General features: G+C 70.5%; 51 protein-coding genes (1 of these 51 running past the window's edge). 25 read left to right on the forward strand and 26 right to left on the reverse strand.

Annotated features, from left to right (window positions below; genetic code table 11):
* The 4 genes from ACWC5C_RS23820 to ACWC5C_RS23835 all read right to left on the reverse strand — a co-directional run.
* On the reverse strand, positions 1-271 hold a 271-nt coding region (locus ACWC5C_RS23820), incomplete at its 3' end, for an N-acetyltransferase family protein (RefSeq protein ID WP_450878307.1).
* 153 nt (positions 272-424) lie between these two features.
* Positions 425-1567, reverse strand: a complete 1143-nt coding sequence (locus ACWC5C_RS23825) for a DUF2235 domain-containing protein (protein WP_450878309.1) — start codon at positions 1565-1567, stop codon at positions 425-427.
* Between the two features lie 392 nt (positions 1568-1959).
* A complete protein-coding gene (locus tag ACWC5C_RS23830) occupies positions 1960-2502 on the reverse strand; it encodes an N-acetyltransferase family protein (RefSeq protein ID WP_450878694.1) in 543 nt (180 codons plus the stop codon).
* Positions 2400-3560 carry a hypothetical protein gene (locus ACWC5C_RS23835; RefSeq protein ID WP_450878311.1) on the reverse strand — a complete coding sequence of 387 codons (1161 nt, stop codon included), beginning with the start codon at positions 3558-3560 and terminating at the stop codon, positions 2400-2402. The genes ACWC5C_RS23830 and ACWC5C_RS23835 overlap by 103 nt, the downstream gene beginning before the upstream one ends.
* A 252-nt stretch (positions 3561-3812) precedes the next feature.
* Here ACWC5C_RS23835 and ACWC5C_RS23840 point away from each other — a divergent pair, with 252 nt between their 5' ends.
* Entirely contained in the window at positions 3813-4847 is a 1035-nt protein-coding gene (locus ACWC5C_RS23840; RefSeq protein WP_450878313.1) for a right-handed parallel beta-helix repeat-containing protein, read from the forward strand.
* 21 nt (positions 4848-4868) lie between these two features.
* Here the strand turns inward: ACWC5C_RS23840 and msrA are convergent, their stop codons facing one another.
* A complete protein-coding gene (gene msrA / locus ACWC5C_RS23845; RefSeq protein WP_450878315.1) occupies positions 4869-5528 on the reverse strand; it encodes a peptide-methionine (S)-S-oxide reductase MsrA in 660 nt (219 codons plus the stop codon).
* A 136-nt stretch (positions 5529-5664) separates the two neighbouring features.
* Positions 5665-6762 carry a hypothetical protein gene (locus ACWC5C_RS23850; RefSeq protein ID WP_450878317.1) on the reverse strand — a complete coding sequence of 366 codons (1098 nt, stop codon included), beginning with the start codon at positions 6760-6762 and terminating at the stop codon, positions 5665-5667.
* Positions 6763-6901: 139 nt separating this feature from the next.
* Here ACWC5C_RS23850 and ACWC5C_RS23855 point away from each other — a divergent pair, with 139 nt between their 5' ends.
* Complete coding sequence (locus ACWC5C_RS23855; protein ID WP_450878319.1) at positions 6902-8053, forward strand: cystathionine gamma-synthase; 1152 nt, start codon at positions 6902-6904, stop codon at positions 8051-8053.
* Positions 8054-8073: 20 nt separating this feature from the next.
* On the opposite strand, the gene ACWC5C_RS23860 is transcribed toward ACWC5C_RS23855, so the two are convergent.
* From ACWC5C_RS23860 to ACWC5C_RS23870, 3 genes are all read right to left on the reverse strand, one after another.
* Positions 8074-8325, reverse strand: coding sequence for a hypothetical protein (locus ACWC5C_RS23860; protein ID WP_450878321.1), 252 nt, complete (start codon positions 8323-8325; stop codon positions 8074-8076).
* The gene (locus ACWC5C_RS23865) at positions 8322-8858 is read right to left on the reverse strand and encodes a sigma factor-like helix-turn-helix DNA-binding protein (RefSeq protein ID WP_450878323.1); all 537 of its coding nucleotides are present in this window, start codon (positions 8856-8858) and stop codon (positions 8322-8324) included. The genes ACWC5C_RS23860 and ACWC5C_RS23865 overlap by 4 nt, the downstream gene beginning before the upstream one ends.
* Positions 8859-8950: 92 nt before the next feature.
* A complete protein-coding gene (locus tag ACWC5C_RS23870) occupies positions 8951-9454 on the reverse strand; it encodes a MarR family winged helix-turn-helix transcriptional regulator (RefSeq protein WP_179936492.1) in 504 nt (167 codons plus the stop codon).
* Between the two features lie 293 nt (positions 9455-9747).
* Here ACWC5C_RS23870 and ilvA point away from each other — a divergent pair, with 293 nt between their 5' ends.
* From ilvA to ACWC5C_RS23885, 3 genes are all read left to right on the forward strand, one after another.
* Positions 9748-10911 carry a threonine ammonia-lyase gene (gene ilvA / locus ACWC5C_RS23875; RefSeq protein ID WP_450878696.1) on the forward strand — a complete coding sequence of 388 codons (1164 nt, stop codon included), beginning with the start codon at positions 9748-9750 and terminating at the stop codon, positions 10909-10911.
* A 202-nt stretch (positions 10912-11113) separates the two neighbouring features.
* Positions 11114-12082, forward strand: coding sequence for an ATP-binding cassette domain-containing protein (locus tag ACWC5C_RS23880; RefSeq protein ID WP_450878325.1), 969 nt, complete (start codon positions 11114-11116; stop codon positions 12080-12082).
* Positions 12082-12945, forward strand: a complete 864-nt coding sequence (locus ACWC5C_RS23885) for an ABC transporter permease (protein ID WP_450878327.1) — start codon at positions 12082-12084, stop codon at positions 12943-12945. The genes ACWC5C_RS23880 and ACWC5C_RS23885 overlap by 1 nt, the downstream gene beginning before the upstream one ends.
* Before the next feature lie 73 nt (positions 12946-13018).
* On the opposite strand, the gene greA is transcribed toward ACWC5C_RS23885, so the two are convergent.
* Both greA and ACWC5C_RS23895 read right to left on the reverse strand, forming a co-directional pair.
* On the reverse strand, positions 13019-13516 hold the full coding sequence (greA, locus tag ACWC5C_RS23890; protein ID WP_055548325.1) for a transcription elongation factor GreA: 498 nt from the start codon (positions 13514-13516) through the stop codon (positions 13019-13021).
* Between the two features lie 267 nt (positions 13517-13783).
* Positions 13784-14194: a DUF4307 domain-containing protein gene (locus ACWC5C_RS23895; RefSeq protein WP_450878329.1), complete on the reverse strand. Its 411-nt coding sequence runs from the start codon at positions 14192-14194 to the stop codon at positions 13784-13786.
* A 96-nt stretch (positions 14195-14290) separates the two neighbouring features.
* Here ACWC5C_RS23895 and mca point away from each other — a divergent pair, with 96 nt between their 5' ends.
* Complete coding sequence (mca, locus tag ACWC5C_RS23900) at positions 14291-15163, forward strand: mycothiol conjugate amidase Mca (protein ID WP_385447521.1); 873 nt, start codon at positions 14291-14293, stop codon at positions 15161-15163.
* 7 nt (positions 15164-15170) lie between these two features.
* Positions 15171-15440: a hypothetical protein gene (locus ACWC5C_RS23905; RefSeq protein ID WP_450878698.1), complete on the forward strand. Its 270-nt coding sequence runs from the start codon at positions 15171-15173 to the stop codon at positions 15438-15440.
* Between the two features lie 74 nt (positions 15441-15514).
* On the opposite strand, the gene ACWC5C_RS23910 is transcribed toward ACWC5C_RS23905, so the two are convergent.
* The 3 genes from ACWC5C_RS23910 to ACWC5C_RS23920 form a co-directional block, all read right to left on the reverse strand.
* Positions 15515-18817, reverse strand: coding sequence for a tetratricopeptide repeat protein (locus tag ACWC5C_RS23910; protein ID WP_450878331.1), 3303 nt, complete (start codon positions 18815-18817; stop codon positions 15515-15517).
* A 284-nt stretch (positions 18818-19101) separates the two neighbouring features.
* The gene (locus ACWC5C_RS23915; RefSeq protein ID WP_450878333.1) at positions 19102-19794 is read right to left on the reverse strand and encodes a GOLPH3/VPS74 family protein; all 693 of its coding nucleotides are present in this window, start codon (positions 19792-19794) and stop codon (positions 19102-19104) included.
* Between the two features lie 176 nt (positions 19795-19970).
* Complete coding sequence (locus tag ACWC5C_RS23920; RefSeq protein ID WP_450878335.1) at positions 19971-20537, reverse strand: Uma2 family endonuclease; 567 nt, start codon at positions 20535-20537, stop codon at positions 19971-19973.
* A 273-nt stretch (positions 20538-20810) separates the two neighbouring features.
* Between ACWC5C_RS23920 and ACWC5C_RS23925 the strand changes: the two genes are divergently transcribed.
* A complete protein-coding gene (locus ACWC5C_RS23925; RefSeq protein ID WP_450878337.1) occupies positions 20811-22844 on the forward strand; it encodes a thioredoxin domain-containing protein in 2034 nt (677 codons plus the stop codon).
* Between the two features lie 731 nt (positions 22845-23575).
* Here the strand turns inward: ACWC5C_RS23925 and ACWC5C_RS23930 are convergent.
* Positions 23576-24199 (reverse strand): TetR/AcrR family transcriptional regulator, encoded by a 624-nt coding sequence (locus ACWC5C_RS23930; protein WP_450878339.1) that lies wholly within the window; start codon positions 24197-24199, stop codon positions 23576-23578.
* Positions 24200-24238: 39 nt separating this feature from the next.
* The gene (trhA, locus tag ACWC5C_RS23935; RefSeq protein WP_385447512.1) at positions 24239-24946 is read right to left on the reverse strand and encodes a PAQR family membrane homeostasis protein TrhA; all 708 of its coding nucleotides are present in this window, start codon (positions 24944-24946) and stop codon (positions 24239-24241) included.
* 245 nt (positions 24947-25191) lie between these two features.
* Between trhA and ACWC5C_RS23940 the strand changes: the two genes are divergently transcribed.
* Together ACWC5C_RS23940 and ACWC5C_RS23945 are read left to right on the forward strand one after the other, a co-directional pair.
* Complete coding sequence (locus ACWC5C_RS23940) at positions 25192-27021, forward strand: phosphoenolpyruvate carboxykinase (GTP) (RefSeq protein ID WP_450878342.1); 1830 nt, start codon at positions 25192-25194, stop codon at positions 27019-27021.
* 164 nt (positions 27022-27185) lie between these two features.
* Entirely contained in the window at positions 27186-28376 is a 1191-nt protein-coding gene (locus tag ACWC5C_RS23945) for an L-talarate/galactarate dehydratase (RefSeq protein WP_450878344.1), read from the forward strand.
* A 14-nt stretch (positions 28377-28390) separates the two neighbouring features.
* Here ACWC5C_RS23945 and ACWC5C_RS23950 read toward each other — a convergent pair whose 3' ends face one another.
* The 3 genes from ACWC5C_RS23950 to ACWC5C_RS23960 all read right to left on the reverse strand — a co-directional run bounded on the left by ACWC5C_RS23950 (position 28391) and on the right by ACWC5C_RS23960 (position 30706).
* Positions 28391-28900: an O-acetyl-ADP-ribose deacetylase gene (locus ACWC5C_RS23950; protein WP_450878346.1), complete on the reverse strand. Its 510-nt coding sequence runs from the start codon at positions 28898-28900 to the stop codon at positions 28391-28393.
* Between the two features lie 99 nt (positions 28901-28999).
* Positions 29000-29410: an SCO4983 family protein gene (locus ACWC5C_RS23955; RefSeq protein ID WP_450878348.1), complete on the reverse strand. Its 411-nt coding sequence runs from the start codon at positions 29408-29410 to the stop codon at positions 29000-29002.
* Between the two features lie 84 nt (positions 29411-29494).
* Complete coding sequence (locus tag ACWC5C_RS23960; RefSeq protein WP_450878350.1) at positions 29495-30706, reverse strand: pyridoxal phosphate-dependent aminotransferase; 1212 nt, start codon at positions 30704-30706, stop codon at positions 29495-29497.
* Between the two features lie 301 nt (positions 30707-31007).
* Here ACWC5C_RS23960 and ACWC5C_RS23965 point away from each other — a divergent pair, with 301 nt between their 5' ends.
* The 6 genes from ACWC5C_RS23965 to ACWC5C_RS23990 all read left to right on the forward strand — a co-directional run bounded on the left by ACWC5C_RS23965 (position 31008) and on the right by ACWC5C_RS23990 (position 39238).
* Positions 31008-32624 carry an ABC transporter substrate-binding protein gene (locus tag ACWC5C_RS23965; protein ID WP_450878352.1) on the forward strand — a complete coding sequence of 539 codons (1617 nt, stop codon included), beginning with the start codon at positions 31008-31010 and terminating at the stop codon, positions 32622-32624.
* 5 nt (positions 32625-32629) lie between these two features.
* Entirely contained in the window at positions 32630-33589 is a 960-nt protein-coding gene (locus tag ACWC5C_RS23970; protein WP_450878354.1) for an ABC transporter permease, read from the forward strand.
* Positions 33586-34506, forward strand: coding sequence for an ABC transporter permease (locus tag ACWC5C_RS23975; RefSeq protein ID WP_450878356.1), 921 nt, complete (start codon positions 33586-33588; stop codon positions 34504-34506). Before ACWC5C_RS23970 ends, ACWC5C_RS23975 begins: the two co-directional genes overlap by 4 nt.
* Positions 34506-36212: a dipeptide ABC transporter ATP-binding protein gene (locus tag ACWC5C_RS23980; protein ID WP_450878358.1), complete on the forward strand. Its 1707-nt coding sequence runs from the start codon at positions 34506-34508 to the stop codon at positions 36210-36212. The genes ACWC5C_RS23975 and ACWC5C_RS23980 overlap by 1 nt, the downstream gene beginning before the upstream one ends.
* A gap of 384 nt (positions 36213-36596) precedes the next feature.
* The gene (locus ACWC5C_RS23985; protein WP_450878360.1) at positions 36597-38603 is read left to right on the forward strand and encodes a CocE/NonD family hydrolase; all 2007 of its coding nucleotides are present in this window, start codon (positions 36597-36599) and stop codon (positions 38601-38603) included.
* Complete coding sequence (locus ACWC5C_RS23990) at positions 38600-39238, forward strand: TetR/AcrR family transcriptional regulator (RefSeq protein WP_450878362.1); 639 nt, start codon at positions 38600-38602, stop codon at positions 39236-39238. The genes ACWC5C_RS23985 and ACWC5C_RS23990 overlap by 4 nt, the downstream gene beginning before the upstream one ends.
* 11 nt (positions 39239-39249) lie before the next feature.
* Here ACWC5C_RS23990 and ACWC5C_RS23995 read toward each other — a convergent pair whose 3' ends face one another.
* From ACWC5C_RS23995 to ACWC5C_RS24005, 3 genes are all read right to left on the reverse strand, one after another.
* Complete coding sequence (locus ACWC5C_RS23995) at positions 39250-39855, reverse strand: hypothetical protein (protein WP_450878364.1); 606 nt, start codon at positions 39853-39855, stop codon at positions 39250-39252.
* Between the two features lie 445 nt (positions 39856-40300).
* Positions 40301-41143, reverse strand: a complete 843-nt coding sequence (locus ACWC5C_RS24000; RefSeq protein ID WP_450878366.1) for a ribosome-inactivating family protein — start codon at positions 41141-41143, stop codon at positions 40301-40303.
* 570 nt (positions 41144-41713) lie between these two features.
* Positions 41714-41962, reverse strand: a complete 249-nt coding sequence (locus ACWC5C_RS24005; RefSeq protein WP_450878368.1) for a hypothetical protein — start codon at positions 41960-41962, stop codon at positions 41714-41716.
* 570 nt (positions 41963-42532) lie between these two features.
* Between ACWC5C_RS24005 and ACWC5C_RS24010 the strand changes: the two genes are divergently transcribed.
* The 3 genes from ACWC5C_RS24010 to ACWC5C_RS24020 are packed head-to-tail and all read left to right on the forward strand — an operon-like array spanning position 42533 to position 45194.
* Positions 42533-43849: a transcriptional regulator gene (locus ACWC5C_RS24010; protein ID WP_450878370.1), complete on the forward strand. Its 1317-nt coding sequence runs from the start codon at positions 42533-42535 to the stop codon at positions 43847-43849.
* 17 nt (positions 43850-43866) lie between these two features.
* A complete protein-coding gene (locus ACWC5C_RS24015; RefSeq protein WP_450878372.1) occupies positions 43867-44589 on the forward strand; it encodes a 5-formyltetrahydrofolate cyclo-ligase in 723 nt (240 codons plus the stop codon).
* Entirely contained in the window at positions 44586-45194 is a 609-nt protein-coding gene (locus ACWC5C_RS24020) for a YdcF family protein (RefSeq protein WP_450878374.1), read from the forward strand. The genes ACWC5C_RS24015 and ACWC5C_RS24020 overlap by 4 nt, the downstream gene beginning before the upstream one ends.
* Positions 45195-45228: 34 nt before the next feature.
* On the opposite strand, the gene ACWC5C_RS24025 is transcribed toward ACWC5C_RS24020, so the two are convergent.
* From ACWC5C_RS24025 to ACWC5C_RS24035, 3 genes are all read right to left on the reverse strand, one after another.
* On the reverse strand, positions 45229-45606 hold the full coding sequence (locus tag ACWC5C_RS24025) for a VOC family protein (RefSeq protein WP_450878376.1): 378 nt from the start codon (positions 45604-45606) through the stop codon (positions 45229-45231).
* Positions 45607-45613: 7 nt separating this feature from the next.
* Positions 45614-47233 (reverse strand): N-acyl-D-amino-acid deacylase family protein, encoded by a 1620-nt coding sequence (locus ACWC5C_RS24030; RefSeq protein WP_450878378.1) that lies wholly within the window; start codon positions 47231-47233, stop codon positions 45614-45616.
* A gap of 664 nt (positions 47234-47897) precedes the next feature.
* Entirely contained in the window at positions 47898-49214 is a 1317-nt protein-coding gene (locus tag ACWC5C_RS24035; protein WP_450878380.1) for an amino acid deaminase, read from the reverse strand.
* A gap of 143 nt (positions 49215-49357) precedes the next feature.
* Between ACWC5C_RS24035 and ACWC5C_RS24040 the strand changes: the two genes are divergently transcribed.
* From ACWC5C_RS24040 to ACWC5C_RS24055, 4 genes are all read left to right on the forward strand, one after another.
* Positions 49358-50461: a sugar kinase gene (locus ACWC5C_RS24040; RefSeq protein ID WP_450878382.1), complete on the forward strand. Its 1104-nt coding sequence runs from the start codon at positions 49358-49360 to the stop codon at positions 50459-50461.
* Positions 50458-51303: an IclR family transcriptional regulator gene (locus tag ACWC5C_RS24045; protein ID WP_450878384.1), complete on the forward strand. Its 846-nt coding sequence runs from the start codon at positions 50458-50460 to the stop codon at positions 51301-51303. The genes ACWC5C_RS24040 and ACWC5C_RS24045 overlap by 4 nt, the downstream gene beginning before the upstream one ends.
* On the forward strand, positions 51300-51713 hold the full coding sequence (locus ACWC5C_RS24050) for a RidA family protein (RefSeq protein ID WP_450878386.1): 414 nt from the start codon (positions 51300-51302) through the stop codon (positions 51711-51713). The genes ACWC5C_RS24045 and ACWC5C_RS24050 overlap by 4 nt, the downstream gene beginning before the upstream one ends.
* Positions 51714-51881: 168 nt before the next feature.
* Complete coding sequence (locus ACWC5C_RS24055; protein WP_450878388.1) at positions 51882-53354, forward strand: GntP family permease; 1473 nt, start codon at positions 51882-51884, stop codon at positions 53352-53354.
* 68 nt (positions 53355-53422) lie between these two features.
* On the opposite strand, the gene ACWC5C_RS24060 is transcribed toward ACWC5C_RS24055, so the two are convergent.
* A complete protein-coding gene (locus ACWC5C_RS24060; RefSeq protein ID WP_450878390.1) occupies positions 53423-54781 on the reverse strand; it encodes a M14 family metallopeptidase in 1359 nt (452 codons plus the stop codon).
* Between the two features lie 125 nt (positions 54782-54906).
* Between ACWC5C_RS24060 and ACWC5C_RS24065 the strand changes: the two genes are divergently transcribed.
* Both ACWC5C_RS24065 and ACWC5C_RS24070 read left to right on the forward strand, forming a co-directional pair.
* The gene (locus ACWC5C_RS24065) at positions 54907-55752 is read left to right on the forward strand and encodes a S1 family peptidase (protein ID WP_385449270.1); all 846 of its coding nucleotides are present in this window, start codon (positions 54907-54909) and stop codon (positions 55750-55752) included.
* Positions 55753-56042: 290 nt separating this feature from the next.
* A protein-coding gene (locus ACWC5C_RS24070; RefSeq protein WP_450878392.1) for an alpha/beta hydrolase family protein crosses the window boundary here: on the forward strand, positions 56043-56255 show its beginning. It continues 630 nt past the right edge of the window; the window shows 213 of its 843 coding nt (coding positions 1-213); its start codon is at positions 56043-56045; the stop codon falls past the right edge of the window.

Here is a 56255-nt window from a genome sequence, read left to right on the forward strand (position 1 = left end):
GGCCGCGCGCCTCCGGCGCCACCATGAAGTTGCCGCTGGCGATGTGGGAGCCGGGGCCGGGGCGGTTGGGGTACATGTTCGAGGTGCCCAGCACGCGCTGGTTCTCCACGGCTACGACGGCGTGCCCCGGGGGCGGCACGACCCACATGTCGTGGGCCTGTGCCTCCGTCTGGTGGGGGTCGTAGCAGAAGGTGTCCCCCTTGCGGACGATCTGCTCGATGATCGGCCAGACCTGCGGCCAGTCGCGTTCCTCGAACGCCCGAATTTCCATCCGTCAGACGCTAGCGACGGAGTTCAGTCCGTTCGATCGAATTTTCTGCGGCGATCAGCGAGCTGTCGGACGGTTGTGAGCCGAGCCCGGGGAGGGCGGCATCGCGATCGGCGGCGGGTCGAAAGTCGTCTACCTCCACTACCGCGCAGCGCGCTAGCCGACTCGTCTTCGATGCGAGTCGGGAGCGGTCAGGGGCACCGGTTCGAGGTGTACGCGTCCCTCGGCGAGATAGCGGTCGAGTTCGGGCGGTCGGTAGGACGCGTCCTCGTCGTGGCGTATGCGAGCGGTTTCCGAGAGATATTCGCGCCCGTCGGCACGACCCGACTTGTCCGCGGCCTGTCCAATGGGCCGGTGCCACGGTCGGGCCATGAGGTAGGGGCCGGTGCGTGAGTTGTGCATCGTGCCCATGATGTCGGGGCGCACATAGAAGTCCACGCTGGCGTTCGGGGTCATGGCGCGCAGTCTGGCCTCGCTGAGGACCTCGGGGTTGAACTCCAGCCCGTGACGGCGAGCCTGGTGGACCATCCACAGCAGGGAAATGTCGGACAGGGCCGTCTCGCTGTAGCCGCCGCCGACGTCGCTGTGCACTCCGGCGAACCACACCTGCTTCAATTCCTGGCCGTTGTCGTCGGCGCCGGGTTGCTGATGCCATAGCGTCGGGATGAACGGTGTGCGCTGCTCGTCGATGGCCAGTGCGTGGAAGGCCGCCTCCACCCAGCTGCTCAGTTCGGTGTCGTGGAACGCCCACCGACGGTTGACCGAGGCCACGGCCGGTTTGAGCCACCGGGGCCCCGGAACCGGGATGCCGAGAGTACCGACTGTGTCCCACACTCCGATGAAGCGGATCCGCGTCTCGTGCGCATATGTCTGGCGGAACAGGGTGGCGGCCGTGCCGCTCGGCTTCTCGATCCGGTCGCGGTACAGGGCCCACGCTTCCTTGATCCGGTGGGCGTTCTCCCGGCGCAGGATGCCGGAGTTGCGCACCAGGCCGGCAAGGCTGCGGGCGGTGAAAGCCCCCCGGCTGAATCCGAACAGGTACAGATGGTCGCCGGGCTCGTAGGCGTCGGCGAGGAAGCGGTAGGCGTCCAGGACGTTGCTGGACAACCCCATGCCGAACGCGCCGCCGCGCAGGCGCTCCCACCGGCGTGTGCCGACGCCGCGACCGTAGTACACGCGCTGCTCTACGCCGCCCGCCCGCGGTTGAACGGCCAGAGCGACCTTGGTGACGTTCGTCTTGTTGGGCTGGTCGGCGAGGTCCCACGTGCCGTCACAGCAGACGATCAGATTCTTGGTCATGGCAGCTCCCTACGGGGAGGAACAGCGACCGCACATCATTGATGTCATTGCCCCGGCGCATCCCGCGCCGCGCGCCGGGCATACCGGCCGACAGACCTGATTCGATGCTCGCACCACTCCGCCGACCTCGCCATTCGCCGCAGTCGAGTGTCGACCGATATTGGCACTGGTCTGCGCTCGTCAGTCTCCCGGAGCGCGCCGGGTGCCTTTCCGGTTCAGCCGTTCGCCGGGGCCACGCCTATCGGGCAGGAGACGCCCGTGCCTACGGGGGAAGCCCTGTTCGGATTCGACCGGCTGCTGACGACCCAGGCACCGGCACCTGCGCACTGCACCACATGCTCATCCCGTTCTTCACCGCCGAGCAGGCCGAGCGGCTGGCTGAGCGAAGGGGATCAGGCGCCAAGGTCGTGGTACATGACGTGCAGTCCGACCCGGCCAAGTGCCGGGTGGTGAAACGCGTCCGGGACGGTGCCGATGAGGGTGAAGCCGAGGTGTTCGTACAGTCTGACGGCGGGGGTGTTGGAGGCGGCGACCGCGTTGAACTGCACGCCCGCGTAGCCGCTGGTCGAGGCCCAGTTGAGCAGGTACTCGCCCAGGGCCTGACCGACCCCCCGGCCGCGCGCCTCCGGCGCCACCATGAAGTTGCCGCTGGCGATGTGGGAGCCGGGGCCGGGGCGGTTGGGGTACATGTTCGAGGTGCCCAGCACGTCGATTTCCATCCGACAGACGCTAGCGACGGCGTTCCGCCTTTTCGACCGAGATTCCGCGGCCTCAGTCAGCCCCCGGCCAACTTCGCTGGTCGGGGGCTGAGGGGGATTCCCACACCGCAAGCTCAGTGCTTGGCGGACTTCGGTGTGGTCTGTGCGGGTGCGGAGTCGGCGGAGTCGGCGGAGTCGGTGGCGTCGCAGCCGGGGACGCTGTTGGGCGGGGCGCAGTTGGTCGGATCGTTCTTGAAGACCCTGCTCTGGATGAGGTCCACCCTGAACGGCGTCTGCATGGTCGAGTTCCCCTCGCTCTCCTTGCCCCCCGTGTTCTCCTTGACCTCCTTGCGCGGGGAGCTGTTGGTGCCACCGATGAAGAGGTGAAGGGACGTTCCGGGGTTCCCGATGCCGCCTCCGGTGGTGGGTCCGCCGTTCGACGTGTTCTTGGTGACGACGCTGCGGTAGAGGGTTGTCGTCTCGTCCGCGCCGGTGAAGACGCCGCCGCCGTTGGTCCGGGCGATACCGTCCCTGATCGTGGTGTTGTCCACGCGCAGCGGCCCGGTCCTGAGGTTGATGGCCAGGGTGACGATGCCGCCCCCGTACTCACCGGCGTCGTTGCCGTTGATCAACACATGGTTGAGCTTGGTGTCCCCCGCGTTGGCGAGGCCGCCTCCCCAGGATCCGCCCGTGTTGTCGTGGAGAGTGCCACCCTCCATCGTCATCGTGCCGTCGGTGGCCACTCCGCCACCGAAGCCCCCTCGGTTGTTGGTGACCCTGGTGTTCTTCAAGGTGAGCGTTCCCTGCCGGTTCCAGATCCCGCCGCCGACGTCGGCGATGTTGTTCCTGACCGTGGAGTCGGTCAGGGTGAGGGTGCCGCCCTCGTTGAAGATGCCCCCACCTTCGCTGTCCGCGGCAATGGTCTCCCCATAGCGCACCGTGATCGACTTCAGGCCGAGGTTGCCGCCCTGCTTCACATGGAAGATGCGGAAGCCCTGGGGGGAACTGCGTTCGATGCTGGTGTTGTCTCCGCTGATCCGCACATTGCCGGTGATCTCGGGGAGGCCGTCACCCTCGTTGTCGGCCTGCGTCAAGGTATAGACGCACCGAGGGGCGAGGACGATGCTGCCGCCGCCGGTGTTGGCGTCCGTGATGGCCGCCTTCAGGGCGGCGACATCGTTGCACGGGACGCGGGTCGACGTCCGCGCTTGTGCTTGTCCGGCGGGCAGAAAAGTCAGGCACAGGCCGAGGCCGGTGGCGGCGGTGACGGATGCGCGTATGAGCGGGTTGGACATGTGGCTTCCCTCGGTGTGGGGAACAGGGACGGTACGACCCCGGTGACGCCCAGCTACTGAGTCTTCACCTTGAGCGCCACTGATCACCCTCAGGTATATGCGACGTGCGCATTCGGCGCATTTCATGCCTGCCGTTCGAGTGCTGTGGCCCCAGCCGTTCGGCGGTACACCGGATGAGGCTGCTCCGTCCGGCAGTTATGAAGGAAACGTCAATGTGCCTTTTCGCTCCCCAGTATTGAGAAAGGCCTAGCGATGAAGAACATCGTGCGGACCGGTGCCGTGACCGCCGCGGTTGGTATGGGGGTGTCCCTTGCGCTCCTGCCGACTGGGCCCGCCAGTGCCGCCGGGGGGACTCAGGTGCCGTGCAACGACATCACTGCCCTGAGAAATGCCATCAGCCAGGCCAACACCAGCGGCGGCAGCATCACCCTCGCGCCCCGCTGCACCTACACCCTGACCTCACCCGACAACCCGGATGACGGGCTTCCGGAGATCACCGGGAACGTGACCATATCCGGCCGCGGCGCCACCATACGACGCGCGCCGGACTCGACGGAGAACTTCCGCATATTCCATGTGCAGTTCGGCGGCACACTCACCCTGAAGTCGCTCACGGTCAGCGGCGGAAGAATAGCCGACAACAACGCCGGCGGCGGCATCTGGAACAGCGGCACCCTGAACCTGAACAGCGCGACCATCAAGCGCAATCTGGCCGGAACGGGTGGTGGCATCCACAGCCCCGGCGGACAGCTCAATCTCGACCGCAGCACCATTGAGCGCAACACCGCAACCCATAATGGCGGCGGAATCACCAACGGAAGCAACCCCATCTTCGGCCGCATCGGCTCGCTGACGATGAAGGGTGGGGCGCTGCGCGACAACCGGGCACTCAGCGACAGCGGTGGCGGTCTGGAGAACCTCAGAAGTACGACGTCGCTGGACTCCGTATTGATCAGCGGCAACACCGCCCTGCACGGTGGCGGCATCCACCAGTTCGGCGGAACCCTGCACCTCACGTCGACCACCGTCAGCCACAACATCGCCGTGACAGGCGCGGGCCTGATGAGCGAGTTCAGTACGCCCACGCTGGTGCGAAGCCTGGTCACCCGCAACACGGCGATCACCGCCGGCGGCGGGATCTTCAATGGGGCCTCCAGCGGGGTCACCCTCACCGACAGCAAGGTCATCCGCAACGCCCCGGACAACTGCAGTCCCGAAGGCAGCGTTCCCGGATGCGGCAACACACCACCGAACTCGCCTGTCAAGCAGCGCAAAGCCCGCAAGTGACCCGCCCGTGGGGCTGCGGCCTCAGCCGTCGGCCGGGGCCACGCCTATCGGGCAGGAGACGCCCGTGCCGCCGATGCCGCAGTAGCCTGCGGGGTTTTTGTCCAGGTACTGCTGGTGGTACGGCTCGGCCGGGTAGAAGGGGCCCGCGGGAAGGATTTCGGTGGCGATCTCGCCGTAGCCCGAGCCGGTCAGGACGGACTGGTAGGCGGTACGGGAGGACTCGGCCTCGGACTGCTGCTCGGGGGAGTGGGTGTAGACGGCCGAGCGGTACTGGGTGCCGACGTCGTTGCCCTGGCGGAAGTGCTGGGTGGGGTCGTGGGACTCCCAGAAGAGCTTCAGGAGCGCGCCGTACGAGGTGAGGGCGGGGTCGAAGACGACGCGGACGGCCTCGGTGTGGGCGGTGAGGCCGCTGCAGACCTCTTCGTAGGTGGGGTTCTCGGTGTGGCCGCCCTGGTAGCCGACCAGGGTGGTCCAGACGCCGGGGGCCTGCCAGAAGACGCGCTCCGCGCCCCAGAAGCAGCCGAGGCCGAAGTCGGCGACGGCCAGGCCCTGCGGGTACGGGCCGCTGAGGGGGTTGCCGAGGACGGTGTGGCGGTCGGGGACCGTGAAGCCCGGTTCGGGGCGGCCCTTCAGTGCCTCCTCGGGGGTCGGGAGGTGGTTCTCGCGGCGGCTGAACAGCATCGGGAGGGCTCCTCGGGGGGCAAGAGCGGGCAGAAGAGTACGGCGGCTACCCGTTACAACGGGCGGGGGTGCGCTCGAATTCCGGGGCGCCGGGGCCGTTCACCTGCGCCGGGGTGCCGGACCGTCGCCGCGCCGTTCACTTCGGCAGGGTCGCCGGGGAGCCGCCGTGGCCCTCCCAGCCGGCCACCGCCAGCGCCCGGTAGACGGCGTACTCGGCGGCCGGGTCCGCCCCGTACGACCACGGCACCGCGCCCACATGGCCGTCCACGTGGCGCAGCTGCTCCATGGCGTCCGCGTACCGCTCCGACCGGACCAGGAACCAGACCAGCAGGTGGCGGACGTGGGGCAGGACCGGGTGGTCGGCGGGGGCCCGGCGGACGGCGTACAGGGCGCCCTCGACCGCCTTGGTGACCACATCGCTCTGGTACAGGCTGCGGACGAGGTTGACCTCGGGCAGGTGCTCGAAGACGCCGAACAGCGGCAGCGCGGGCAGGAGGCTCTTGTCGGGGGCGGAGGCGGCCGCGGCGTGGGTGAAGCGGTCGGCGCGGTCCTGGGAGCCGTGCCACTTCTCGCACCAGTAGTGGAGGGCGGCGAGGTGGGCGCCCATGTGGTGCGGGGCCCGGTCGGTGACCTTGGTCCACAGCTCCTCGAAGTCGGCCTGCCGGTAGGGGAGACCACGGGCGACGCCGAGTTCGATGATGTACGGAACGGGGTCGTCCGGGGCCAGCCGCGCCGCCTCGTGGCAGACGTCCCGGGCCTCCTCCAGGATCATGCGGAAGTCCTGCGAGGACGGGTCGCGCAGCGCCTGGCGGACCAGGAACTCCGCCTGCACGGCGGCCGCGCCCGGGTCCTCGGGGGCCGCGACGCGCCACGTGCGCAGCCACATCCCGCCCTTGCCGGGGGCCTGGGCGAGCTCGAAGGCGGCGGCCCCGGCGAGCGTCTGGACGCGCTGCCAGCGCAGTTCGGAGGTCGCCTCGGTGAGCGCGAGCAGCCGGGAGGCGGGCTGCCAGTCCTGCCCGGACTGGACCTCCTCCAGCGCGTCGATGAGCTGGCGGTCCGGGCCGGGCAGCCGTACGTCCAGCTGCTCGGGCGGTACGAAGCCGTACTCACCCGGGTCCGTGGCGCGCACCGCGCCCCGCAGGGCCTCGCGGCCGCCGCGCCTCCGCCGCAGGGCGGGCAGCACGATCAGCCCACCGATCATGACGATGGCGATGAGGAAGATCAGAAGCTCCATGAGGTGTCCCCGTGTGAAGTCCCGTGACGGCTTGTGCTCCAGCCTATGCGCCCCGACTGACATCGCGGACAGCCGTTGAATCCTGGACGGGCCCCCGGCCACATCCTGCACCCGCCCGCCGCGCGTTACGCTCGGGCTCATGACCGATCAGGACCCCCAGAGCTTCGAGACGCTCGCCATCCACGCGGGCCAGGAGGCGGACGCGCTCACCGGCGCCGTCGTTCCGCCGATCTACCAGGTCTCCACCTACAAGCAGGACGGGGTGGGCGGCCTGCGCGGCGGCTATGAGTACAGCCGCTCCGCCAACCCCACCCGCACCGCCCTGGAGGAGAACCTGGCGGCCCTGGAGGGAGGCCGCCGCGGGCTCGCCTTCGCCTCCGGCCTCGCCGCCGAGGACTGCCTGCTGCGCACGCTGCTGGCGCCGGGCGACCACGTGGTGATCCCGAACGACGCGTACGGCGGCACGTTCCGCCTCTTCGCCAAGGTCGTCGAGCGCTGGGGCGTGGAGTGGTCGGTCGCCGACACCTCCGACCCGGCCTCGGTACGGGCCGCGCTGCGCCCCCGTACGAAGGTGATCTGGGTCGAGACGCCGAGCAACCCGCTGCTGGGCATCACCGACATCGCCGCCGTCGCCGACGTCGCCCGCACCGCTGGGGCCCGGCTCGTCGTGGACAACACGTTCGCCAGCCCGTATCTGCAGCAGCCGCTGGCGCTCGGCGCGGACATCGTCGTGCACTCGACCACCAAGTACATGGGCGGCCACTCGGACGTCGTCGGCGGCGCGCTGATCGTCTCCGACCCGGCCCTCGGCGACGAACTCGCCTTCCACCAGAACGCGATGGGCGCCGTCGCCGCCCCCTTCGACTCCTGGCTGGTGCTGCGCGGCATCAAGACGCTCGGCGTACGGATGGACCGGCACAGCGCGAACGCCGAGCGCGTCGCGGAGCTGCTCACCGCCCACCCCAAGGTGGCCCAGGTCTACTACCCGGGGCTGGCCGAGCACGCGGGCCACGAGGTCGCCGCCAAGCAGATGCGGTCCTTCGGCGGCATGGTGTCGTTCCGGGCCGCCGGTGGCGAGGAGGCGGCGGTCGAGGTCTGCAACCGGGCCCGGCTGTTCACGCTCGGCGAGTCGCTGGGCGGCGTCGAGTCGCTGATCGAGCACCCGGGGCGGATGACCCACGCCTCGACGGCCGGTTCGGCGCTGGAGGTGCCGGGGGATCTCGTACGGCTGTCGGTGGGCATCGAGCACATCGACGACCTGCTGGCGGACCTGAGCCAGGCGCTGGCCTGAGCAGCTGAGTCACCTCGGAGTCACCACCCCTCCAGCGGAGGGGTGGTGTCGGCGGGCGGCCCCGCCCACGGGTGGACGACCGCGGCCCAGACGGTGAACGCGACGATCGCGGCGAGCAGCACCGCCCAGCCGACGGTCCGCGCCGTCCGGCGGCGGCGCAGCAGCCGCTGTCCGCGACCGGCCGCCCTACCGGCCAGATCCGGCGGCAGAACCGGATGCGGCCCCTCCAGCATCCGCCGGACCTGGTCCTCCTTGCGGTCCGGGAAGCTCATCGCGCTACTCCCGCAGCTGGGCCGGGGCGCGGTGCGGGGGTGCGCATCAGCGTGACGGCCCGAGTGCAGATGGCCCGTACGCGCTCGACCGGCAGGCCCAGCGTGGCCGCCGTCTGCTCCTCCGCGACCCCCTCGTACAGCCGCAGCACCAGCACCAGCCGCTCGCGCGGGGTGAGCCGGTCCAGGACGCCGCCGCGCGGGCGGCGGTAGCGGCGGGCCCGGTGGGCGAAGAGGGCGGCCAGCTCCTGGCGGGTGCGGTCGTACGGATCCTCGCCGCGCAGCTGGTCCCAGCGGGCGTAGGTGCGTGCGAGCGCGGCGGTCAGGAGGTCCTGCGCGGCGGCGGTGCCGACGGCGGTGCCGGTTTCGGCTTTGTATCCGGCTTCGGATTCGGCTTCGGTTCCCCCCGAGCGGTCCCCTGTACGTTCCCCTGTGAGCAGTGTGGCCGCGTGCAACAACCTGCCACCCGCGCCCGCGACAAATGCCTCGAATTCCCGGGCCCGGCGGCTCTCCCGTGCTGCCCGCCGCTCTCGCACCGCGCCCTCCGCCTTCCGTTCCTCAAGGACACGGCAGTCAGGGGCGCCCGGTCAAGAGTCGAGCAGGAGTCCAGTGAGAGGTCTGGTCCGGCTCAGGACGCCGGGGCCGCCGCCTGCGGCACCGCGCCGTGCGCGGCGGAGAGGGCGACGTTGAAGCGGGTGAGCAGATCGCAGAACATATCGCGCTCCTCCACCGTCCAGTCGTCCGTGACCTGCGCCATCAGCTCGCGCCGCGAGGAGCGCACCTCCTCCAGGCGGGCCTTGCCGCGCGGGGAGAGCTGGAGCACGACGGCGCGGCCGTCCTCGGGGTGCGAGGTGCGCTTGACCAGGCCGGAGTCGACGAGCGGGGCGACCTGCCGGGTCACGGTGGACGAGTCGATGCCCATGCCTCCGGCGAGTGCCTTGACCCCCATGGGGCCTTCCTGGTCGAGCCGGTTGAGCAGCAGGTAGGCGGCGCGGTCCATCGAGTTGCGGGCCTGTCCGACGCCGCCGAGCCGGGTCTGCTCCGCGCGGCGGGCGAAGACCGCGACCTGGTGCTGGAGTGAATCGAGTACGCCGGTGTCGAGTTGAGTCGTCATGTCCGATTGGGTGGGCATGGCCTAGGGCTCACTTCATGCGGTGGTCTGTGGGATGTGGCACAGAGTACGCGGCCCGGGCCCTGCCCGTACGGGGGCTGCAGAAACCTGCCGACAACCGGCCAACCCCTGGTTCCCCCGGCCCGGCCGTGTTGTGGCGGAGCTGCGAGACTGGGCCCATGGCTCCACGATCCGGCGGTATGGCTCCCCGACCCGGCGGCGAGGAAGGGTCCGGCCGGGCTCCGCGTCCCGCCCGCTCCGTACCGTCCGCTCCGCTCGCGGTCACGCTGGACGATGTGCGCGAGGCGCAGAAGATGCTCTCGGGGGTCTCCCGGCTGACCGCTCTGGAGGGCAGCCGCTATCTGACCGGTCTGGTCGGCTCCCCGGTGCAGCTGAAGTGCGAGAACCTGCAGCGTACGGGCTCCTTCAAGCTGCGCGGCGCCTATGTGCGGATCGCCCGTCTGACGGCTGAAGAGCGGGCTGCGGGGGTGGTCGCGGCGAGCGCCGGGAACCATGCGCAGGGCGTCGCGCTCGCGGCCTCGCTGCTGGGGGTGCGGTCGACCGTCTTCATGCCCGAGGGCGCGCCGCTGCCGAAGATCGCGGCGACCCGGGACTACGGCGCGGAGGTCCGGTTCGAGGGCCAGATCGTGGACGAGACGATGCGGGCGGCGCGGCGGTACGCGGAGGAGACGGGTGCGGTCTTCATCCATCCGTTCGACCACCCGGACGTCATCGCGGGCCAGGGCACGCTGGGCCTGGAGATCCTGGAGCAGTGCCCCGAGGTGCGCACCATCGTGGTGGGCATCGGCGGGGGCGGGCTGGTCGCCGGGGTCGCGGTGGCGGTGAAGGCGCTGCGGCCGGACGTACGGGTGGTGGGCGTGCAGGCGGCGGGCGCCGCGGCGTATCCGGCCTCGCTGGCGGCGGGGCGCCCGGTGCCGGTCGAGGCGCCGGTGACGATGGCGGACGGCATCAAGGTGGGGCTGCCGGGCGACGTTCCGTTCGAGATCATCAACGCGCTCGTCGACGAGGTCCGCACGGTCAGCGAGGACGAGCTGTCCAGCGCGCTGCTGCTGTGCCTGGAGCGGGCGAAGCTGGTGGTGGAACCGGCGGGGGCGAGTCCGGTGGCGGCGGTGCTGTCGGATCCGGAGTCCTTCGAGGGCCCGGTGGTGTCGGTGCTCTCGGGTGGCAACGTCGATCCGCTGCTGATGCAGCGCATCCTGCGGCACGGCATGGCCGCGGCGGGCCGCTATCTGTCGCTGCGGCTGCGGCTGACCGACCGGCCGGGGGCGCTGGCGACGCTGCTGGCGGAGCTGTCGGCGATGGACGCCAATGTGCTCGACATCAGCCATGTGCGGATCAACCCGCGTCTCGGGCTCAGCGAGGCGGAAGTGGAGCTTCAGCTGGAGACGAAGGGGCCGGAGCACTGCGATGAGGTCCGGAAGGCGCTGCACGGGGCCGGGTACACGGTGATGATCTGAGGACTCTCCTCAGGTCTCCTCCCGTCTCCTCCCGTCTCTTCACGTCTCGCGTATGTCGCGATGTATCGCGACCGCGCTAGGATTTCCTTCTCACTTGCTGTCGCGACGCTGCCGTTGTGGCCGGACATATGCCTTTATTGAGGGGACGCGTCCCCTGTGGCGCTGACCCGACCCGGGAACACCCAACTCTGGGAGTGCCAACATGCCAGGCGCGATCCATGCCGAGGGCCTGGTGAAGACCTTCGGTGACGTAACAGCTCTGGACGGCGTCGACCTCGACGTACCGGAAGGAACCGTGCTCGGGCTGCTCGGCCCCAACGGCGCGGGCAAGACCACCGCGGTGCGCGTACTGACCACGCTGCTGCGCCCGGACAGCGGAACGGCGGTGGTCGCGGGGGTGGATGTGCTGAAGTACCCCAACGAGGTCCGCCGGTCCATCGGCCTGTCCGGGCAGTTCGCCGCCGTCGACGAGTATCTGACGGGCCGCGAGAACCTCCGGATGGTCGGCCAGCTCTACCAGATGGGCGCGCGCGAGGCGAAGGCCCGCGCGGACGAGCTGCTGGAGCGGTTCCGCCTCGCGGACGCGGCCGACCGCACCGCCAAGACGTACTCCGGCGGCATGCGCCGCCGTCTCGACCTCGCCGCCGCCCTGGTCGTCAGCCCGCCCGTCATGTTCATGGACGAGCCGACGACGGGGCTCGACCCGCGCAACCGGCAGGCGCTGTGGGAGGTCATCCAGGAACTGGTGGCGGGGGGTACGACGCTGCTGCTGACCACGCAGTATCTGGAGGAGGCCGACCATCTGGCCCATGACATCTGCGTGATCGACCGCGGCAAGGTCATCGCCCGTGGCACCTCCGACCAGCTCAAGGCCCGTACAGGCGGGGAGCGGGTGGAGGTCGTGGTGCACGAGCGGGAGCACATCGCGGTCGCCGAACATGTGCTGCGGGTGCTGGGCAAGGGCGAGACCACGGTGCAGGAGCACACCCGCAAGGTCACCGTGCCGGTGGTCGGCGGGGCCAAGCTGCTCGCCGAGGTCATCCGCGAACTGGACACCCGGGGAGTGGAGATCGACGACATCGGGCTGCGCCGCCCGACGCTCGACGACGTCTTCATCTCGCTCACCGGTCATGGTGCCGAGGACAGCGACGGGCGAGAGGGAGGCAAGTGATGGCTGTTGTCGAGGAGTCGGGTGCCACCGTCGCCGCCGCCCCCCGGCCGCGCGGCGGACCGCTCGCGGCGGCACGGGACTCGCTGGTGGTCGCCCAGCGCAATTTGATCCGAATGATGCGGATTCCGGAAGTAGTCATTTTTGGCCTTATCCAGCCCATTATGTTCGTGGTGCTGTTCAGCTATGTATTCGGCGGCGCGATCATGGTGCCGGGGCAGGCCAGTGCCTCCGCGGACGTCTATCGCGAGTTCCTGATGGGCGGGATCTTCGCGCAGACCGTCACCTTCGCGACGGCGGGCGCGGGCGCGGGGATCGCCGACGACATGCACAAGGGGCTGATCGACCGGTTCCGCTCACTGCCGATGGCGCGCGGCGCGGTGCTCACCGGCCGTACGCTCGCGGATCTGGTGCAGACGGCGCTGACGCTGGTCGTGCTGGCGATCGTCGCGCTCATCGTGGGCTGGCGGGTGCACGACGGAATCCTGAGCGCGCTGGGCGCGTTCGGCCTGCTGCTTCTGCTCGGGTACGCCTTCTCGTGGATCGGCGCGCTGATCGGGCTGACGGTACGGACCCCCGAGGCCGCGACGTCCGGCGGGCTGATCTGGCTGTTCCCGCTGACCTTCATCTCGAACGCGTTCGTGCCGTCCAGCCAGATGCCCGAGTTCCTGGGGCACATCGCGGACTGGAACCCGTTCAGCGCCACGGTGCAGGCCTGCCGGGAGCTGTTCGGCAATCCGGAGGGCGTGGTCTCGGATGCCTGGCCGATGCAGCATCCGGTGCTGGCGTCGGTGCTGTGGTCGGTGGTGATCATCGTGGTGTTCCGGACGCTGTCGGTCCGGAAGTACCGCTCGGCGACGGCTTGAGTGCTGCTACAGCGAGCCCCCGGCCGTGGTGGCCGGGGGCTCGCTGTGAGATGTGCGGGCGTTGGGAGGGCGCTCAGCCCTGATAGGGCTTCGCGTCCAGGATGCGCACCGAGGCCGTGCGGCCGTTGGGGAGTTCGTATTCGGCGTCCTGGCCGACCTTCTTGCCGTTCACACCCGTACCCAGCGGGGACTGCGGCGAGTAGGTCTCGATGTCCGAGCTCGCGTATTCACGAGAGGCGAGAAGGAAGGTCAGGGTGTCGTCCGGGTCGCCGTCGAAGGCGATGGTGACGACCATGCCGGGGGCGACCACGCCGGTGTCCGCGGGTGCCTCTCCGACCTTCGCGTGCTCCAGGAGCTGCGTCAGCTGACGCACGCGAAGCTCCTGCTTGCCCTGTTCCTCCTTGGCGGCGTGGTAACCGCCGTTCTCCCGGAGGTCACCTTCCTCCCGGGCAGCCTCGATCTTCTTCGCGATCTCGATACGTGCCGGACCCGACAGGTACTCCAGCTCGGCCTTGAGCTGGTCGTACGCCTCCTGGGTCAGCCAGGTGACGTTCTCGCTGGTCTGGGTCACAGGTGCTCCTCGTCGGTGCTGGGAATACAAATGAACGCCCTACTCAGAAGGGTGCGCCTTCAAAGCCGGGCGAAACCACGAGCCTAACAATTCCGACAGGAAACGGGGAGGAGGGAACTTGACTCCATGCGCATGAAACGGGACAAATCCGGCGAGTTCGGGCATGAGTCGACCAAGTCTCCGACCGAGCCTCCGGCCGTGGCTCAAGCCGGTGTCAGGGCGGCGTCCGGGGCCGTGCCCGGGCGGTGCCTGGGCGGGCCGCCCGGCTCAGCTGTCCGCGGCGGAGCCGCAGCCGATCAGCTCGGCGCTGGTCGCGCGCGCGGTGGTACGCACCGTCACGACCTTGATCATGTCGTCCTGGCGCTGCCCGAAGGTGAAGCTCTTGCGGCCTACCTCTTCGTGGTAGGTGTCCAGCGTGCGCACCGTGCACTCGGCGGTGGCGTCCTGGTCCTTGGTGATCTCCAGCCGGACCTCGACCGTGTCGTCCGAGGTCACCTCGAAACCGGTCAGCTGCCCGCTGACGTCCTGCTCGATGACGTACGCGTACCCGAACCAGGCGATCAGGGCGACCAGACCGGCGCCGAGCACCGAACCGATGATCTTCAGCTTGCGGTCGGCCCGCTCATCCGCGGAGCGGCCGTAGCGCCCCTCGGGAAGGCCCTCGCGCACCGCCGACATGATCGCTTCCTCCTGCTTGGGAGACCCGGAATTATTCGGGCCCGCTGTGGGTCACTATAGAAGCCGTCTTCCGCGACGAATCACTGAGGATCGAAGTTGACTGAGCAGCTGCGTTTGATGGCCGTGCACGCGCACCCGGATGACGAGTCGAGCAAGGGCGCGGCCACGATGGCCAAGTACGTGTCCGAGGGGGTGGACGTGCTGGTCGCGACCTGCACGGGCGGTGAGCGCGGCTCCATCCTCAACCCGAAGCTCCAGGGGGATCCGTACATCGAGGAGCACATCCACGAGGTGCGCGCCAAGGAGATGGACGAGGCGCGCGAGATCCTCGGGGTCAAGCAGGAGTGGCTGGGCTTCGTGGACTCCGGGCTGCCCGAGGGCGACCCGCTGCCCCCGCTGCCCGACGGCTGCTTCGCGCTCCAGGACGTGGACGAGGCGGCGGGCGCGCTCGTCAAGCTGATCCGCTCCTTCAAGCCGCAGGTCATCACGACGTATGACGAGAACGGCGGCTATCCGCACCCCGACCACATCATGACCCACAAGATCACGATGGTGGCCTTCGAGGCGGCCGGGGACCCGGAGAAGTACCCCGAGGCGGGCCCGGCCTGGCAGCCGCAGAAGCTCTACTACAACCAGGGCTTCAACCGGCCGCGCACCGTCGCGCTGCACGAGGGGCTGCTCGCGCGCGGCCTGGACTCGCCGTACGGGGAGTGGCTGGAGCGCTGGAAGGACTTCTCCAGGCGCGAGCGCACCCTGACCACGTATGTGCCGTGCGCGGACTTCTTCGAGATCCGCGACAAGGCGCTGATCGCGCACCGCACGCAGATCGACCCCGACGGCGGCTGGTTCCGGGTGCCCATGGACATCCAGAAGGAGCTGTGGCCGACGGAAGAGTACGAGCTGGCGAAGTCGCTCGTCGATACCTCCCTCCCCGAGGACGACCTCTTCGCGGGCATCCGCAACAATTGACCCCATGATGAGCGCGACCAGCACCCTCGCCATGACGCATCTCGTCCCGCTCGCCAAGGATCTGGACGAGAACAAGGTGACCCCGGGCCTGCTCGGGTTCGTCGTCTTCGCACTGATCGGCGGCGCGGTGTGGCTCCTGATGAAGTCCATGAACAAGCACATGAACAAGGTGGACTTCGAGGAGGCGCCGGAGCCCGGTGCAGCCCGGGCCACCGCCTCCCCGAAGGGCGGGAAGGGCGCCACGGGGGAGCACACCAACGGGGAGCGCACGGCCTGAGCGGCCCGGCGTAGCGCCCCCTCCCGGGCCCCGGCCCGGAGCGGACCGGCCTCACCCCGGGCGCGGGGGCTGGGTCAGGCGCGGGGGCGGTCGGACAGCACGGCCATGACCTCGCGGGAGCGGCGGCTCGGCACCATGCCGAGCTGCCATGCCTGCCACCCCGTTTCCGGCTCCACACCCCGCTCCAGCACCAGCGCGAACGCCTCCGCGCACCCCTCCAGCCGGGGATCCCCGCCCGCCGCGGCCCCGCCCGGCTCCTCCCGTAGCTCCCGCAGCAGCTCCGCCAGCTCCTCCTGCGCCACCGCCGTGCCGATGACTGACCCGCCCGCCGAGGCGAACGGCAGCAGCGTGCAGCGCAGGAACCGCGCCCAGGACCCACCGCGCCGGTCCCCGTACCCCGCGAACAGCCGGGCCGCCTCGTCCACCAGCTCCAGCGCCTGCACCGCCCGGCCGTTCCCCGCGTCGATCACCGCCAGCTCGACGCATGACCACGCCTCGCCATGGGCCACCCCCACCCGGTGGAAGTCCTGCCGCGCGTCCTGCAGCAGCTGCCGCGCGAAGCCGCTGTTGCGCAGCGAGCCGGTCTGCGCCGCCCGCAGATCACGGGTGACCCGCGCCGCGTGGTGCCGGGCACACGCCAGCCCGTACACATCGCGCATCCGGTTGAACATCGTGCGGGCCCGCTCCAGCTCGCGCACCGCCGCGTCCCGGTCGCCGCGCTCCTCCAGCGCCTGGCCCAGGTAGTACAGCGTCCAGGCTTCACCGCGCGCGTCCTCGTTCTCCCGGTGCCGGGAGAGGGCCTGGCGCAGCTGGTCCACGGCCGCCGACGGCTCCCCGGCCACCAGCCGGGCCCGGGCCAGCTGGGTCAGCGCCCAGGCCTCACCGCGCTGGTCGTGGGTGCGGTGGTACGCGCCCAGCGCGTCCCGCAGCTCGGCCTCCGCGCGCGACACGTCGCCCATCCGCAGACACGCCTGCCCGAGCTGGAAGTGCGCCCACGCCTGGCCGTGCAGGCTCTCGGACTCCCGGTGCAGCTCCAGGGACTGCCGCAGCAGGTCCAGCGCCTCGGCCAGCTGCCCTCGGTCCCGCTCCACGGCGGCCAGCGCGTGCATCGTCCACCCCCGGTCCCCGCGCAGCGGCTCGGACGTCTGCAGGTCCAGCGCCTCGCGCAGCTTCGCCGAGGCCTCCACCAGATTCCCCTGGTGGTGCAGGGTGATGCCGAGGCTGCACAGCGCCCGGGCGGCCCCCGCCTCGTGCTGGGCCTCGAAATACAGGTCGACCACCGAGGACAGCGTCGTACGGGCCTGGTCCAGCTCGCCGAGCTGGCGGGCGGCGATACCGGTGCGCCACTGCACGGACCGCACCAGCAGCCCCTGGTCGACGGCCTGGGTCAGCTCGCTGATCTCGCCCAGCCGGTACAGGTCGCCGCGCAGCAGGCAGTAGTCGCACAGGGCGCCCAGCAGATGCAGCACCACGGACTGGTCCACGCCCTCCGCGTGGCGCAGCGCCGCCGTGATGAAGCTCGACTCGTCGTCCAGCCAGCCCAGCGCCGCGTCCAGCGAGGTGAAGCCGTGGCCGCCCGCCGTGCCCTTGGTGAAGACGTCGGCGCGGGTGGACGTCTTGCCGTCGACCAGCCGGATCACCGAGTCCGCCAGCTCGGCGTAGCTGCGGATCAGCCGCTCCTGGGCGGCGGTGCGCTGCTCGGGCTCCTCCTCGTCCGCCAGCCGGGCGGCGGCGAACGAGCGCACCACGTCGTGCAGCCGGTAGCGGCTGCCGCGCACATGCTGGATCAGCCCGGCGCGGCCCAGCGCGTCCAGATGGCGGGCCGCCTCCTGCTGATCGGCGCCCAGCAGCGCCGCGGCCGCCGCCGCGCCCATGCTCGCCCGCCCGGCCAGCGCGAGGCGCCGCAGCAGCCGCCGGGCGGCGTCCTGCTGGTCGGTGTAGCGCAGCCACAGGGTGCGCTCGACCGGGCCGACCGGCCCGTACGCCTCCAGGTCGGTGGCGAGGGCGGCAGGGGTGCGCGGGCCGAGGGAGGAGCCCGCGATCCGCAGCGCGAGCGGCAGCCGCCCGCACAGCTCGGCGATCCGCTCCACGGACTGCCCGTCGTACGGACCGGGCCCGGCCGGATTCTCGGCGGAGACCCGCAGCAGCTCCTCGGCGCCCGACTGGTCCAGCGGGCCGACCTCCAGCCTGTGCACCCATGCGGCCAGCTCCGGCGGCAGGGAGAGCGGGGTGCGCGAGGTGACCAGGATCAGGCTGTCGGACCGCTCCGGGACCAGCGTGCACACCTGCTCCGCGTCGCTCGCGTCGTCCAGCACGATCGTGACGGGCAGCCCGGTGATGTGCTGGTGATACAGCTCGATGAGCCGCTTGAGGTGCTGGTCCTGACCGGTCCGTTCCCGGAAGAGCAGCTGGTCGCGGGGTGCCCCGAGCCGGTTCAGCAGATGCAGCAGCGCGTCGCGGGTCGACAGCGGTGCCTGCTCGGCGCTGTCCCCGCGCAGATCCACCAGGCACGCGCCCCGGAACTGGTCGCGCAGCTCATGGGCCGCCCGCACGGCCAGCATCGTGCGGCCCGAGCCCGGCGGGCCCTCCAGCAGCACCACCGTCGGCTTGGTCTCGGTGCTGGCCCGCGCCTGGTGCACCCACTGGGCGATCTGGGTGGTCTGCGCGCGGCGCCCGGCGAACGGGCCGTCCGCCTGGGGGAGATGGCCGAAGGACTGCTCCAGCACGGTGCGCCTGCGGGCCGCCTGGCTGCGGTCCGCGCCCCGCAGCCGCGGCGCCTGCCCGCCGGCCGGGGAGCCGGAGCGCTTGGGGGAGCCGCCGCCCTGGCGGGTGGCGGCCGAGGTCATCCGGTGCTGGTCGATGAACGGCCGGATACCGCGCACCTCGACCGCCGTCAGCCACTGCAGCCGGAGCTGCTCGGGCCCGCCGGGCTGGTTGCGCAGCGCCGCCTGGCGGTGGGCGGCGGGCCAGTGCGCCGCGGTGAGCTTGAGGACGGCCGCGGCCGACCCCGCCACGCCCGCGGTCACGCCCGCGCCCAGCGCCGTGCCCGCCGACGTGCCGAAGGTGAGGTCCGCGCCGAACGCGGCGACCGCCGCCACCCCCGCGGCCAGCGCCGGGGTGGCCAGCCGCCCCCGCCCCAGCATCGCCGAGAGCGGTCTGCTGCCCGCCTCCGCCTCCTCCAGCGCGCGCACATACGCGCCGTACTCCTCGGCCGCGGTCGCCGCCATCTCGTCCAGCGAGCCCCGCGCGCGGGTCAGCAGCACCCCGCCGTCCGTGCGGCCGCCCGAGCGCCGCACCTCCTCCTCCACGGCCCGCGTCAGCAGCCGCTCGACCTCCGTCCGGTGGCTGTCCCGCAGCACGGCCAGTGAGCCCGGCATGTGATCCCCCTCCTGCACGAGCGCCACGCGTGAATCGCGCGTTGCTCCCCAAGTCTTCCCCTTCTGCCTCATTTCCGGCAGCCCTGTGGATAACTCCCCCTGTGGACAACTAGCCTGACCCGCGCGGTGGGCCATACCCGGGCCCAGCGCGTGGGGGCGCTTCACGCGCCGGGAGCGCGCGGCGGCCGTGGTCGAACGAGACGTTCGAGACGGTGCTCCAGCTCTTCAGCGGGCCACGTCTGCGGCCGCGTTCAGCGGGCCACGTCTACGGGCCGCGCCTGACGTCAGCTGCCCGCGATGACCGTCGTCGTCACCGTCACCGCGATCATCGTCGCCAGTGCTTCCTCCGCGGCCTTCACGGCGCTGCGCACCGCCGTCGCGGCCCACTGGCCGTGGGCGATCGACTCCATGGCCGCCGCGACCCGGCGCGCGTCGGCGTCCGGGAAAACCAGGCGGTGCAGTTTCGCTCCGTGCAGCAGGGCCACCAGGCTCGCCGTGCGGGTGTCCGGCGCCGCGCCCTGGAGGACGACCGCGTCAAGGCGCTGCCGTACCGCCGCCTCCACCGAGCCGTCGGCCTCCGGGTAGCGGCGCACGGGGAAGAGGCCGAGCACCTTCTTCCTCTCCTCCCGCACCAGCCCCTTCTCGACCAGGCCCGTGTTCGCCCGGGCCACCGCGTCCGTCTTCAACTGGGCGATCCAGTCCTTGGTTTTGCGCGGCCTGTCCTTGCCGCCGATGGCGGCGAGCGCGCTGTCGAGGGCGGGCTCGCCCAATGGCGCCGCGTCGATGACGCTGACCTTGTCGTCGGCCACGTCGATCCGGCCGGCCAGGGCGAGTTCCACCAGCGAGGCCGCGGAGATCGCCAGGGCCACCTTCGCCGACTCCTTCGCGGTGCCGGACTCGTCGTCCAACGAGAGGAGCAGGAGCTGCTCGCCCAGCGTGGTGGGCGGTTCCGTGGGCGGTTCTATCGGTGTGTGCATTCCACCAGTGTCCGGTGCCACGTCGTTGTCTCGGCCACGGAGGTTACGTCTGTCGAGGCAGAACCCTCACAGACACACGACCTGACCGGCAGGTTCACGACCAAGATCGCCTGCGGAACCCGATGGCGTCGGCTGCGCACCGGGGACATGCGCTGGTGCTCCTTCTTCCAGTGCTGTCAGGTGGCTCCCAGGTCCACAGCGACGGAGAAGGGTGCGACGGCCTTCACCGTGCCGGTGAACACCTCGCCTTCCCGGTAGGCCCTGTTGGCGGGGTCGAGAACGTAGGTGTAGACGATCGGAACGCCGGTGGCAGCCTGTTCGACGCGCCAGTAGAAAGGGATCCCGGCCTTGGCGTACTGGTCCACCTTCACGATCCGGTCGGTGGTCTCCGAGCCGGGCGACACGACCTCGACGACCAGGAGTACGTGTTCGGGGCGGGTGGGGGTGAGGTCGATGGTCTCCGCTCGGTAGACGATGACGTCCGGACGGCGGTTGGTGAGAGGTACGTCCTGCAGGCGGACATCGAAGTCCGTGTCGGCGTTCCAGTCCGGGCCTGCGGCGGCGTCCAGGGCATTGGCCAGGATTCGGGCCAGCCGGTTGTGCCGCTTGGATGCGCTCGGGCTCACGACGACCATCCCGTCCACGATCTCAATGCCGGCACACTGCTCCTCGGACCAGGAGTCGTACTGCTCCGCGCTGATCTGGCTGCGCATCCACGCGGGCGCCACCATCTCGGCGGTCATGGCGTACCTCCTCGAGGGTGTTCTCAGTTCCGGTGCTGCCCAGCTCAGCGTACTGTCCTCCGCAGCCGGGGCGCCGGGTCTGGACGGGGAGGGGAAGCGTCTCGTGGTCTTGATCGCGCAGAGCAACAGGCGCGCCGATCTCAGGCCAGGCCCTTCACAGAGTGGGGAGGCTGTCGTCCACCACGTGATGGCGCATAAGCGCAGTTCTGCCAAGCGAGGCAGAGCCCGTGTGGGCCGCGCCGACGGATGTGGGCACTGTGAGAGGCTGGCCGCATGAATCGGTTGGGTGGCGCGACCTCGCCCTATCTGCTCCAGCACGCCGAGAATCCGGTCGATTGGTGGCCCTGGGAGTCGGGTGCCTTCGAGGAGGCGCGTCGGCGCGGTGTACCGATTCTGCTGTCGGTCGGCTACTCGGCGTGCCACTGGTGTCATGTCATGGCGCACGAGTCCTTCGAGGACGCCGAGACGGCCGAGTATCTGAATGCCCACTTCGTCTCCGTCAAGGTCGACCGCGAGGAGCGGCCCGACGTCGACGCCGTGTACATGGAGGCGGTGCAGGCGGCTACCGGGCAGGGTGGGTGGCCCATGACGGTGTTTCTGACGCCCGACGCCGAGCCCTTCTACTTCGGTACGTACTTCCCGCCCCGGCCCCGGCCCGGTGTGCCCTCCTTCCGGCAGGTGCTGGAGGGGGTCCGTGCCGCGTGGGCCGATCGGCGGGACGAGGTGAAGGATGTGGCCGGGAAGATCGTGCGGGATCTGGCCGAGCGCACCGGTATCGCGCTGGGGTCCGGTGCGCCGCAGCCGCCCGGTGAGGAGGATCTGGCCGCCGCGCTGATGGGGCTGACCCGTGAATTCGACGCGGTGCGGGGCGGGTTCGGCGGGGCGCCGAAGTTCCCGCCGTCCATGGCGCTGGAGTTCCTGCTGCGGCACCATGCCCGGACCGGGTCCGAGGGTGCGTTGCAGATGGTGCAGGCCACCTGTGAGGCGATGGCCCGCGGCGGTATTTACGACCAGCTCGGGGGCGGGTTCGCGCGCTACTCCGTTGATGCGGAATGGATCGTTCCGCACTTCGAGAAGATGCTCTACGACAACGCGCTGCTGTGTCGCGTGTACGCCCACCTCTGGCGGGCCACCGGCTCGGATCTCGCGCGCCGGGTCGCGCTGGAGACCGCCGACTTCCTGGTCCGCGAGCTGCGCACCGAGCAGGGCGGATTCGCCTCCGCGCTGGACGCCGACAGCGACGACGGCACCGGGCGGCACGTCGAGGGCGCGTACTACGTGTGGACGGCCGGGCAGCTGCGGGAGGTGCTGGGCGAGGCGGATGCCGAGCAGGCCGCCGCGTACTTCGGGGTGACCGAGGAGGGCACGTTCGAGGCGGGCGCGTCCGTGCTTCAGCTGCCCGACGGCGCGCGCCCGGCCGACGCCGCCCGGCTCGCCTCTGTACGGGAGCGGCTGCTGGCCGCGCGGGAGCGGCGGGAGCGGCCCGGCCGCGACGACAAGATCGTGGCCGCCTGGAACGGGCTGGCCATCGCCGCCCTCGCCGAGACCGGCGCCTACTTCGACCGCCCCGACCTGGTCGAGGCCGCGACCGAGGCCGCCGACCTGCTCGTACGCCTCCACATGGACAACGGCGGGCGGCTCGCCCGCACCTCGCTGGGCGGCGCCGTGGGCGGCCACGCGGGTGTGCTGGAGGACTACGCGGATGTGGCCGAGGGATTCCTCGCCCTGGCCGCGGTGTCCGGCGAGGGCGTGTGGGTCGAGTTCTCGGGGCTGCTCCTGGACACCGTGCTGCACCACTTCGCCGCCGAGGACGGCACCCTGTTCGACACCGCCGACGACGCCGAGACGCTCATCCGGCGGCCCCAGGACCCGACCGACAACGCCGTCCCCTCGGGGTGGACGGCGGCCGCCGGGGCGCTGCTGTCCTACGCCGCGGTCTCGGGTAGCGGGCGCCACCGGGAGGCGGCCGAGCGCGCGCTGGCCGTGGTACGGGCGCTGGGGGCACGGGTGCCGCGGTTCATCGGCTGGGGGCTCGCCGTGGCCGAGGCGAGGCTGGACGGGCCGCGCGAGGTGGCCGTCGTCGGACCGGACGGCGACCCCGCGACCCGCGCCCTGCACCGGGCCGCGCTGCTGGGCACGGCGCCGGGTGCGGTGATCGCGGTGGGCGCGCCCGGCTCCGACGAGGTGCCGCTGCTGGAGGGGCGCGTGCTGCTGGAGGGCCGCCCGGCGGCGTATGTCTGCCGCCACTTCACCTGTGACGCCCCGACGGCGGACGTGGACGCGCTGACGGCCCGCCTCGGCGGCTGACGCCGCGCGCTGCGGGGTCGAGCGCCACGGCCAACGCCGGTCGGCGGTACGCCCGGGCCGAGGCCGTGCGGCACCAGCGCGCCGGGCTGGCCCGGCGCGGCATCGCGCGGAATCGCCCCCGCCGGAGGCAGCGCAGGACGGTGCCGTGAGGGACCGGCGTCCCCGGGTCGGTTCGAGATGGCGTTGTAGGGGACCGGCGGCCCAGGCCGAGGCCGTGCGATCGTCGTGGCGGGGTGGCCCGGTTTGGCGTTGCGCGGGGTCGCCTCCCGGGGGCGGCGCAGGGCGGTGCCGTGGGGGACGGGCGCCCCGGGGCGGTCTGGGGTGGCGTTGTTCGGGACCGATGCCCCCGGAGTGGTCCGGGGCGAGGCCGTTGTGACCGGCGCGGCGGGGTGGTCCGGTTTGGCGTCGCGTGGGATCGCCCCCGGAGGTGGCGCAGGGCGGTGCTGCGCGGGATCGGTACCCCCGGGTTGGTCCGGGGTGGTGTTGTACGGGACCGGTGCGCCCGGGGTGGCCCAGGTCGGGGCCGTGTTACCGATGCGGCGGGGTGGCCCGGTTTGGCGTTGCGCGGGGTCGCCTCCCGGGGGCGGCGCAGGGCGGTGCCGTGGGGGGCGGGTGCCCCCGGGGCGGCGCTGTGCTGCCGTAGCGGCTTGGAAGCGCGGCGGGCGGTCGCAGCGGTTCGGTGCCACGTTGTGTGGTCGCCGGGGCTTGGAGTCGGTTCGGGCGGCCGGGGGCTACAGCGGGAGGCCTTTGGCCAGCATGGCCAGGGCTCGGTCGATGCTGTTCTCCACGGCCTTCACGCCGTGGCGGTCGAAGCCGTGGAAGACCGCTTCCTGGAGCGCGCCCAGGACCGCTCCGACGAGCACCCGTACCTCCAGGTCCTCCGGTGAGCGGCCGCTGCGCTCGGCCAGGGCCTCGCCCATCAGGACCCCGGTCTTGGCCATGCCCTCGCCCATGCGGGCGCGCAGTGCCGGGACCTGGCGGATCAGGGTGAGGCGGGTCAGCATCTCCGCGCGCTCGTCATCGGTGAGCTGCCGCGCCATGTCGATCAGGACGCGCCGCAGGGAGGAGACCGGCGGCTCGTCCAGCGGGCGGTCCCGGAGCGCGGTGGCGATGGCCTCGTCGTACTCGTCCGTGAGGACGATGTCCTCCTTGGTGGGGAAGTACCGGAAGACCGTGCTGGGGGAGACGTCGGCGGCCTCCGCGATCCGGTCCACCGGGGTCGCCTCGTAGCCCTGTTCCGCGAACAGCCGGTAGGCGGCCCGCCGGATCGCCTGCCGGGTCTGGATCTTCTTGCGTTCGCGCAGTCCGGGCCGGGGCTCGGGGGGAGTGGTGTGTGCGGAGGCCATGCTGATCATTGTCGGGCACTGGCGGGCGGCCGGAGTCAGGATCCGGAGTCAGGAATGTTGGTAGGCGACCAGGGAGATGCCGACGTAGTGCACGACGAAGGCGGCGAGCGTGAGGGAGTGGAACACCTCGTGGAAGCCGAACCAGCGCGGTGAGGGGTTGGGGCGCTTGGTCCCGTAGATCACCGCGCCCGCGCTGTAGAGCAGGCCGCCGACGACGATCAGTGTCATGACGGCGATGCCGCCGGTGCGCAGGAAGTCCGGCAGGAAGAACACAGCCGCCCAGCCCAGGGCGATGTAGCACGGGGTGTAGAGCCAGCGCGGGGCGCCGACCCAGAACACCCGGAAGGCGATGCCCGCGAGCGCACCGGCCCACACCAGCCACAGCAGCAGCTGCTGTTTGCCGTGCGGGAGGAGCAGCATCGTGAAGGGCGTGTACGTGCCCGCGATGATCAGGAAGATATTGGCGTGATCCAGGCGGCGCAGGACCGCCGTGGCGCGCGGGCCCCAATTGCCCCGGTGGTACAGGGCGCTCGTGCCGAAGAGCGCGCAGGCGGTGAGGGTGAAGATGCCGCACGCGACGCGTCCCCGGGGGCTGTCGGCGAGCGCGGTGAGCACCACTCCCGCGATGAGCGCGGCGGGGAACATGCCAGCGTGCAGCCAGCCGCGCAGCATGGGTTTGAGGGGGAGCGGGGCTGCCTCGGGCCCTGGGGATGGGTCAACGGCGGCGTCGGGCGCGGCTGCAGTCATAGCGCTCATGCTACCGACGCCACCGTACGTTACCGGTCCGTGTCGAGTGGTGATGGTCACGAAGGTGCCCACTGGACAGATGGCTCGCATCGTCGGATGATCAAATGAGCGCGGTCGGCACCGGATGAGCTGAGCATCCGGGTCGCAGCCCCCAAGGGGTAGCTGTCTCCACATGCGGATGTGCGTGCACATATCCGCCCAAACCCTCAAACCAAGACGCCGGAGCAGTGCGGTTCCGGCGGGATGGAGCGATCGTGGCGCCCAGCAATGTGGCATCTACCCTCACCACGGCCCCGACCAGCCACCAGGAACTGATCTCCTGGGTCGGCGAGATCGCCGCCCTCACCCAGCCCGATGAAGTGGTCTGGTGTGACGGTTCGGAGTCGGAGTACGACCGTCTGTGTGCGCAGCTCGTCGAGAAGGGCACGTTCAAACGGCTCGACCCGATCAAGCGCCCCAACTCGTACTACGCGGCCTCCGATCCCAGCGATGTGGCGCGCGTCGAGGACCGCACCTTCATCTGCTCCGAGAAGGAAGCGGACGCGGGCCCGACGAACCACTGGAAAGACCCCGCCGAGATGCGGCAGATCTTCGCGGGCGAACAGGGCATATTCCGGGGCTCGATGCGCGGCCGCACCATGTACGTGGTCCCGTTCTGCATGGGCCCGCTCGGCTCGCCGCTGTCCGCGATCGGCGTGGAGATCACCGACTCCGCGTACGTCGCCGTCGCCATGCGCACCATGACCCGCATGGGACAGGACGTCCTCGACGTCCTGGGCGACAAGGGCTTCTTCGTGAAGGCCGTCCACACCCTGGGCGCCCCGCTGGAGCCGGGTCAGGACGACGTTCCGTGGCCGTGCAACAGCACCAAGTACATCTCGCACTTCCCGGAGTCGCGCGAGATCTGGTCGTACGGCTCCGGCTACGGCGGCAACGCGCTGCTGGGCAAGAAGTGCTACGCCCTGCGCATCGCCTCCGTCATGGCGCGTGACGAGGGCTGGCTCGCCGAGCACATGCTGATCCTCAAGCTCACCCCGCCGCGCGGGGAGGCCAAGTACGTGGCCGCGGCGTTCCCGAGCGCGTGCGGCAAGACCAACCTCGCGATGCTGGAGCCGACCATCCCCGGCTGGACGGTCGAGACGATCGGCGACGACATCGCCTGGATGCGGTTCGGCGAGGACGGCCAGCTGTACGCGATCAACCCCGAGGCGGGCTTCTTCGGCGTCGCGCCCGGCACAGGTGAGCACACCAACGCCAACGCGATGAAGACCCTGTGGGGCAACTCCGTCTTCACCAACGTCGCGCTCACCGACGACGGCGACGTGTGGTGGGAGGGCATGACCGAGGAGGCGCCCGCCCACCTCACCGACTGGAAGGGCAACGACTGGACCCCGGCGAGCGAGACGCCTGCGGCCCACCCCAACGCCCGCTTCACCGTGCCCGCCGGACAGTGCCCGATCATCGCGCCCGAGTGGGAGGACCCCAAGGGCGTGCCGATCTCGGCGATCCTCTTCGGCGGCCGCCGTGCCAGCGCGGTTCCGCTGGTCACCGAGTCCTTCAACTGGCAGCACGGTGTCTTCCTCGGCGCGAACGTGGCGAGCGAGAAGACCGCGGCCGCCGAGGGCAAGGTCGGCGAGCTGCGCCGCGACCCGTTCGCGATGCTGCCCTTCTGTGGCTACAACATGGGCGACTACATGGGCCACTGGGTCGAGGTCGGCAAGGACAAGGACCAGGCGAAGCTCCCGAAGATCTACTACGTCAACTGGTTCCGCAAGAACGACGCGGGCAAGTTCGTCTGGCCCGGCTTCGGCGAGAACAGCCGCGTCCTGAAGTGGATCGTGGACCGGCTGGACGGCAAGGCCGACGGGGTCGAGACGCCCATCGGCATCCTGCCGACCAAGGAGGCCCTGGACACCGACGGCCTGGGGCTGGGCGATGAGGAACTGGACTTCCTCCTCACCGTCGACAAGGAGGTGTGGCGCGAGGAGGCCGCCCTGGTCCCCGAGCACCTCAACACCTTCGGTGAGCACACGCCGAAGGAGCTGTGGGACGAGTACCGGGCGCTGGTTCAGCGCCTGGGCTGAACCTCACGTGTATGAACAGGCTGGGCCCGCACCGCACGGTGCGGGCCCAGCCTGTTCACAGACGTGATCAAGGGGAGTTCCTACACCTCGGGTCTGGACGGTTTCCGGTGCGACGGCGGATGGTAGGCCCTGGACACCAGCACGATGCACGAGGAGAGCCCCGCATGAGTGTCGCGCCCAGTGAATCCGTCGCCTTCAAACCCTTCGCCTCCGCGCCCGGCGAGGCGAGCACCGACCGGGTCTCGGCGATCCGGCTCTCCCTGGTGTACCTGCCGCTGCAGGCCCCCATCAGCGACGCCAAGGTGCTGACCGGGAGGCAGAAGCCGCTCACCGAAGTGGCCTTCCTCTTCGCGGAGATCAGCACCGAGGGCGGCCATCAGGGGCTGGGCTTCAGCTACTCCAAGCGGGCCGGTGGGCCCGCGCTGTACGCCCACGCGCAGGAGATCGCGCCCGAGCTGATCGGCGAGGACCCCAGCGACACCGGCCGCCTGTGGAACAAGCTGGTGTGGGCGGGCGCGTCCATGGGCCGCAGCGGGGCCGCCGTGCAGGCGGTCGCCGCGTTCGACATCGCGCTGTGGGACCTCAAGGCCCGGCGGGCCCGGCTGCCGCTGGCCAAGCTGCTGGGCGCGCACCGCGACGCGGTCAGCGTCTACAACACCTCCGGCGGCTTTCTCTCCACGCCCATCGAGCAGGTGCTGGAGAACATCGACCTGGCCCGCTCCCGGGGCGTCGCCGGGATCAAGCTCAAGGTGGGCTCGCCGGACTGGCGGGTGGACCTCGCCCGGGTGGAGACCGTACGGGAGCATCTGGGCGACGGCGTTCCGCTGATGGTGGACGCCAACCAGCAGTGGGACCGGATCACCGCGACCCGGGTCGGCCGGGTGCTGGAGAAGTTCGACCTGACGTGGATCGAGGAGCCGCTCGACGCGTACGACGCCGAGGGCCACGCGGCCCTCGCCGCCACCCTGGACACGCCCATAGCCACCGGCGAGATGCTGACCAGCGCGCATGAGCACGCGGCGCTGATCGAGGCGGGCTCCGCCGACTTCGTGCAGCCCGACGCCCCACGGGTCGGCGGCATCACCCCGTTCCTTCAGATCATGACGCTCGCCGACTACAAGGGCCTGAGCCTCGCCCCGCACTTCGCGATGGAGATCCACGTCCATCTCTCGGCGGCCTACCCGCGCACCGCGTGGGTCGAGCACTTCGAGTGGCTGGAGCCGCTGTTCAACGAGCGGCTGGAGCTGCGCGACGGCCGCATGGTCATCCCCGACCGGGCCGGTCTCGGCCTCTCGCTCAGCGATCAGGCGGCGGCCTGGACGAAGGAGGCGGCCCGCTTCGGCGAAGGCGCCTGAGGATCCCTGGATTCCTAGTCGGTCTGCGCCGTGAACGCCGCGTACGCGGGCTCGTCGAAGAGGACGAAGCGCACCTCTTCGACGCCCGTGTCCGCCGCGCGGACCGACCGCACCGCGATCCGGGCGGCGTCGTCCATCGGCCAGCGGTAGACGCCGGTGGAGATCGCCGGGAACGCGACCGTCCGCGCGCCCAGTTCATCGGCGACGCGCAGGGACTCGCGGTAGCAGGACGCCAGCAGGTCCGAGCGGTCCTCGGTGGCGGACCACACCGGCCCCACGGTGTGGATGACCCAGCGGGCGTCGAGCCGCCCCGCCGTCGTGGCCACGGCCTGGCCGGTGGGCAGCCCCTTGCCGTAGTGGGAGGCGCGCAGATCGCGGCAGGCGTCGAGGATCTCGGGCCCGCCCCGCCGGTGAATGGCCCCGTCGACCCCGCCGCCGCCGAGCAGCGAGGAGTTCGCCGCGTTGACGATGGCGTCGGCGCGCTGCGCGGTGATGTCGCCCTGGACGAGGGTGATGGTGGTCATGGCTCCATCGTGGGCCATGGGCTCGGGGCTCGCCGAAGGGGTTTCAGACGGGCTTGCCGAAAGGGCTTCAGACGGCAGGGGCTTCAGACGGCAGGGGCTTCAGACGGTGACGCCCAGGGCCGCCGTATGCGCATCCAGGCGCTCTGCGGTCAGCGCGGTGGCCGCCGCGTCGTCGCGCGAGGTGGCGATGACCAGGGCCCAGCCCGCCACGGTATGGGCGCGCTGGTGGAGGGCGGCGACATGGGCCGGGTCGGCGTCGGCCGTGGTGGGGGCGGCGCGCAGCGGGGCGCGGCCGCCCCGCAGCCGTATGACCTGGTCGGCCAGGCGCTCCGCCGCCTCGTCCAGGGCCGGGTCCGGGGTGAGGACACGCAGCTCGTCGGTCACGGTCAGCAGCGCGGTCAGATGTCCGGCGAGCCTGATGTCCAGCTCCTCCTCGCGGGAGCGGTGCGGGAAATCAGGCTCGGGCTCGGCCATGGTGTGGACCGACTTGGTGCGGATCGGCTCGTACATGGATGGCCTCCAAACGTTCAGGAGACCATCCTAACTTAGACCCAGTCTAAAGTTGAGCCCTCTACAGAGACTCGTTCAGGCTTCTCAGGGCTGGCTGTAGCCGTCGAGGAAGTTCCCGATCCGGGTCACCGCTTCGGCCAGGTCCTTCTTGGCCGGGAGCGTGACGATGCGGAAGTGGTCCGGCTCCGGCCAGTTGAAGCCCGTGCCGTGCACGATCATGATCTTCTCGGCGCGCAGCAGGTCGAGCACCATCTGCCGGTCGTCCTTGATCTTGTAGACCTTGGGGTCCAGCTTCGGGAACGCGTACAGCGCGCCCTTCGGCTTCACGCAGCTCACGCCCGGGATCTGGGTCAGCAGCTCGTACGCCGTGTCGCGCTGCTCCAGCAGCCGCCCGCCCGGGAGCACCAGGTCGTTGATCGTCTGACGGCCGCCGAGGGCGGCGGCCACCGCGTGCTGTGCGGGCATGTTGGCGCACAGCCGCATGTTGGCCAGGATCGTCAGCCCCTCCAGATAGCTGGTGGCGTGGGCCTTGGGGCCGCAGACCGCGAGCCAGCCGCTGCGGTAGCCCGCGACGCGGTAGGCCTTGGAGAGCCCGTTGAACGTCAGCGTCAGCAGGTCCGGGGCGAGGGCGGCGGTCGGGGTGTGGGTGGCGCCGTCGTAGAGGATCTTGTCGTAGATCTCGTCCGAGCAGACGATCAGCTGGTGGCGGCGGGCGATGTCGGTGATGCCGCGCAGCACCTCTTCGCTGTAGACGGCGCCCGTCGGGTTGTTCGGGTTGATGATGACGATCGCCTTGGTGCGGTCGGTCACCTTGCGCTCGATGTCAGCGAGGTCCGGCAGCCAGTCCGCCTGCTCGTCGCAGCGGTAGTGGACGGCGGTGCCGCCCGCGAGCGAGACCGAGGCGGTCCACAGCGGATAGTCGGGGGAGGGCACCAGGACCTCGTCCCCGTCGTCCAGCAGCCCCTGCATCGACATCTGGATCAGCTCGGAGACGCCGTTGCCGAGGAAGACGTCCTCGACGTCGAGGTGGATGCCCTGGGTCTGGTAGTGCTGCATCACCGCGCGCCGGGCGGAGAGCAGTCCCTTGGCGTCGCCGTAGCCGTGTGCGTCGCCGAGGTTGCGCAGCATGTCCTCAAGGATCTCCGGCGGGCAGTCGAAGCCGAAGGTTGCCGGGTTTCCGGTGTTGAGCTTGAGGATGCGGTGACCCGCTGCCTCCAGTCGCATCGCCTCCTCAAGAACCGGGCCACGGATTTCGTAGCAGACGTTGGCGAGCTTCGTGGACTGGATCACCTGCATGTCGGCCACCTTACGGCGGAGTATCCGGCCACGCTCGGTGTTTTTCACCACGTGGACGCCATGTGGACGGTGTACGGGAGCGCTCCACGGCGGCGCCGGGCGCTTCGCGCCCCCTCCGCGCGGGCCGGTAACAAGTGTGTTACCCCCGTTAATTTCCGCGAACGAAGGGTTGGCCTGGGCGGAACCGCTGGCTATCGTTCACGCACCTCATCCAATCGTTCAGCTGAACGAATCGTCTCAACGAATCGTCTGAACGAATCGATCTGAACGAATCGCCCTCGAAGCGAAGGTGCCCCCGTCCATGTCCGAGACCTCCCTCCGATCAGACCCCGGGGCGTCCGGGATACCGCGGCGGTCGGTGCTCGCCGCCGCGGCCGCGGGCGGCGGCGCCCTCGCCGGGTCCGCCCTGCTCACCGGCTGCTCGGGCGCCGCGTCCGCCTCCCCGACCGAGGCCGTGCCCAGCCGCGGCCCGGCCGGACGCCCCGCCCCCGGGGGCACCCTGCGCATCGCCCGGCCGCCCGCCTCCGACGCCGAGACGCTGGACCCGGCGAGCGCGCTGTCCGCGTACGAATACCTCGGCGCCCTCTACAACCGGCTCGTCCGCGTCGACAAGGACGGCAGGACCGTCCCCGACCTCGCCGAGTCCTGGGAGCCCGACGCGAAGGCCAGCACCTGGACCTTCCGGCTGCGCCGGGGCGTCACCTTCCACGACGGCTCCGCCCTCACCTCCGCCGACGCCGCGTACACCCTGCGGCACATCCTCGACGCCGCGACCGCCTCCCCGCAGGGCCCGGTGCTCGCCCCGCTCATCGACCCGAAGCGGCTGCGCACCCCCGACGCGCACACCCTCGTGATCCCGCTGAAGAGCCCGCACGCCGAGTTCCCCAGCCTGCTCACCCACTACAACTGCTACGTCATCCCCGACGGCAGCGCCCGTTCCATCGGCCGCACCGGCATCGGCACCGGCCCCTTCAAACTGGCCTCCTTCACCTCCGCCGGACCGGGCAGGGTCGTGGCGTACGGGGACCACTGGGCCGGGCGCCCGGTGCTGGACGCCATCGACTTCTTCTCCGTCGCCGATATGCAGGCACGGGCCAACGCCCTGCTCGCCGGGCAGGTCGATCTGCTCTCCCAGACCAACCTGGACTTCGCCACCGCCCGCGTCGTCGCCGCCTCCAGCCGCGCCACCATCGCCCGCTCGAAGAACGCCCAGTGGTACGTGCTGCCGATGCTCACCACCGAGAAGCCGTTCACCGATGTGCGGGTCCGGCAGGCCATGAAGCTCGCGTACGACCCCGAGCACATCCGGAAGGTCGCCCTCCAGGGCGCGGGCACGCTGGGCTGGGACAACCCCGTACCGCCGAACGACCCCGCCCACATCGCCGCCCACCCCGACCACGACCCCGAGCGGGCGCGGCAGCTGCTGAAGCGGGCCGGGCACGAACGGCTGGCGGTGGACCTCTACACGTCCTCGTACGACCCGATCTTCACGCCGATGGCGCTCGCCTACCAGGAGTCCGCCGCCCGCGCCGGGATCCGGGTGCGGGTCAAGACCGCGGCAGCCGACTCGTACTACACCCAGATCTGGATGAAGAAGCCGCTCATGGCCACCTACTGGTACACCGGGCGCCCCGTCGACCAGCTCCTCAACCAGGTCTTCCGCAGCGACTCCTCCTACAACGAGACCGCCTGGTCGGACAAGGAGTTCGACGCGCTCCTCGACCGGGCCCGCCGCGAGACCGACGGGGGCCGCCGCCGCGAGCTGTACGGGCAGGCGCAGACCCTGATCGTCGAACGCGGCGGGGCGATCACCCCGATGTTCGCCGACCGGCTCACCGGCATCTCCCGGGACGTGCGCGGCTACACCGAGCACGGCTTCGAGTTCGACTACCTCGGCATCGGCCTGAAGGGGGCGTGAGAAGCGTGTTCACCTTCATCGCCCGCCGCGCCGCCGCCGCGCTCGGCACCCTGCTGCTCTCCTCCGTGATGGTCTTCCTGGCCGTCCAGGCGCTGCCCGGCGACGTCGCCACCCAGGTGCTCGGCAAGGACGCGACCCCCGACGCGGTCGCCGCGCTGCGCAAGCAGATGGGGCTCGACCAGCCCGCCTGGGAGCGCTACTTCGACTGGATCAAGGGCGCCCTGCACGGCGACTTCGGCACCTCCCTGGTCACCACCAAGCCGGTGGGCGGCGAGGTCGCCCAGTACCTCGGCAACTCCGCCCTCATCGCCGTCGTCACCGTCCTTTTCGCGGTCACCGGCTCGCTCGTCCTCGGCATCCTCGCCGGGCTCTACCGCGACCGCTGGCCGGACCATGTGATCTCCACGGTCAGCCTGGTGGGGATGTCCATCCCCGAGTTCGTCGTGGCCACCCTGCTGGTGCTCGCCTTCTCCGTCGCCATCCCCGTGCTGCCCGCCGTGGTGCTGTACGGGCCGGGGGCCTCCACGGGTGAACTGCTCCCGGCGGTGTGGCTGCCCGCCGCGTCGCTCGCCATCGTGATGGCCGCGTACATCGTGCGGATGGCCCGTACGTCCGTCATCGACGTCATGGCGAGCGAATACGTCACCACAGCCCGCCTCAAGGGGCTGTCCACCTGGCGCGTGGTCACCCGGCACGCGCTGCCGGGCGCGCTGCTGCCCACCCTCCACGTGATCGCGCTCAACGTGGCGTGGCTGGTGGGCGGTGTCGCCGTCGTCGAGAACGTCTTCAACTACCCCGGCATCGGCAAGCTGCTGCTCACCTCCGTACAGAACCGCGACCTGCCGGTCATCCAGGCCATCGCGCTCATCAGCGCGGTCGTCTACGTCGTCTGCAATCTGGCCGCCGACCTCGGCTCCATGGCCCTCAACCCCAAGCTCCGCACCCGAGGAGGGAGGATCCGTTGAGCACGCTGAAGCCGTCTGCCGCGGCCCCCGTTCCCACCCCGCCGCCCGCCCGGTCACCGGCCCCTTCGCGCCTGGCCGCCGCCCGTATCTGGCGCACCGTACGTACCTCCCGGCCCGCCGCCATCGGGCTCGCGATCGTCGCCGTCCATGTCGTGATCGCGCTGCTCGCGCCGCTGCTCACCCCGTACCACCCCACCACCGGCGATGCCGCGCACGCGCTGCTCGGGCCCGGCGCCGACCACTGGGCGGGCACCGACCAGTACGGGCGCGATGTGCTGACCCGGGTGCTGTACGGCGGGCGGTACGCGCTCGGCGTGTCCGTCACCGCGACCCTCCTCACCATCGCGCTGGGTACCGTCCTCGGCTGCGCGGCCGCGCTGCGGGGCGGCTGGCTGGACGATCTGCTGATGCGGATCCTGGACGCGGTGCTGTCCATCCCCGCGATCCTCGTCCTGCTGGTCATCGTCACCGCGCTGGGCACCGGCTCCGGGGTCATCGTGCTGGCCATCGGCGTCATCTGCGTGCCCCAGGTGGTACGCGTCGTACGCGGCGCCGCGCTCGCCGTCGTCCCCCAGGACTACGTCACCGCGGCGCGCGCCCGGGGCGAGGGGACGTGGGCGATCCTGCGGCGTGAGGTGCTGCCCAACATCACCGATGTGGTGTGCGTCGAGTTCGCCATGCGGGCGTCGTGGGTCGTGCTGCTGATCTCGTCGCTGTCCTTCCTCGGCTTCGGCGCCGATCCGCCCACCCCGGACTGGGGGCTCATGGTGTCCGAGAACCGCACCGCCATCACCGTCGTGCCGATGGCCAGCCTCGCGCCGATCATCGCCCTGGCCACGCTGGTCGTCGGGCTCAACCTGGCTGCTGATGGGCTGTCCAAGGCGTGGGGCGTCGACCGTATCCGGGAGGGGTCCTGATGAGCGCCATCGTCTCTGTGGGTGGTCTTGGTGTCGCCTACCGGTCCGGTGGGCGGGATGTTCCCGTCGTCCACGACGTTTCCTTTGAGCTGGCGCCGGGTGAGACCCTCGCCCTCGTCGGCGAGTCCGGGAGCGGCAAGTCCACTGTCGCCGCCACGCTGCTGGGTCATCTGCGGCACGGCTCGCGGCTCACGGGCGGCACGGTGCGGGTCGACGGGCGGGACGTCTTCGCCCTTCCGGCGCGGGAGTTGCGGCGGCTGCGCGGCGGTACGGTCGCGATGATCGCCCAGAACGCGGGCCAGGCCCTCACCCCCTCCATGCGCGTCGGGCGGCAGATCGCCGAGGCGGGCGGCGATGTGCCGGTCACGGAGCTTCTTGAGCAGGTTCGGCTGGAGCGGCCTGCTGTGTTGGCCCGCCGCTATCCGCATGAGCTGTCCGGCGGACAGCAGCAGCGGGTCGCCATCGCCATGGCTATCGCCACCCGGCCCAAGGTGCTGGTGCTGGACGAGCCCACGACGGGGCTCGACGTCCTCACTCAGCGCTCCGTGCTGGACCTGGTCGGCTCGTTGCGCGACGAACTCGGCCTGGCGGCGGTCCTTGTCAGCCATGACTTGGGTGTCGTCGCGCGGATGGCCGACGATGTCTGCGTCCTGCGGTCGGGGCGGGTCGTCGAGGCCGCCTCCACTCGGCGGCTCTTCGCCGCCCCCGCCGACCCGTATACGCGTCGTCTGCTGGCCAGTGTGCCTCGGTTGAGCGATACCGGGCTGGCGTTGGTGGGCGATGACGGCACGCGGGAGGTGCGGGCGAAGCGGGCGGTGGCCGATGACGCGGCCGCGTCTGTCGATGTGCGGGATGTGACGATCGATTACGGCTCGTCCCGGGCTGTTGACGGCGTCTCCTTCCAGGTGCGGCGGGGCGAGGTGCTGGCGCTGGTCGGCGAGTCGGGGAGCGGCAAGTCCACGCTTGCGTGGGCGCTGGCGGGACTGCGGGCGCCGTCGGGTGGCGCGATGACCCACGAGACCGGTGACCTGGGAGCGTCTGCGCGGCGGCGGCCGCTTGCGCTTCGGCGCAAGATCCAGCTCGTCTTCCAGAACGCCGATACGTCGCTGAATCCGCGCCGCTCGGTGGGGGATGCGGTGCGGCGGCCCCTGCGCTTCTTCGGCGCTGTCTCCTCGCGTGACGAGGCGGCCGCGAGGGCCCGCGCCCTCATCTCCGACGTCCGCCTGGACCCGGACTTCGCCGACCGCCTCCCCGCGCAGCTCTCCGGCGGGCAGCGGCAGCGCATCGGCATCGCGCGGGCGCTGGCAGGTGAGCCGGATGTGCTGATCGCGGATGAGATCACTACGGCGCTGGATGTGTCGGTGCAGGCGGATGTGTTGCGGCTGCTGGATGACTTGCGGCGGGAGCGGTCGCTGGCCTGTCTTTTCATCAGCCACGATTTGGCGGTGGTGCGGGGGATCGCTGATCGGGTGGTGGTGCTGCGGGGTGGGGTGGTGGTGGAGGAGGGGGCGACGGACGCGGTGTTCGCCGCTCCGGGCCATCCGTACACCCGGCAGCTGATGGCCGCCGCGCTGGAGCCCGACCCGGATGCGGTGGCCCCTGCCGGGGTGGCCGACGCCTGGGCGGATGCCGCCGAGTCGGGTGCGGTCTGGGACGACTTGGGCGAGGGGCACCGGGTTCGCAGGTGGCGGTCGCCGGATGCCTAGCCCCCACCCCGCCCCTTCCCGAAACCGGGGCGAGGCCCCGGACCCCGCACCGGTGTTGCCCCTTGAGGTCTCGCCGCCGGGTGCGGGGCCGTGGGCGGGTTGTGCCCACCCGTTCCTCCCCCAGCTACCGCTGGGAGGTGCCCCCCGGCGGAACGATTGCCCACAACATGGCGCATATCTGCCCCGGCCGCACCCTCAGCCCCTCCCGGGGTACCACCCAGCCCCTCCGGCGATTGAGGAGCGGGGTCCTGGGGCGGACGTGCCCCAATCCCAGCCCCTCCGGCGATTGAGGAGCGGGGGCCGGGGCGGAGCCCCGGGTTCGGGAAGGGGCGGGGTGGGGGACGGCTCGCCGCAGGCGTACACAACACCAGGTAGAGGAGTGACGTGAGGTACAGGGAAGCCTTCGACCGTGAGGTGCGGGTCGAGGACGTATGGATTCCGACCCGCGACGGGACCCGGCTGCACGCCCGGATCTGGCGGCCGACAGACGCGGAGACCGCCCCCGTACCAGCCCTGCTGGAATACCTCCCGTACCGCAAGAGCGACTGGACCGCCCCGCGCGACGCGCAGCGTCACCCCTGGTACGCCGGGCACGGCTACGCCTCCGTACGGGTCGACCTGCGCGGCAGCGGCGACTCCGAGGGCGTGATGCGCGACGAGTACGACGAGACCGAGCTGGCGGACGGCGTGGACGTCGTCAACTGGCTGGCCGAGCAGCCCTGGTGCACCGGCAAGGTGGGGATGTTCGGGATCTCGTGGGGCGGGTTCAACGCACTGCAGATCGCCGCCCTGCGCCCCGAGCCGCTGAAGGCGATCGTCACGGTGTGCTCGGCGGACGACCGTTACGACAACGACGTCCACTACATCGGCGGCGCCGTCCTCGGCATCGACATGCTCGCCTGGGCGGGCACGATGCTGGCGTTCACGGCCCGCCCCCCGCACCCCACCTCGGTCGGCGAGGACCGCTGGCTGCCGATGTGGCGGGAGCGGCTGGACGCGCTGGAGCCGTATCTCCACACCTGGCTCGCCCACCAGGAGCGGGACGCGTACTGGCGGCACGGCAGCGTGTGCGAGGACTACGCGGCGGTCGACGCCGCCGTGCTCGCGGTCGGCGGCTGGGCCGACCCGTACCGGGACACCGTGCTGCGGCTGGTGGAGCACCTGGACGCGCCCGTACGGGGGCTGATCGGCCCCTGGTCGCACCAGTACCCGGACCGGGGGCTGCCGCCGGGCCCGGCGATCGGGTTCCTGCAGGAGACGCTGCGCTGGTGGGACCACTGGCTGAAAGACCAGCCGACCGGCGTCATGGACGAGCCGCTGCTCCGGGCCTGGATCAACGACCCGGTGCCGCCCGCCACCTCGTACGAGACCATGCCCGGCCGCTGGGTCGGCGACGACGCCTGGCCCGCCCCCTCCGTGACCTGGGACGAACGCCCCCTCGGCAGCGGCGCGGACCCGGTGATCGTGCGGTCGCCGCTGCACACCGGGCTCGACGCGGGCCGCTACTTCCCCTTCGGCAACGCCACCGATCTGCCGCCGGACCAGCGCGAGGAGGACGGCCGTTCAGTCTGCTTCGACTCGGCGCCGCTCGATGAGCGGGTGGAGATCCTGGGCCGCCCCCGCGTCCGGCTGCGGCTCGACAGCGCGACCCGGCGCGCCCATGTCATCGCGCGTGTCTGCGACGTGGCGCCGGACGGTTCGTCCACCCTGGTCACCCGGGGGGTGCTCAACCTGATGTCCCGGCACGGCCGGGAGAAGGCCGTGGAATGGGAGCCGGGGACGTACGAGGACGTCGAGTTCGAGCTGAACGGGACGGGGTACGCCTTCCCGCCCGGGCACCGTGTCCGGGTCGCGGTCTCCGACGCGTACTGGCCGTGGGTCTGGCCGCACGGCGAGCGCGGACAGCTGACCGTACGGCCCGTCGAGAGCGCGCTGCTGCTGCCCGTACGGGACCCGGGCGCGGACGCCGCGCGGGCGCCGATCATCTTCGAGGAGCCCGAACAGGCCACGCCGCTGGCCATCACCGTGGACGCGCCCGCCGAGCCCCGGCCCGAGCGGACCATCACCCACGACGTGGCCACGGGGGAGTGGGTGCTGGACGTGGACCCCAACTACGGCGGTTCGCGTACGTACCCGGACGGGCTGCGGTACGAGGAGAGCGCCCGCGAGACGTACCGCATCCGCTCCGGCGACCCGCTGTCCGCCGTGGCAAGCTCGCGGTGGACCATCCGGCTGCGGCGCGAGGGCTGGGACGCCGAGATTCACACCTCGACGGAACTGCGCGCCACCGCATCGGAATTCATCATGGACAGCAGCGTCGAAGCACGGGCGAACGGAGAGACAGTGGCAAGCCGCGCATGGCAGCACACCATCCCGAGGACGTCCGCGTGACGTCCTCGTCCGAGCGCCGCCCCGCGCGCCGCGCCGTACCTCGGTCGGCCCGCTCCCGGCAGCCGACCGAGGTACGGCGCCGACTGATCGTGGAGGCCGCCGTTCCGCTCATCGCGGAGCGGGGCACCGCGGGGGTCGGGGTGCGCGAGGTCGCCGCTGCGGCGGGGGTCTCGGTCGGCACCGTCACGTACCACTTCGAGAGCGTGCAGGAAGTCCTCTCCGAGGCGATGGTCCTGCACATAGAGGGCTATTACGCCGCCCTCACCGAGGCCGCCGACCGCGCCACCAGCGGCGCGGAGGGCCTGCGGCTGCTCATCGACGCGCTCTTCACGGACGACACGGACCAGCACTGGCGGATGTGGTTCGACTACTGGAACGCGGGCGAGCGCGACCAGACGTTCGCCCGCGGGGCGGCCGAGCGGTACGAGAGCTGGCACGGCGAGATCCGGTCGCTGGTCGAGCGGGGCTGCGCCGAGGGCGACTTCCGCTGCGACGACCCGGCGGACTTCACCCTCCGCTTCTCCGCGCTGGCGGATGGGCTGGCGCTGCGGCGGCTGCGGCAGGTCCCGGCCCTGAGCGTCGAGGACGCGCGCCGCCATCTGCGGCGCTTCGCGGAGGCGGAGCTGGCTGGCTGAGAGGAGTGGGCTCACTTCTTTTGGACGGGCGGGCAGGTGCCGGTGTCGGAGCCGATGCTGTTGATGGTGGCGTTGTCGCGGGAGTCATCGCCGTAGTTGATCTGGTCGGTGCACTTGACGCCGTCCAGGTTGGGGGTGCCCTCGGTCTGGTCGCCCTGAACCGGCGGGCAGGTGCCGGTGTCGGATCCGATGCTGTTGATCGTGGCGTTGTCGCGGGAGTCACCGCCGTAGTTGATCTGGTCGGTGCACTTCACGCCCTCGATGTTGGGGGTGCCCTCGGTCTGGTCGTCCTTGGCCTGGTCGCCCTGGACGGGCGGGCAGGTGCCGGTGTCGGAGCCGATGCTGTTGATCGTGGCGTTGTCCCGGGGGTCACCCGCGTAGTCGATCTGGTCGGTGCACTTCGTGTCGGGCTTGTTCGGGACCCCCTGCGAGCCCTTGGCGCCACCGGCCTTCTCCGAGGAACCGGGCGACTGGGTGGCGCTCGCCGAGGTGCGGTCCTGCTGCGAGGACGAGGCGTCCGTCTCATTGCCCTGGCAGGCCGTGAGCCCCAGCGCGGCAACGGTGATCGCGAAGGCGGCTGCGGCCTTGCGGGCGCGGAGGGTGGAAAGGTGCGACATGACGTCCCCGTCTCAGTCGAAGCGGTGGTTCGGGCTTGTGACAACAAGACTGTCGGCCCCCGCTGTTGAACCACCGCCGTACGGCTAACGCCCGGCTAACGCTCCCGACGCATGGCATGAGTGCCTGCCAGGGAGAGCCGGTGCGACCGGCTCAGGCGAGGACGGCGTCCTCGAACGCGCATTCCTCGGCGAGATCCCCGGCATCCTGTGGACGCCCGGATCCGCATCCGCACCGGCGCCGCTGATCCTGCTCGGTCACCCCGGCGGACTGACCACGAAAGTCCATCTGGCCGCCGACGGCCGCTGCCGCCCACGGACGTCCGGCGAACTCCCAGCCGGCTCGACCCCGCCTACGAAGTCCGATGGCGGCCACTCGCCGGCTGACCGCATCCGGGCAGGAACGGGGGCCAACTGTGCGGCGGTCGGCCCCTGTTCCCGCGGAGACCTACTTGGGGCTGCTCTTCTTGTGGACCACCGCGAGGTAGCCCTGGCCCGCCTGGAAGCTGTGCAGGTGCCGGCGGATCTCAGGGTCGATGCGCTCCGAGGGCTGCGCGTTGGGGTCATGGGTGACGTTGAGCATGTACTGGGACACCAGGTCCCAGTCCTGGATCAGTTCCAGGTTCTCATTCCGCATCGTGGTGGGCCGGTTGTAGTGCACGGCGTTGCGGATGTCGGACTCGACCGGCCGGAAGCGGGCGGCCTCGGAGGTGGCGGTGATGACGGTGATCAGGCTGCTCGCCAGATCGTTCCGGGTGGGGGCACCGGCCACCGGATCGGGGGCGCCGAGCCGGCTCATCCGGTAGCGGCCGTCGGCGTTGTCCAGGTCGGAGAAGGCGCCCCACAGGCCGCTGCGTCCGTACTGGATGTTGTGGCGGTCGGGGTTGTCGGGGTTGCCTTCGCGCCCATAGGCCACGGTCCTTTCCAGCCCGTCGTAGTTGCCCGGCAGGCCGGTGTGCACGACGTTGCGGGGGTTCCAGCCCAGGCTGGGCCCGATGGAGCGGTCCCCGAACTCGTAGAGCGTGCCCGGCTCCGGGTCGTCGCCGTTGTGGGTGGCCCAGGCGTGCAGGTACAGGTTGCTGGCGGTGAAGAAAAGATCGACGGGCTGGCTCCCTTCCCGGTAGACCCGCAGCCGGATCAGGTCGTTGTCGTCGGGCTCGGTGGTGCGTACGTAGTCGCGCAGTACGTGCCCGGTCTCCTGGCGCAGGCCCTGGATCGCCTGCTGGTAGCTGCTGGCGAACTGGACGTTGCCCTGCGCCGAGTCGCCCTGCGGCGAGATCGAGAGCGACACATGATGCACGCGGGGAGGGCCTTGCGGCGGCCGGTTCTGCCCGTGACCATGCCTGTGCCTCTGGCTGGACCGCTGGGCAGCGCTGCGTGACTTCAACTTGCCGCCCACATCTTCGTCCTTGCTCTCGCTGTCGCCTGCTTTGTCTGCGGCCTTCGGCGCAGCACTGTGGGCGGCGGCAGCCTGCTGCCCACCGTCCTGGGAGGAGTGGTGCGCGCCGCTGGCAACCGCCGTGACCCCCACGGCAAGCGCGGCTGCCGGAGCAACCCCCCACAGAGCGGCACGTCGGAAAGAACGTCGTTTAATGATCATGCCCACCAAGACTCGCCTGCGCGGCAGGGCAGTTGCGCACCGAGTGCCCCTAATACATGACTGTTACAGTCATCGTTCGGCTGACAGTCAACGGCACCAACATCGAGACCGGCACCGGTCCCTACCGCCTCGCTTCCAGCCGGACACCAGCCGAGGAATCCGCCCAGGTCGGCCAGGGAGTTAGGTGTCGGGCCCGCCTGGCGGGTGGCCGAGGCGGTGAGGAAATGCGGGAGTTTCGATCACCGCATTGGAGCAGTGGAATTACCAGCCGCGCGCAGACGCGTTCCCTGCCTCGTCGGCATCGCCATCGTTGTCGTGCGTGGGCAAGCGACCGCTCCGGCTCTCCGCGACCCGCAGTGCGTCGCGCAGGGCCTCGCACAGCCGCTCCGCGAGGAAGCGGACTTCCCGGACGTCGGCCTTCCGGTCGTTGAGCAGCGCGTGGGCGTGGCCGAGGAGTTCGGCGCCCATGCACAGCTGAAGGTCCTCGATCTCATCCGCCCTGCGGCTCAAGCGGCTGCTGCCGCCGTCTGTTGACAGAAAGCACGGCTTGCCATCAGGGCTTGACCACGGCAGTAGCCGCAGACCATGTGTCGTGGTCACCGCGTCACCTCCGTTCGTGCTCGGAAGAAGTGGGGGATGTACGGAGGTGCCGGGTCCGTGTCCCAGAAGATCGGAATCCGCTCTTCGACCGGGACGCGAGGGAGGTGGAGAGTGGGCGTGTCGTTGTACCAGAAAGGATGCGGTCGGCGGTCCGAAGCCGTGAGGACGGGACGGGTGGCGAGATACGCCGCGCTATGCCGACCCGGACGAGGCTTGATCAGTTCGCGCAGTCTCCGCAGCACCGTTCGGGCGGTACTCTTCCGCATGTTGACGCTCCTAGTAAGCGTTGGCCATGCCCCCGGGCCGTGTGCAGCGGTCGCGGGGGTCTTGCTTGGCATGGACTGCCGCCCCAAGAGTTTCGAGCCTGAGGACATGCGGCGGAACCGCGAACGGGGAACCCCGCTGGTTGATTTGGGGAACCCCGCTCCGGGGCCGGGGTTACTCTGAGAAGAGATGCCTGCCGTCCCTGCTAGGTGGCCCATGGACGAACGCGAAACACGTCGCAGCGACTATCCACTGACGATTCCTGGCGTGCTGTTACAGGGCGAGGCCATGCAGCGCGCATGCGCCACCCGGGACTTCCGAGAGATCTTCCGACTCGTGAACCGGCGCACCGGGGCAAGTCATGCCGCCATGGCGGCGGCCATCGGGAAGATGACCAGCTCCCGCGTGAGCGACATCATCCGAGGCGCTCGTGGCATCCGTGGGCAGCAAGTAATCGAACGCGTTGCCGATGGTTTCGGTATCCCTGGTGAAATGTTGGGCTTGCCCAGGCGTCCATGGGAGGGTTCCCCGCAATTTATTGACGGAGCCACCAGCGGCCGCACTACCGTCAGGGCTGTGACTGATTCCGAGGCTGGAGCGCGTGCTCGGTACGCGCAGAAAAACCCTAGGAGCCTCGATCTATTGGCGGTGGCTGGCCTCCGGCAAGAGGTGCAAACCCTCGACGCACGCTATGTTACCGAGCCATCTACGGCTCTCATCGCCGAGATCGGGCAACACTTGGGGCAACTTGCCTACTGGCATACCCACGCGACCACGTATGTTGTTCGCCGAGACCTATACGCCGCACAGGCGGAAGTCTCTACGTTGATGGGTCAATTGGTGTGGGATGCCTCGGGGAGAACCGACCACGACGCCCCGCGCATGTATTTCACTCAAGCCGCCCAAGCGGCACGTGAACTGCGCGACCCTGTTGCCGAGGGGTTAGCCCTGCTGCGCACCTCTTTCGTTGCCCTATACGGAGAGAAGGACCCGCGCGCCGGTCTGGTGCTTGCGCAGCGCACCGCCGACACGGTTGAGAATGCTAGCCACGTTCTCTCCGGCCTGGCTGTACTGCACGTGGCCGAGGCTTACGCGATGTTGCAGCAACGCACAGATTGCGAAAAGGCGTTGAGTAGGGCTGAAGCTCATTTCAATCGCATCGACGCCGATGATGCGGGGTCATCAATGCTCTCTCCCGGCCAGTTCGGTCGATTGGCTGGCTCGTGTTTCCTCTTCCTGAAAGATGCTGCCCGCGCACAGGAAGTCCTGGAAGGCACGGTCAAGGAGTTGCGTGGAGGGTCGAAGTCCCGCGCTATCGCTCTGGGTAATTTGACCCTTGCGTATATCCGGCAGCGGAAGGTAGGTGAAGCTGCGGACACGCTCGGTACAGCAATTGACATCGTTGAGCGAAATCGAGGCGGTGGCGGACTGAACCTCATCTTTCAAGCAGGCCGCGAACTGCAGCACTGGCGGGATGTTCCGGTAGTTAGTGAACTGAATGACCGGCTTCTGGGTCTCATCGCATCCGCATAAAGGAGAAAGGGGCAACAATGAATAGGGTGCAAGTTCAGCATTCCAAACAAGCTGTCCGCGAACGCGTGTGGGCTCTACTTGCGCCGACTCACGGGGATGTGGCAGGCCGCATCCCTTCCTTCATCGGTGCGGACTCTGCTGCTGACCGTCTCGCTGGAAACTCTGCCTGGCAGGCTGCAAGCGTCGTCAAAGCAGTCCCGGACAAGGCTCAGTTGCCCGTGCGGGCTCGGGCACTTCAAGAGGGTAAACGGGTTTATATGGCATCGCCGAAACTGGCGACCGAGAATCCATTTTACCTCTTGGATCCTGAAAAGATCAATATTCCGCCAATTGAAGCCGCCGAGCGGCGGGTAGCAGCAAGAGTCGCACAGCCGGTAGACGTGAATGAGATGCCGCTCATCGATTTGATCGTCTGCGGAAGCGTTGCCGTCAACTCTGAGGGTGTGCGACTCGGGAAAGGGGCCGGATACTCAGATATCGAAGTAGCTCTGTTGCAAGAAGCTGGACTCATCGGCCCGCACACACTTATCGCGACTACGGTTCACCCTCTCCAAGTGGTGGAAGAAGCGCTGCCCGAGTATGAACACGATTTTCGAGTGGACCTAATCGTCACGCCAGATGAAATCATCGAGTGCCCGTCCCATCCCCGTCCGCCCGGCATCATCTGGGACCGGCTTACCGCAGACTCCATCGCCGCAATTCCCGCACTGGCAAGTCGCAAGGATGGGGGGCGCGCATGAGTGGTGAAGGGCTGGACAGCGGTCGGATTGGCGAGATTACGGGGTTTGTGGACATCGAGGCGGAGCCTCCGGTGGGACTGCCTACGGCTCTGCTTGTCTTCGGGACCAATCAGGCTAGGCCTGTGGAGATCGCAGCCGAGCGGTATCGTCAGGGGCTGGCTCCGGTCATCATTGTCACTGGGGGTGTCAACCGCCACAACGGCATTGTGGAGGGCAGGGAATTTCGCAGGATGCTCATGGAGCGTGGCGTCCCCGATGACGTCATTCGCTGTGAGGATCAATCCGTCAACACCTGGCAGAACGTGGAACTTTCCCTTCCATGCTTGCGGGAAGCGGTGGAATCCGGATTGCGAATCACGGCTGTCGGTAAGTGGTATCACCGCAGGACGGTTCATTCCCTTGCGACTCTGCTTCCCGGGGTGGGGCTTTTTCATGCCGTCTCGTGGGAGCCCGTGTACGCGGGCAAGCTTGTCACGCGCGCCGACTGGCCATCCATCCCGGAGGGTAAACGGAAAGTTATCCGGGAATGGGAAGAAGTGTCCCGCCGAGTCGGCGATGGAAGCTTCCGCGGAGCAGATCGAATTGACGGCGCATGGCGCTGCTGAGTTTCAGTGTCCCCTCGCTGACCAGGACGTGATGTCACGGACCGCCGTGGGCGCCGGTGTCGATGACGCAGAAGCGGTTGCCGTCCGGGTCGGCGAGCACGATGAAGTCGGCGTCGTCGGGGTAGAGGTCCCAGGCGACGCGCTGGGCGCCCAGGGATACCAGGCGTTCGACCTCCGCGGCCTGGTCGGCGGCGTCACCTGCGTACAGGTCCAGATGAATCCGTGGATGCTCCTGGGCCGGGGTGGTGCTGAGGCCGAGCGACAGCTGGACCCCGGTTCCTTCCGCTGGGATCAGCACGACCCAGTCGGGTTCGGGCTCCTCGCGGGGGACGTATCCCAGGGCCTCCATCCAGAAGGCGGCCGCGCGGGGCACGTCCGCGACACCCAGCACCACGGATCCGATGGTCAGCATGCGTACATCATGCCCCGGAGGTGACGCGGCGTACGGCGCGGCCTGCCAGGGTGGTCGTGCGGTGGCCGTCCTTGATGACGAAGCGGCCGTCGATGAGGACATGGGGGAGGCCGGTGGGGAGGGTGCGGGGGTTGTCGAAGGTGGAGCCCGCTGCCACTGTGTCCGGGTCGAAGAGGACGAGGTCGGCGCGGTAGCCCTCGTGGATCAGGCCTCGGTCGGGGAGGCGGAGGCGGGCCGCGGGGCGGCCGGTGAGGTGGGCGACGCACTCCTCCAGGGACAGAACGCCCAGCTCGCGGACGTAGCGGCCCAGGTAGTGGGGGAAGGTGCCGTACGCCCGGGGGTGGGGCTTCGCGCCGTTCAGGATGCCGTCGCTGCCGCCCGTGTGGACGGGGTGCTTCATGATCGCCTGGACGTTCTCCTCGTGGCCCACGTGCTGCAGGATCGTCGGCCCGAGGTGGTCGTCCAGGAGCAGGCGGCGGGCGGTGGTCCACGGCTCCTCGCCGCGTTCGCGGGCGCTGGCGGCGACCGTTTTGCCGATGTGGTCGCGGAGGGACGGGTCGTTCACGCCCGAGATCTCGATCCGGTCCCATTCGATGGGCACGCCGTGGCAGCCGTCCGCGCCGTCCACCTCCATGACGTGGCGGATGCGCGCCGCCTCCGTGTCGTCTCGGAGCCGCGCGAGGATCGCGTCGGGCCCGCCCTCGGCGGCCCAGCTGGGGAGCATGGCGACGAGGGTGGTGCAGCCGGGGAGGTAGGGGTAGGTGTCGAGGGTGATGTCGGCGCCGTCGGCGAGCGCGGTGTCGAGCAGGGCGAGGAGTTCGGGGGCGCGGCCCTTGTTGAGGCCGAAGTTCATGGTGGCGTGGGCGAGGTGGAGCGCGCAGCCCGCCTCGCGGGTGAGGGCCACCATCTCCTCGTACGCGCGCAGGGCGCCCGCGCCGTAGGAGCGGTGGTGCGGGCAGTAGTAGCCGCCGTACGACGCCACGACCCGGCACAGCTCGGTGAGTTCGGAGTCGGTGGCGTACATGCCGGGGGTGTAGGTGAGGCCGGAGGACAGGCCGACCGCGCCCTGCTCCAGGCCGTCGGCCACCAACTGCTTCATGTGGGCGACCTCGGCGGGCGTCGCGTCGCGGTCCTCCCAGCCGAGGGCGAGCATGCGGACGGTGCCCTGGGGGACGAGGTACGCGGCGTTGACGGCGATGCCCTGGCCGTCGAAGCCGTGGTCGAGGCGGTCGACGTATTCGCCGACGGTGCGCCAGGTGAAGTCGATGTCGGAGCCGTCGCCGTTCCAGCCGGTGATGGCGGTACGGATCTGGGCGAGCGTGCGGTCGTCGACGGGGGCGTACGACAGGCCGTCCTGGCCGATGACTTCGAGGGTGACGCCCTGGGCGGCCTTCGCGGAGTGGTCGGGGTCGCGGAGCAGCGCGAGGTCGCTGTGCGCGTGCATGTCGATGAAGCCGGGGGAGAGGGCGAGGCCGTCGGCGTCCACGGTGCGGCGGGCGCTGGGGCGCGGGCCGCCGCCCTCGGGGACGACGGCGGCGATCCGTCCGCCGTCCACGGCCACATCGGCCCGGTAGGCGGCACCGCCGGTGCCGTCGATGACGCGCGCGTCGCGGATGACGAGGTCCATGCGGTGCCTTCTTCCTGTGTACCGGTCGCGCCTACGGCGCCCTGTCATCCCCACCCACCCGCCCTTTGGTTTGTGGGGGCCCTGCGGCCCCACACCCCGGCTGCCCCCGCCGGGGCGCTCCGGCCCGGGAGCGGGTGCGGAACCCCTGCGGGTTCCCCGCCCCCGGTCGAGGCGCGGGCCGGGCCCCGAGCCGGGCTCCGTCTCCACCCCGGGGTGAGGCGCCGCCCCACCCCGGCGGGGTCCCGGGGCTGCACCCCGGGCGGGGGCGGGCTTCCCACCCCGGCCCTTGGCCGAGGCGGGGCCCGGGGGTGGGCTGCCCGGCCGTCGGCCGGGGTTTCCGTCTCGGCTCCGGTGCGGGTCCCGGGCCCCGCACCGGGTGAGGGCGGGGGCCCGCCCTCAGTTCCCGTGGGAACCCTTGCGGGCTCCCCAACCCTGGCCCGTGGTCGAGGTGTGGGCCCGGCCCGGGCTTCCGTCTCCACCCCGGGGTGAGGTCCCGGGCCCCGCCCTCCGGCCCGGGAGCCGGACGGGCCGGGTTCTCCGCCCCGGTCCTTGGCCCGGGCTTCCGTCCCGGCCCCGGGTCCGGACGCCCGAGTCGGGGCCGGGCGGGCGCCGCCCCACCGTGGCGGGGGCCGGGGCGCAGCACCGGGAAGGGCGGGTGGGTGGGTTAGAAGAAGGTGCGGATGTAGTCCGTTACCGTGCCGTCCGCCTCCGCCAGGGGGATCAGCTGCCACTTGTCGAAGCTGGTGCAGGGGTGGGAGAGGCCCAGGGCGACCCAGTCGCCGACCTCCAGGGTCGCGCCCTCGGCGACCGTGACCCAGGCGTGCTGGTCGGAGAGGCCGGTGATGACGAGGCCGTGGGCGGGGCGGAGGGAGGCGTCGCGGGCGGAGCGGATGAGCTGGGGTTCGGGCAGGTGGAGGTCGTACGCGGCGTCCCGCTTGCCCGCGTTGAGGAAGGCCTGGCCGGGTTCGGGGGTGGAGACGACCTGGGCCCAGAGGCGGAAGGCGGGGTGCAGCTCGCCCTCCTCCGGGATGCGGTTGAACGGGGTGACGTTCCGGTATTGGCCGTCGTCGTGGGAGACGTACGCGCCCGAGCGCAGCAGCTTCAGGACGGGCCGGGAGAGCGCGGGCAGCTCGGCGAAGACGTCGGCGACCGCGTCGAACCAGGCGCTGCCGCCCGCGCTGACGACGACCTCGTCCACGCCGTCGAAGCGGCCCGCCGCGTCGAAGTCGGCGGCGAGTGCGGTGAGGCGGCGCAGCCAGGCCCGTACCCGCTCGCCGTCCGCCTTCGGCACCTCGCCCTCGTAGCCCGCGACGCCGACCAGCCGCAGCGTCGCGGCGGCGGCGACCGCGTCGGCGACCGTGGCGCACTCGGCCTCGGTGCGGACCCCGGTGCGGGCGCCGTCGCCCGCGCCCAGCTCGACCACGACGTCGACGGGGCGCCCGGCCCCGGCCTCGCGCAGAGCGGCGTCCATGAGTTCGACGCCGCGTACGGAGTCGACGTAACAGATGAAGTGGAAGCCGGGGTCGGCGTTGAGTTCGGCGGCGAGCCACCCCAACGCGGCGGCGTCCACGACCTCGTTGGCCAGGAAGATCCGCTGGATGCCGAAGGCCCGGTAGATCCGCACGTGGGAGGGGACGGCGGCGGTGATGCCCCAGGCGCCGTGGGCGAGCTGGCGCTCGAAGAGCTGCGGGGCCATGGAGGTCTTGCCGTGCGGGGCGAAGGCCAGGCCGTGGGCGGCGGAGTAGCGCTCCATGGCGAGGAGGTTGTGTTCCAGGGCCTCGGCGGACAGGGCCAGTACGGGAGTGGTGAAGCCGCCGGTGAACAGGGAGCGGCGTTCGGCGGCCAGCTCGCCCACGGTGCGGCCTTCGGCGTCCGGCGGCAGCCCCTTGAAGCGGTGGTCGACACGCTCCTGCGCGAGCCCGGCGACGGCCGGATGCCCATAAGGGGGCGTGGCGGCGTGCTCGCTGTGGTCGGTGGCCATGGAGGTGCCCTCCCGTACATTTCTGGTTGCATTCTCTGCAACGTTCATTGCGTATAACGCTTAGCGCTGTTTAACATCCGGCCAAGCACCGGGTCAACGGTCCGTGTGTGCCCTACCCCCACCCGCAAGGAGCGAGACCCATCGTGCGTCCAGCCCCGAGTGTCGACGTCGTGTGCCTCGGCGAGTCGATGGTGACCTTCGTGCCGTCGCGGCCGGGCCGCCTCGCGGAGGTGCCCGCCTTCGCGCGGGGAATCGGCGGCGCCGAGTCCAACGTGGCGTGCGGGCTGGCGGGCGCGGGGCACAGCGTGCGCTGGATCAGCCGGGTCGGCACCGACGGCTTCGGCGACCATCTGCTGACGGAGATCGCGGCGACCGGGGTGGACGTCGGCCACGTCCAGCGCGACCCGCGCCGCCCCACCGGGATCTACTTCCGTACGGCGGGCGAGCGGGCCACAGAATCCGAACCCACAGAATCCGAGCCCACAGGCGAGGAGCCCCTCGCCGAAGTGGTCTACTACCGCGCCGGATCCGCCGCCTCGGCCATGTCCCCGGCGCTCATGCCGCACGAACAGACCTGGTCCGGCCGGGTCCTCCACCTCACCGGCATCACCCCGGCGCTCTCGCCCGACTGCCTCGCCCTGATGCGCGAGCTGACCGCCCGTGCCCCCGGCCGCCCGCTGGTCTCCTTCGACCTCAACTACCGCGTCTCGCTGTGGGAGGACCCGGCTCTGAGCGAAGGGCCGGGAGTGCTGCTCGACCTCGCCCGCGGCTGCGATCTGGTCTTCGTCGGCGAGGACGAGGCGGAGGCCGCCTGGGGCATCCGCGGCGGCGCGGACGCGATCCGCGCGGCGCTGCCCGAACCGGACGTGCTGGTGGTCAAGCAGGGCAGCGACGGGGCCACCGCGTACGAGCGCGGGGCGGACGGCACCGACACCGTCACCTTCGCGCCCGCCCTGCGCGTGGACGTCGTGGCCCCGGTCGGCGCGGGCGACGCCTTCGCCGCGGGCTTCCTCTCCGGCACCCTGCGCGGCCTGCCCGTCGAGCGGCGGCTGCGGCACGGCCATCTGATGGCGGCCGCCGCCCTCACCGTCCCCGGCGACCTCGGCACCCCGCCGCCGCGCGCGTACGCCGACCGGCTGGTGACGCTGGACGCCGCCGAGTGGGGCACACTGCGATTCGGCCCCGGCTGGGCGAACCCGGAGCGATCGGGGGCCGATACCGCGGTGGTGGAGGTAACCGACCCATGAGCCAGACCGTCGACCGAGCGCTGAGCATCCTGCCCCTGCTGGCGGAGGGACCCGCCAATCTGGAGCAGGTCGCCTCGCGGCTCGGCGTGCACAAGTCGACCGCGCTGCGGCTGCTGCGCACGCTGCACGAACACGGCATGGTCTACCGCCAGCGGGACCAGCGCTACCGGCTCGGCGCCCGCCTCTTCGCGCTCGCCCAGGAGGCGGTGGAGAACCTGGACGTACGGGAGATCGCCCACCCCCACCTGGTCGCGCTCAACGAGCGGTGCGGCCACACCGTGCACCTCGCGGTGTACGAGGAGAACGAGGTCCTCTACATCGACAAGGTGGAGAGCCGCTACCCGGTGCGGATGTACTCGCGGATCGGCAAACCCGTCGCGATCACGGTCGCCGCCGTCGCCAAGCTGCTGCTGGCCGACCTGCCGGAGCCCGAGCGGCGGGCGCTGGCCGAACGGCTCCCGTACCCGGCGTACACGGCCCGCTCCACGCCCAACGCCGCCGCGTTCCTGCGGGAGCTGGACACCGTACGGGAACAGGGCTGGGCCACCGACCTCGGCGGCCACGAGGAGTCGATCAACTGCGTCGGGGCGCCCATCCGGGGCGCGGACGGCCGGGTCGTCGCCGCGTGCTCGGTGTCGGCGCCGAACGTCGTCGTCACCGCGGACGAACTGCTCACCCTGCTCCCGGCGGTGCGCCGCACCGCGGAGGACATCAGCCGGGAGTACTCGGGCGGCGCCCCGGCCCGGCCGTCCGAAGGAACACCCGAACCAGCACCCGCAGTTACCCCCGATGAAACACCGCACGTCACACCCGAGAAGAGAGCCGAGGAATCCTCCTCATGACCGACAAGCTGCAGAAGACCGCGATCACCCCGGCCACCCACACCGCCCCGCCCGCGAAGTTCTCGCACGGCGTCAAGAAGGGCAACATCTTCCAGGTCGCCGGTCAGGTCGGCTTCGGCCCCGCGGTCCCCGGCCAGGCCCCCGCCCCGGTCGGGCCGGGCCTGCGCGAGCAGACCCTGCAGACGCTGCGCAACGTGCAGTCCGTGCTGGAGGCGGGCGAGGCGAGCTGGGAGGACGTGGTGATGATCCGCGTCTACCTCACCGACACCGGCCACTTCGCCGAGTTCAACGAGATCTACAACGAGTTCTTCGCGGACCTCAAGGAGGCCCCGGCGGCCCGTACGACGATCTACGTCGGCCTGCCCGCCGGGCTGCTCGTCGAGATCGACGCGCTCGCCGTCCTCGGCTGACGCCCGCCTTTCCGCGTACGTAACGCCCGGGTCGGGCGGGGCACACACCCAGCCCGACCCGGCCCCCACCCGCCGGGACCAGACCTCTGATCACGCGCACCCACAGCTCCCCCGCGCGCGGCCCCCCGCCGTGCGGCGATACCCCCTACCCACTTTCCGGAGTCCCCCATGCTGCTCGCAGCCGCCCCCGCTGCCGAGACCCCACCCCACACCGGTGGTCTGCTCGCGGTCATCCCCGGCACCGCCGGTCTGCTGACCGTCGCCGCCCTGGGCATCGCCCTCCTCCTCTACCTGATCATCAAGGTCCGGCTGCAGCCCTTCGTCGCGCTGCTCGGCGTCTCCATAGCCGTCGGCCTCGCCGCTGGGCTCTCGGTCACCGAACTCTTCGGCACCGTCCAGAAGTCCGACGCCGTCTCGCTGATCGAATCCGGTATGGGCGGCATCCTCGGCCACATCGCGATCATCATCGGCCTGGGCACCATGCTCGGCGCGATCCTGGAGGTCTCCGGCGGCGCCGAGGCGCTCAGCTCCCGGCTGCTCGGCCTCTTCGGTGAGAAGCGGGCGCCGCTCGCCATGGGGCTCACCGGCCTGATCTTCGGCATCCCGGTCTTCTTCGACGTCGGCATCTTCGTCCTGGCGCCGATCGTCTACGCGGCCACCAAGCGCAGCGGCAAGTCGATCGTGCTGTACGCGATGCCGCTGCTGGCCGGGCTCTCCATGACCCACGCCTTCCTGCCCCCGCACCCCGGACCGGTCGCCGCGGCCGGACTGCTCCATGTCGACCTGGGCTGGGTCATCCTGATGGGCGTCCTCGTCGGCATCCCGTCCGTGCTCGCCGCGTGGGCGTACGCCGCCTGGATCGGCAACCGCCTCTTCGTCCCCGTACCGCAGGACATGGTCGAGGCGGCGGAGGAGTCCCGGCAGGCGGTCGAGGCCGAACAGCGGGCCGCGGGTGGGGGTGCGGCCGAGCGGCCGGTGGCGGTGGGCACGGTCCTCGCCATCATCGGTACGCCGCTGCTGCTCATCCTCTGCGCGACCTTCTCCTCGATCGCGCTGGACCCGAGCACCGGGCGCTCGGTCATCGAGTTCTTCGGCCACCCCTTCGTGGCGCTGACGATCGCCCTGTTCCTCGCGTACTACCTGCTGGGCATCCGGCGCGGCTGGTCCCGCAAGTCCCTGGAGACCGTCTCGACCGCCTCGCTCAAGCCGGTCGGCAACATCATCCTGGTCGTCGGCGCGGGCGGCGTCTTCGGCGCGGTCCTCAAGGGCAGCGGCGTCGCCCAGGCCCTCGCGGACGCCTTCGACAGCGCGGGGCTGCCGGTCATCCTGCTGTCCTGGCTGATCTCGCTGGTGCTGCGGGTCGCCCAGGGCTCGGCGACGGTCGCGATCGTCACCACGGCGGGCATCGTCTCCCCGATGCTGGCCTCGGGCGACTACTCGCAGGCCCATCTGGCGCTGGTCATCATGGCGATCTCGGCGGGCTCGATCTTCGCCTCGCACGTCAACGACGGCGGCTTCTGGATGGTGGCGAAGTACTTCGGGATCTCCGAGCGGGACACGCTCAAGTCGTGGACGGTGCTGGAGTCGGTGCTGTCGGTGGCGGGCTTCGCGGTGGCGGCCCTGCTGAGCCTGGTCATCTAGCCCCTGGCCTTACGTACGCACCGGAGCCCCGGGGTCCGCGTGGACCCCGGGGCTCCGGCCGGTCGGCGTCAGGTTGTCGCGCAGTATTGGGCTTCCTTGCCGATCGACCGGTACATGCAGTCCGCGTTCTCCAGCAGCTGCAGCACCGCGTCCTTGTTACGGCTCGTCTCGCGGTCGATCACCTCGTCCGGCGGGTAGAAGCCGCCCGCCCCGGCGGACGACGGGTACATCTCGAAGGTGTAGGCGAAGATCTTCTGTGCGCCCCACAGCCAGTCGTCGATCGTCCCGTCCGTGATGTAGAGGTCGCTCGACTGCTCGGGCGTGTAGCCGTTGCTCGCCGCCAGCTTCCTTCCGATCGCGGCGAACGCGTCGTGGTCGTCCTTGGTCATCCCGGTCGCGGTGTCGCTGTACGTCCAGCCGAACGGCCACAGCACCAGCTCGCTGTAGGTGTGGAAGTCGATGGACGCCTTGAGCTGCTGCTTGCCGCCGACGATCCGGCTGCGCGCGAAGTCCGCGACGACCTTCACCTCGGGGGCCGACTCGGCCTTGGCGCCTCGGTAGGTCTCGGAGCCCGCCGAGCCGGAGGAGCCGCCGCAGCAGCCCCACTTGTAGTCCCAGTTGCGGTTGAGGTCGGTGCCGACGGAGGAGGAGCCGGAGTTGGGCTGCCGGTTCTTGCGCCAGCTGCGGTAGTTGCCGGTCGCGATGTCGTACTCGCCGCCGTCCGGGTTGAGGTCCGGGACGATCCAGATCTCGCGGCTGTTGACGATGTTGGTGATGCGGGAGTCCGTGCCGTAGCCGCCGGTCAGCTGGTGCAGCAGATACAGCGCCATCTCGACGGTGAGGTGCTCGCGGGCGTGCTGGTGGTGGGTGAACAGCACCTCGGGCTCGGCCTCGTCCGTGGCCACGTTGTCGCTGATCTTCAGCGCGACGATGTTCCGGCCCTCGTACGACTTTCCAATGACGCGCTTGCTCAGCAGGGTGGGGTACTTGGCTACGGCCGCGTCGATCTCGGAGTTCATCTCGGCGTAGTTGTGGTACTTCGAGTCCGCCGACGGGAAGTCGAACGGCGCGGCCGCCCGGCCCGTGCCGCGGTCGGCCGGACCGGGCAGCGCGGTGAGCCGGTAGCCGAGCCCGCGCAGCCGCTTGGCCTGCACGGAGTCGGCGGTGACGACGACGGAACGGGCGTCCGTCTCATCGATGGAGACGCCCGTGGCGGCGACGGTGGCGCGCTCGGCCGCGGTGGCCGGGCCCGCGACCTCGTACTGGCGCACGTTCTCATCGGCGGCCGTGGTGCCCGATGCGGCATCGGCCGAGGTGGCACGCCCGGGGGCCGGATCGTCGGCCTGGGCCGCGATCGGCGCGGCGAGGGCGAGGGACAACAGGGCGGCGAGGGCGGTAACCCGTCTGCCGCGGGTGCGAAGTCGCATAACTGCTCCTGGGGGGTGAAGGGCGAGCGACTGCTGCGCCAGTGTTCGGCCATGCGCATGACACGGTCAAGGGTGGGAAATGGTCGAAGCCGAAGGAACTTCTCATCGAGGGAAGGAACCCCCCTGTGAACAGACCTCTCGTCGGCGCGCTCTCGGCCCTCTTACTGGGCGGCGCGACCCTCGCGGGCGCCGGTGCCGCCCCGGCCGCGGCCGCCACGCCCCACCCCCGGGCCGCGCAGGCGGTCGACTTCGCCGGAACGGTCGCGCTCAGCAACTGCTCCGGCTCGGTCGTACGGACCGCGACGTCGGCCGACACCGACCCCGCGCTCGTCCTCTCCAACGGGCACTGCCTGGAGACCGGCTTCCCGGGCGCGGGCGAGGTGATCGTCGACAAGGCGTCGAGCCGCAGCTTCACCCTGCTGAACAGCTCCGGCGGGAGCGCGGGCACGGTACGGGCGAGCAAGGTCGCGTACGCGACCATGACCGACACCGACGTCTCCCTGTACCAGCTGACCTCGACGTACGCGCAAATACAGCAGCGGTACGGCATCAAGGCACTGCAACTGTCGGACGTCCGCCCGACGCAGGGCACCAGCATCAAGGTGGTCTCCGGCTACTGGAAGAGGATCTACTCCTGCAATATCGACGGATTCGCATACCGTCTTAAGGAAGGCGAGTGGACCTGGAAGGATTCGGTCCGCTACACCTCCGCCTGTAACACGATTGGCGGAACGTCAGGTTCACCCGTGGTCGACGCCACCACCGGCACGGTCCTGGCCGTGAACAACACGGGCAACGAGAGCGGCGCGCAGTGCACCCTCAACAACCCGTGCGAGGTGGACGAGAGCGGAAAGGTGACGGTCCGCAAGGGCATCAACTACGCCCAGCAGACCTACGGCATCACCAAGTGCGTGACCACCGGAAACCGGATCGACCTCACCCTGTCCGGATGCGCGCTGCCCAAGCCGTGACGCGGGGCGGGGCTGACGGGGATTGACGGGGGCTGACCCCACCACGGTCCGGGGGCGGGCGCCAATGCGCCCCCGGACCGCTGCCACTGAAGCTGAAGGCTCCTTGTCGCGACGTCAGCAGACGTCAGAAAAGGAGGCCGGGGCGCGCTGGTGTCCGTCGAAAAGCTGTACACACTGGCCGCCCCACCACGGCGAGCGGGCTGCTCGCCCTGCCGCGCGGGCGGGAGGGCGGGCTGCGGGCGGTCTCCTTCGCCCATGGCACCGGCAGCCACAAGAGCGACGCGCCGTCCATGCAACGGCACGGCTTCCTGCCCTCGCCGCCGGTCACGTACGCGTCGGCCGGGTTCGCCGCCGTCGCGCCCGACTACCTCGGCATGGGCACCGGGCCCGGGCTCCACCCCTGGATGGACGTCCCCTCGGAGACCACGGCCTCGCTCGACATGCTGCGCGCCGCCCGTGCCGTCGTCCCGCTGGAGCGGAAGGTCGCGGTCACCGGCTTCTCC

This window comes from Streptomyces sp. NPDC001700, from assembly GCF_053596435.1.

Coding starts and splice junctions, on each gene's coding strand:
- ACWC5C_RS23950 (WP_450878346.1), bottom strand. CDS start 28,900: ATGACCACCATCACCCTCGTCCAGGGCGACATCACCGCGCAGCGCGCC.
- ACWC5C_RS23915 (WP_450878333.1), bottom strand. CDS start 19,794: ATGCACACACCGATAGAACCGCCCACGGAACCGCCCACCACGCTGGGC.
- ACWC5C_RS24035 (WP_450878380.1), bottom strand. CDS start 49,214: ATGGCCACCGACCACAGCGAGCACGCCGCCACGCCCCCTTATGGGCAT.
- ACWC5C_RS24045 (WP_450878384.1), top strand. CDS start 50,458: ATGAGCCAGACCGTCGACCGAGCGCTGAGCATCCTGCCCCTGCTGGCG.
- ACWC5C_RS23920 (WP_450878335.1), bottom strand. CDS start 20,537: ATGACCGCCGAGATGGTGGCGCCCGCGTGGATGCGCAGCCAGATCAGC.
- ACWC5C_RS23925 (WP_450878337.1), top strand. CDS start 20,811: ATGAATCGGTTGGGTGGCGCGACCTCGCCCTATCTGCTCCAGCACGCC.
- ACWC5C_RS23905 (WP_450878698.1), top strand. CDS start 15,171: ATGAGCGCGACCAGCACCCTCGCCATGACGCATCTCGTCCCGCTCGCC.
- ACWC5C_RS23980 (WP_450878358.1), top strand. CDS start 34,506: ATGAGCGCCATCGTCTCTGTGGGTGGTCTTGGTGTCGCCTACCGGTCC.
- ACWC5C_RS24055 (WP_450878388.1), top strand. CDS start 51,882: ATGCTGCTCGCAGCCGCCCCCGCTGCCGAGACCCCACCCCACACCGGT.
- ACWC5C_RS23910 (WP_450878331.1), bottom strand. CDS start 18,817: ATGCCGGGCTCACTGGCCGTGCTGCGGGACAGCCACCGGACGGAGGTC.
- ACWC5C_RS23945 (WP_450878344.1), top strand. CDS start 27,186: ATGAGTGTCGCGCCCAGTGAATCCGTCGCCTTCAAACCCTTCGCCTCC.
- ACWC5C_RS23855 (WP_450878319.1), top strand. CDS start 6,902: ATGACCGATCAGGACCCCCAGAGCTTCGAGACGCTCGCCATCCACGCG.
- ACWC5C_RS23955 (WP_450878348.1), bottom strand. CDS start 29,410: ATGTACGAGCCGATCCGCACCAAGTCGGTCCACACCATGGCCGAGCCC.
- ACWC5C_RS23960 (WP_450878350.1), bottom strand. CDS start 30,706: ATGCAGGTGATCCAGTCCACGAAGCTCGCCAACGTCTGCTACGAAATC.
- msrA (WP_450878315.1), bottom strand. CDS start 5,528: ATGCTGTTCAGCCGCCGCGAGAACCACCTCCCGACCCCCGAGGAGGCA.
- ACWC5C_RS24015 (WP_450878372.1), top strand. CDS start 43,867: ATGAATAGGGTGCAAGTTCAGCATTCCAAACAAGCTGTCCGCGAACGC.
- ACWC5C_RS23995 (WP_450878364.1), bottom strand. CDS start 39,855: ATGTCGCACCTTTCCACCCTCCGCGCCCGCAAGGCCGCAGCCGCCTTC.
- ACWC5C_RS23880 (WP_450878325.1), top strand. CDS start 11,114: ATGCCAGGCGCGATCCATGCCGAGGGCCTGGTGAAGACCTTCGGTGAC.
- ACWC5C_RS24010 (WP_450878370.1), top strand. CDS start 42,533: ATGGACGAACGCGAAACACGTCGCAGCGACTATCCACTGACGATTCCT.
- ACWC5C_RS23860 (WP_450878321.1), bottom strand. CDS start 8,325: ATGAGCTTCCCGGACCGCAAGGAGGACCAGGTCCGGCGGATGCTGGAG.
- ACWC5C_RS24025 (WP_450878376.1), bottom strand. CDS start 45,606: ATGCTGACCATCGGATCCGTGGTGCTGGGTGTCGCGGACGTGCCCCGC.
- ACWC5C_RS23965 (WP_450878352.1), top strand. CDS start 31,008: ATGTCCGAGACCTCCCTCCGATCAGACCCCGGGGCGTCCGGGATACCG.
- ACWC5C_RS24050 (WP_450878386.1), top strand. CDS start 51,300: ATGACCGACAAGCTGCAGAAGACCGCGATCACCCCGGCCACCCACACC.
- ACWC5C_RS23895 (WP_450878329.1), bottom strand. CDS start 14,194: ATGTCGGCGGTGCGCGAGGGCCTTCCCGAGGGGCGCTACGGCCGCTCC.
- ACWC5C_RS23930 (WP_450878339.1), bottom strand. CDS start 24,199: ATGATCAGCATGGCCTCCGCACACACCACTCCCCCCGAGCCCCGGCCC.
- ACWC5C_RS23870 (WP_179936492.1), bottom strand. CDS start 9,454: ATGCCCACCCAATCGGACATGACGACTCAACTCGACACCGGCGTACTC.
- ACWC5C_RS24030 (WP_450878378.1), bottom strand. CDS start 47,233: ATGGACCTCGTCATCCGCGACGCGCGCGTCATCGACGGCACCGGCGGT.
- ACWC5C_RS23835 (WP_450878311.1), bottom strand. CDS start 3,560: ATGTCCAACCCGCTCATACGCGCATCCGTCACCGCCGCCACCGGCCTC.
- ACWC5C_RS23840 (WP_450878313.1), top strand. CDS start 3,813: ATGAAGAACATCGTGCGGACCGGTGCCGTGACCGCCGCGGTTGGTATG.
- ilvA (WP_450878696.1), top strand. CDS start 9,748: ATGCTCTCGGGGGTCTCCCGGCTGACCGCTCTGGAGGGCAGCCGCTAT.
- ACWC5C_RS24060 (WP_450878390.1), bottom strand. CDS start 54,781: ATGCGACTTCGCACCCGCGGCAGACGGGTTACCGCCCTCGCCGCCCTG.
- ACWC5C_RS24020 (WP_450878374.1), top strand. CDS start 44,586: ATGAGTGGTGAAGGGCTGGACAGCGGTCGGATTGGCGAGATTACGGGG.
- trhA (WP_385447512.1), bottom strand. CDS start 24,946: ATGAGCGCTATGACTGCAGCCGCGCCCGACGCCGCCGTTGACCCATCC.
- ACWC5C_RS23825 (WP_450878309.1), bottom strand. CDS start 1,567: ATGACCAAGAATCTGATCGTCTGCTGTGACGGCACGTGGGACCTCGCC.
- ACWC5C_RS23850 (WP_450878317.1), bottom strand. CDS start 6,762: ATGGAGCTTCTGATCTTCCTCATCGCCATCGTCATGATCGGTGGGCTG.
- ACWC5C_RS23885 (WP_450878327.1), top strand. CDS start 12,082: ATGGCTGTTGTCGAGGAGTCGGGTGCCACCGTCGCCGCCGCCCCCCGG.